This is a genomic window from Microbacterium amylolyticum (genome assembly GCF_011046975.1).
In the GTDB taxonomy this organism is placed as follows: domain Bacteria; phylum Actinomycetota; class Actinomycetes; order Actinomycetales; family Microbacteriaceae; genus Microbacterium; species Microbacterium amylolyticum.
The window spans coordinates 626798-684468 of record NZ_CP049253.1 but is presented as its reverse complement, the minus strand read 5'-3'; the positions used below and the strand labels follow the sequence as shown (position 1 = coordinate 684468).

Genomic DNA, 57671 nt, shown 5'->3' with positions numbered 1-57671 from the left:
AGCGGATTCTGCGCACACGAGAAACGGTTGCGGGAATCGACCGGCTGCGCACGATCATGATCGACGATGCCCAAGAACTCACGCGCGGAGGAATCGCTCTTGTTCGAGCGTTGCGCGGGCGCGGCGTCGCGGTGATGGCGTTCGGCGATCCCGATATTGCGTCCGGGGCATTCCGAGGCATCACACCCGACCTCTTCTCCGGGCTCGCCCGCGATCTCGGTCAAATGATCGTGCTCACGGGCCAACACCGTGCGGGCGACGAGCTCAGCTGGTTGTCGCGCAGCGTCACCCAGAGCATTGGTGCCAGTGCGATGGTCCAGCATCGTCTCGCACCGGGCCCGGCGCCGGAGCAACCCACATCTCTTTCGGTGGTGCGTGCGGCTTCTCCCCATGATGAGATTGATGCGATTGCCTGGCGACTGCGCGAGTGGCATCTCACCGGCGGTGTCCCATGGAACGACATGGCAATCATCGCGCACGACACACGGCAGCTGGTGATGCTCGAGAACGAGCTCGCCGCGCGGGAAGTACCAACGCGCGCCGCAGGCGTTGCTCGCCCGCTGGGCACGGAGCCCGCCGTGCGGCAGATCGTCGAGCTGGTGCGTTTGGGAACAACACCTCCCGAGCAGTGGGACGACGAAGCGCTCGATCGGGCATTGCGGTCGTCGTACGGCGGCTTTGACGGTGTGGCTCTGCGCCGCCTCCGTGCGCGGCTGCGCCATGCCGAAATGGCGACGGGAGGCGCGAGGCCCGCACGAGAGCTCGTGCGAGAAGGGTTCTTCCACCCCGTCCAGTTCGGGCTTCTCGACACCCCCGAGGGACGATCCGCCGAGCGGCTCGCCACGACCCTGAGCGGGCTGGGTGACATGACACGAGAGGGCGCAACAATCCACGATCTCCTGTGGCACGCCTGGGATCGAGCACGCACCATCGACGGCCGGCGGTTGTCCTCGCATTGGCACCGGCTGGCAACATCGTCCGGACCGCTGGCCGCCGAAGCCACCCGCGCGCTCGATGGACTTGTTGCGCTTTTTCAGGCGGCCAAGAGGTCGATCGAGCGCAATCCCGAGCAGGGCCCAGGACCATTCATCCGCGAGATTCTCGACAGCGATGTTCCCGAAGACACCCTGTCAGCGCCGGAACGCGCCGCGAGCGTCACGCTGCTGACGCCAGCGAACGCTCTCGCGACCGAGTTTGACGCCGTTGTGATCGCCGGACTGCAGGACGGCGTGTGGCCAAACCTTCGACCGCGCGGTGGGCTCCTGGGCACGTGGCGCTTGGCCGAAGCCGTTCACGCGCTCCGCGAGGGGCGGGTCGAGACCGAAACACCCCCGCTGATCGATAGACGACGCGAGGCCCTGCACGACGAGCTCCGACTTTTCGTCCGTGCCATCTCACGTGCACGCGCGCGCCTGTTGGTCACGGCTGTCGACGATGAATCGAGCACGCCCAGCCCTCTGTTCGGGTTTTTACCCGCCGCCGCCGCATCTCCTCACGAGGACCACCCCCTCACGTTGCGCGGCCTCGTCGCGCATCATCGCCGCACGCTGACGACAACAGACGATCTCGCGCAACGGGAGCACGCGGCCGGCCAGCTGCGCCTTCTGGCAGACGCTGGTGTTCCCGGCGCAGACCCGGAGTCCTGGTACGGACAGCGTCCGCCAACGACGACGGCGCCGCTTCGCGACATTGAGGCGGGGCCGGTGCGGATATCGCCATCGCGCATTGAGACATTCGAGGAGTGCGGGCTGCAGTGGGCCATCTCGTCGCTCGGAGGCGACACCGTGACGTCGCCGAGCGCTGGTCTCGGCACCATCCTCCATGCGGCGCTGGAACGCGTTCCTGACGGAGGAGCCGATGAGCTTCGCCGTGTTGTCGAAGAGCGGTGGGGCGAGCTCGATTTCGAGACACCCTGGATTGCTCGAAAAGAGCGACGGCGCCTTGACCAGTACATTTCGCGCCTCGACTACTACCTCAGCAGCGTTCGTTCCGAAGGCGGCAGGGTCATCGCCTCCGAAGCGCCCTTCCGGTTCGCCGTGGCGTTCGACGACGGCTCCGTTCATACCGGTGACAGCATCGAGGCGCCGCGTCGAGCCATCGTTAGGGGCGTCATCGACAGGGTCGAAGGCTACCGGCGCGGCGGCGGCGATCACATGGAAGCGCGGGGGACCCGGCCAGCGCCCGAGCCCATCGCACCGCTCGACGATGACGCCACGGAGGCCGTTGTTGTCGCTGATCTCAAGAGCGGCAAATTCGAACAACGAACCACCGACCCGAGCGTCGCCAGTGATGCCCAATTGGCCACCTACCAGATCGCGGTGCAGGAGGGGCTGGTCCCCGGAGCGGATCCGGGCGGCATGGCCGGGGCGCGGCTCCTTGTCGTTTCGCAGACGACTTCCAAGAGCCCCTATCGAGTCGCTCACCAGCACCCGCTTCAGGGACCCAGCCGCGACGAGTTCCTCGCACGCGTTGTTGAGGCCGGGCGGGGGATGGCGGCGTCCAGCTTCACGGCGGCAGTCGAATCGCACTGCGAGGGCGCGAGGTTCGCGCCCGTGTGCCGAATCCACACCATCAAGGCGGTTTCCTCATGAGCCCGCGTCACGAACAGCGGAAGGCAGGCAGCGAATGAGCTGGGGAACCGGTCACGGCATATCGGCCGAGACGATTGCTGCGGCAATCGGACAGCACACGCCAACTCCGGCGCAGCGGTCGGTTATCGAAGCACCGCCCTCGCCCGCGCTTGTCGTCGCCGGCGCAGGCAGCGGGAAGACCGAGACAATGTCGGCGCGGGTGGTGTGGCTTGTCGCAAACGGTCACGTCCGTCGCGATGAGATTCTCGGATTGACCTTCACCCGCAAAGCGGCTGGCGAGCTTGCCGAGCGTATCGGTAAGCGCCTCGAGCAGATTGATGAGTTCGGCCGTCGTGGTCTTCTTCCGCACCTGAACCACATTGTGGCTTCCGGCGCTCTCGCTCGCATCGCCGCGGCCAGCGACGGCGCACAACGTCAGGCGGTTCGGCGCGACGTTCTGGACGAACTCGCAGACCACTACGCAACGGGATGGGTGCCGGGAACGGTCGCCTCCGCCGAAGAGCTTCTCAACCGACCGCGCGTGTCCACCTATAACGCCTTCGCCGATACTCTCGTGCGGGAAAACGCCGCGCGCATTGGGCGTGATCCTGATGCGACGATGCTCTCGTCTTCGGCGTCATGGGTTCTCGCGCGCCAGGTGCTGCTGCGCGCCGATATCGACGGCCTGGAAGATGTCGACCAGTCGTTGGGCGGTTTGGTTGAGCACGTGCAGTCGCTCGCCGGGGACATCCTCGACCATCGGGCGGACCCCGACGAGGTGCGCCGGTATGCGCTTCGACAGGCAGGCGAATTCGCCGATTTCGTTGACCCCGACGTGGCGTCGACGCGTGACTGGGAGGCCGCGTACGAGGCCCTGTCGACGTTGCCGCTGTTGCTCGACCTCGTCGATGCCTACGCCGAAGAGAAGCAGCGTCGCGGAGTGCTCGATTTCGCCGATCAGGTGTCCGGGGCGCTCGACGTCATCGAGCGTGCGCCCGATGTTGCGCATCAGGTGCGCGCTGAATTCCGCGTTGTTCTGCTCGATGAATATCAGGACACCTCGGTTTTGCAGACGCGCCTTCTGTCCGCGTTGTTCCGCGGAACGGCCGTGATGGCAGTCGGCGATCCGAACCAGTCGATCTACGGATGGCGAGGGGCAAGCGCCGATAACCTGCATGCGTTCGCTGCCGATTTCGCGGGCGGCGTTCCCGCGGCCCGCTTCGACCTCATGACCAGCTGGCGCAATCACCGGGTTGTCCTTCGCGCAGCGAACGCGCTTCTTGCTCCGTTCCGCACGTCCCGAGGCTTCGATGTGAAGCCGCTTGAGCCATCACCGATCGCGGGCGAGGGGCACGTCGAGGTGCGGTTCCCCGACACTCTCGACGAGGAGGCGGAGACCGTCGCGGCCTGGATGGAATCATGCCGGGGGAGGCACGAGGGAGCTGAACCACACACGGGAGCGCTTCTGTTTCGTTCCAAGAAACATATGCGGGTGTTCTCCGACGCTCTCACGCGCCGAGGTATTCCGAACCGCATCCTCGGCCTCGGCGGCCTGCTTTCCGCGGCCGAGGTTCTCGATGTTGTCAGTGCCATGCGCGTTCTCCATGACCCGTCCCAGGGCTCGGCTCTCATCCGGTTGCTCGTCGGGCCGCGGTTCTCGATCGGTGTCGCCGATATGGCGGCGCTCTACGACCTCGCGATCGACCTGTCTCAGCGCGACGGCGCTCTTGTGCCGCTGCCGGACGAGGTCCGAGATCGCGTGCGCCAATCGGCCGGTGCCGACGAAAAGGCGTCGATTATCGACGCCCTCGAGTTTCTTCGAACGGCGCGAGACGACTACCGATTGCTCGAGCGTTTCACGGAACAGGGACGGGAGCGTCTGCGGGAAGCGGGGGCGACGTTCGATCGTTTGCGGCGTGCTGCCGGACAGCCTGTGCCCGATCTCATTCGCCTCATCGAGACCGAGCTGCGGCTTGATATCGAGCTTTCCGCGAACGAAACGCGCGGTCCCCAGCGCACGGCCACGGCGCAGCTGCGTGCTTTCACCGATGAGGTGCGTGGGTTCCTTCAGGTAGATGAGCGTGGCACGATCGGCAGCGTTCTGGCGTGGCTTGACTACGCTGAGCGCTCTGACGATATGATGCCGCGCTCCGAGCCGCCCGAGCCCGGTGTCGTTCAACTGCTCACGATGCACGGGTCAAAGGGGCTCGAATGGGATTCCGTCGCGGTCGTTCGGCTTCTCGACGGTGAACTGCCCGGCCCCTCCCGCGGCAGACTCGGTGGCTTCGGGCTCGGGAAACTGCCATACCCCTTCCGCGGAGACGTTCGAGCGCTTCCCGTCTTTGAATGGGTGGCGCCCGCCAGCATCGCTGACGCAAAGCAGCTCCGTGCTGAGACCAAACAGCTGAGGGCAGCGTTCGCCGACTTCGCCGCCGCCAACAGGGAGCACCAGCTTGCGGAGGAGCGCCGTCTGGCCTACGTCGCCGTTACGCGGGCACGCGGGGAACTCTTGCTGACAGGGTCCCACTGGGCCGGTCAGAAGAAGCCGAAGAAGCCCAGCGACTTTTTGATCGAGATCATGGAGGAGCTGGGCCTCGGCCTCATCGAAGAGCCAGCCGACGACGCAACGAACCCCTACGAGGGCGCAGGGGTAACGGTGGAGTGGCCGCTCGATCCTCTGGGGGATCGCGGTCCGCGCGTGCGCGCGGCGGCGGAAGCTGTTCGTGCGGCCGCCCCAGCCGAGCCGAGCGGGCAACTCGCTCTTCTGCTCGCAGAGCGCGCCGAGCGTGAGCGAGAAATTCCGGCGACGATCCCCACACGGATCCCGGCGTCAAAGTTCAAGGACTACGTCACCGACTTCGCCGGAACATCCGCTGAACTCCTTCGGCCGATGCCCGAGAAGCCCTTTCGGCAGACGCGACTCGGCACGCTGTTCCACCAGTGGGTGGAGCAGCGCTCCGGTCTCGTTGGCCAGGCGGCAACACCGGACGATCCCCTGTGGGAGATCGACGAGGATCTTGATGAACGCCGCGGTGAGGCATCAGCGCAGGACGAATCCGACCTCCAACGCCTCCGCGAGATTTTCGAAGCGAGCGAGTGGGGTGGGCTGAGCCCACGAGCCGTGGAGACCGAGGTGAACTTCGCGATGCCCGCTCTTGATGGCGGGACCCCGCACCTCATCATTTGCAAACTTGACGCGGTATTCGAGCGCGACGATCGGGGCGGGCGCATCGAGATTGTCGATTGGAAAACGGGAAGAGCCCCGAAAACCGACACCGAGAGAGAGGACCGGATGCTGCAGCTCGCCCTCTACCGTCTTGCGTACCACCGTCAGCACGGCGTTCCTCTCGAGGACATCGACGTCGCGCTGTTCTACGTTCCCGACAACCTCGTTCTCCGCGACGACCGTGTTGTCACGGAAGACGAGCTGGTCGAACGGTGGCACGCGGCGCGCGCCCGATAGGCCGCGGCGCGGAATCGCTCTGTGCTACTCCGCGGGCGGCGAGAGCGGCTGAGTGGATTCCTCGGCCGTGTCGCGCCGTGGTGGCGCGGCGTCCCAGTCCTCGTCGGCGTGCAGCCGCAGTTCCTCTGGCGAAAAGGCATCCGTATGCATCGATGTGTCGGCGCGCCGGGGAGTGTCGTCACTTCCGTGCGCGCGCGGAACTCGATCCAGCAACGCGATCACCTCGCTCACATCAGCCCTCTCGCGATCGGGGAGATCTGAGAGGAGTTGATCATCGGCAAGGCCTGCTGACAGCGATTCGAGGAGGTCTGCCGCATCGTCGACGATATCGGCGCGGTGCGCTTCGACACCGTGAACGAGCCACTTCGCAAACTCGAGCTCAGCGTGAAGGCGTGCCCGAACACGCATCGCGCCATCGGGCGCCCGAACGGACGCAGCAGCGTAGGCCGTGAAGACATCGTCGGCCGCGTCCGGAGCCGAGGCTGTCCAGTGCATGTCGATCGCCGGATCGCCGATCGCCAGACCATGCCAATCAAGGAGCCCTGTCAGACGAGGTTCACCGGTGTCATCGTCATCAAACAGGAACGACGTGGTCTGAACGCCACCGAGAACAACTGTCGACTCGTACGACCAGAGTCGCTCGTCTTCTGCCGCTTCTCGCCACCGCACCATGAGCCGCACGGGAACACGGCCGGAACGGCCGATGACATCCAAGAGCTTTTCCAGGTCTGCTCTGGCGTCGGAAGGGGAGCGTTCTGGCAACCCGGCTGAGCGCACGATTGACGGGGGAAGAGCGTGAATACGCGCAATGCCCCGTCCGAGCTCGTGGGCGATGCCGCGCCCGCGCGGGACGTGTGCCGCCTCGACCTGATAACCCGGAAGGTAATCAGTGACGATGACGCGGCTGTCGAGAACCGGCGCAGAACCCAGGAACTCAGGTGCGTCAAACGGGAGCAAATCCCGAACACCGTGTGTGAGCGCACGCAGGGCGATGAGCTCGCTTTCGGCATCTGCCAGCGCATCGTCATCGGTCGGAATCCGCACAACCAGATCGCGCCCGTCAGAGAGCGTCGCGATAGCGGCGTCGTACCGGCCCGCTCCCTCCGCCGTGAGCCGGCGGGCCCCGACGATTTCTGCTCCCGAGAAGGCTGCCGTGGCGGCCGCGGCTAGAGTGAAGGGAGATCGTGCCATGCCGCCCAGACTAAGTGGGGCGAGGCACGGTTTTTCCACGCCACGCCCCGGAGAGAGGGAGTCAATGCCTGTCTCGCAACAGATCCGCGGGTTCGACCGTGCCGCCGAGCGGCGCCAGGATGAGGAACTCATTGCGCGCTTGCGCGCGACGGAAAGCACTCGCGTCCTCGTGATCCGTGTCGATGCGGCCCCCTTCTCTTCTGATGACCGGCCCGAGCCGGTTTTCGTTCCACCATCCGCTGTTGTGGGGGACGCATCGTGGGCCTACGCCGGGCGTCATTCGCAGGGTGAGGTTCTTATTGCCGCGCTCGACCCTTATGCAGACGAACCACAGTGGCTTGCGAGCCTGGGTGTACGTACCTTCCGTGAGATCGGTCCTGCGCTCGGTCAGGAGGACCTTGAGCTCTTCACCGTTGGCCTTGCCCTGTCGCGCTGGCTCGTTGGCCATGGTTTTTGTCCGGCCTGCGGCGGCGAAGCACGCCTGACGAAGGCGGGATGGGCGCGCACCTGTCAGCGTTGCGCTCGAGAGCACTTTCCGCGCACAGACCCGGCGGTCATTGTCGGCATTGAAAGTCATGACGGCGAACGCTTGCTGCTGGGCGCCAACGCGGCGTGGGGCGGACGCATGTTCTCGTGCTTCGCCGGATTTATCGAGGCTGGCGAGTCGGCAGAAGAAGCGATTTCCCGCGAACTCCTCGAGGAATGTGGCGTCTCGGTGCACAGCGTCCGCTACCTCGGGTCACAGGCCTGGCCGTTTCCACGGTCGCTCATGCTGGGGTTCCTCGCCACGGCCGATGATGAGACCAGCGTTGTTCCCGATGGTGAGGAGATCATCGCCACGCGCTGGTTCACGCGGGAAGAGATCGGGCGCGGTCTCAGGGGAGAGGCAGAGTTCTCTCTGCCGCGGGGACGATCGATTTCGCATCGCATCATCCGTCTGTGGCACGCCGCGGGTGAGGAGCTGTGAGCGTTCTTGATGCGCTCGACAGCCGCCAACGGGAGGCTGCCGAAACGCTCCGCGGTCCTGTGGCCGTTCTCGCGGGCGCGGGAACGGGAAAGACGCGTGTCATCACCCACCGCATTGCTCATGGCGTGGAAACGGGTGCGTACACGCCGAGCCGTGTTCTCGCTCTCACCTTTACGGCGAAGGCCGCCGGTGAGCTGCGCGGCCGGCTGCGCCAGCTTGGCGTTCCCGGCGTTCCCGCTCGGACGTTTCACGCTGCCGCTCTCGCCCAGCTGAATTTCTTTTGGCCCACCGTCGCTGGCGACACGGCGCCGGCCATCGTCGACAACAAGGTGCGTCTGCTCGCGCACGCCGCGGATACGGTCCGGCTCTCGCCCGACAAGAACACCCTGCGCGATATCGCCTCGCAGATCGAATGGCGCAAGGTGACGATGCGTTCGATTCCCGAGTACGCCGCGCTGGGGCGGACGGTGGGGAGGGTCAGCACAGATCAGCTGGTCGATCTCATGACGGCCTACGAGACGCTGAAGGACGAAAGGCGTCAACTCGATTTCGAAGACGTCCTTCTAGCCTGCGCGGGCATGATCGAGTCCGAACCGCGCGTCGCCGTTGCGATTCGGGAGCAGTACCGTCACTTCACGGTCGATGAGTACCAGGACGTCTCGGCGCTGCAGAACCGGCTGCTCGAACTGTGGCTCGGCAAGCGCAGCGATATTTGCGTCGTTGGCGATGCGAGCCAGACGATCTATTCCTTCGCCGGAGCTGAGGCTCGATATTTGCTTGAGTTCGGCTCGCGTTATTCCGATGCGACGGTCGTTCGACTGGAGCGAAACTACCGATCCGTTCCGGCCGTTCTGGACGTCGCGAATGCGCTCATGCGTGACAGGCCTGGCGCGCTCCGCCTCGAATCGGCTATGTCGTCCTCGCCTGCCCTGCGACCAACGGTTTCGGAGCATGCGGACGAGAGCAGCGAGGCCAGTTGTGTCGCTGCCCAGATTCGCAGCCTTGTGAACGGTGACGGTGGGGATCCTGTGCCGGCGAGTGACATCGCCGTTCTGTATCGTTCTCACGCTCAGTCCGCTCTCCTGCAGGGGGCGCTTTCCGCGGAGGGGATACCGACGACGGTCCTCGGAGGTAAGCGTTTTTTCGATATGCCCGAGGTGCGTCAGGCGATCATGTCGATTCGCGCCGCGGCTGTGTCACCCACCGATCTGTCGTTCGCGGACGCGGTTCGCGACATTCTGCGGGGTCTGGGGCACACTGACGATGCGCCCGAGGCCGGGGGAGCGTTGCGTGAGGCATGGGAGGCGCGGAGCGCCCTGCTCCGCCTCGCGGAAGAGGCGCCGGGAGGGGCCACGATGCGTGGCTTCGCGGACAGCCTCCTCGCCAGGGCGCAGGACCAGCACGAACCGGAGCTGCGCACCGTGACCCTCGCAACGCTCCATTCCGCGAAGGGCCTGGAATGGCCTCATGTCTTCATGATCGGCGTCTCTGAGGGGCTGCTGCCGATTTCTTACGCAACGACGCTTGAGGGCATCGACGAAGAGAGACGCCTCGCCTACGTGGGAATCACCCGTGCTGCGCAATCGCTGCGTGTGTCGTGGTCTCGAGGCGGGGGACGATCCGCACGATCCCCATCGCGTTTCCTTCGGGAGATCGGCACAGACACGTTGCCTCCGGCCGGTGCGATCGCCACCGGCGCCTCCCGTCGGCGCTGATCGTGACCGATCGCGAGACACCGTGCTCCGGCGAGCCCGCGATGCGAGAAATGAGGGCGGAAGCATGAGTGGCGATCGCCCGTCCCGGAGGATGTTCTGTGGCGTGGGTGATCAGCTGCGCTGCGATGGCGGGCCACGCGGCGTCGCGCCGTTTTTCGTGTTCCCAGATGCATGACAGGCATGCCGTCGATCCGGGCACGATGTGTGGGCCCACGCTGACGCGCCGCGTCATAAACGCGATCGGAATGTGCGGCACATCGTTGGCGACAAGGCGTGCGGCCACGTGGGGCGGCACCACCCCGGGACTGAGCACAACGGCAAGGCGATCCCGTGACGCCAGGGCGTCTTCGGTCGTCGCGCGAGAGACGACGAAGCCCGCCGATTCGAGTCCGTCGATCGCGCCCAGCACCACGTCGTGGGGAACACCGTTTGTTGCGAGAAGCGAAACGGCGCGCGGTGTGCGTCTTTCCCGCAGAGCGGGAGCGATGTGTGCGAGAAAGTCGCTCGTCTCGCGTGCTGTTGCGCCGAAGGCTTCCGCCGCGCTGGCGATGTTCCCGCGAGGGATTCCGACTTTCAGGATGCTCAGCAGTTCGAGCTGCCACGTTCGTGGGTCATCGAGGACGATGTGACACGGCGATGTGCCCAGCTGCGCGACCGTCTCGTCGCGCCAGAAGAGCGGATACTCGGGATCGAGTTCGATCGTCGCCATGGCACGATTGTGCCCGCGATCGGGCGGGAAAAATGAGTTGTCCACAGGGCGATCGAAGAAAACACCCTGTGGACACCCGTTTGAGCGCTCGTGGATCAGACGGGGCGTGGCCCTTCGTCCTGGCCTGCGTCGTCCGGACCGTCGGCCTCGGCGAGCAGCTGATCAAGCGCCTCGTCCATTTCGTCACGTGGAGCTTCCTCGCCGCGAGCGGCTGCTTCGAGACGCGCGATCAGACCGGCCGGATCGTCGATGTCCTCGGCTGTTGGTGCGAGGTCGGGGTAATCCCAGAGCGCGTCTCGCGCTTCGGTTCCGACAGCGTCACTGATGGCGCGCCACATTGCGGCGGCCTCGCGCAGTCGCCGCGGGCGGAGCTTCAAGCCGACGAGGGCGGCGAGGGCGTCCTCAGCAGGTCCTCCCGTCGCGCGGCGTCGCCGAGTCGCCTCTGCGATCCTGTCGAGCGAAGGAACGCGCGCCGTTGCCTCGGCCGTGACGACGTCGACCCAGCCTTCGATCAGCGCCAGCATGTTCTCCAGCCGCGCGAGTGCCTGCTCCTGGGCCTCTGATTGCTGAGGCAACAGGGCACCACTGCTCAGGGCGTTCTGCAACTCGGCGGGCTCCGACGGATCGAAGCGCGATGCCAGGTCTTCGAGCGCCGCAGTATCAACCGAGATGCCACGCGCATAGTCCGTTACCTGACTCATGACGTGCAGGCGGAGCCACTTGGCATGGCGGAACAGGCGGGCATGGGCCAGCTCGCGTGCCGCGAAGAACAGCGCCAGCTGATCCTCGGGGATTTCCAGGCCGTGGCCGAGGTCGGCGAAGTTCTGCGGGAGAATCGCCGCGGTGCCGGCTGGCATGACGGGAATACCGACATCGCCGCCCGAAACGGTCTCGAGGGAGAGCTTGCCGATCACCTGTCCGAGCTGGGCGGCGAAGAGGGAACCCCCCACCTGACGCAGCATCTTTCCGGCACTCTGCACGAAGTCCTGCATGTCTTCCGGCGCCTGCTCGCGCATGGCCTCGGTGAGAGCATCGGCGATGCTCGTGGCAACCGGCTCCGCCAGCTCCTGCCACACGGGAAGCGTTTCCTCCACCCATTGGCCACGCGTGAGCACGCGCGCGGGCTGGGGAAGCGGGGGAAGTGTTGTGACCTCGCTGAGCCAGAGATCGGCCAGGTGAAATGCCTGATCCAGTTCGGTGTGTTGGCCGGCGGTCACACCGCGGTCGTCGCGGTTGGCGATGTGGAGGGCGCCCGTACGGGTGGCATCCCACGAAATTGTTCCGTCGCCCGGTGCGTTAAACGCACCCTGCAACGCCCCCATCATCTGCTGGAGCTGCGCGGGATCAACGTGGATCCCCATGTTCTTCAGCTGCTCGAAGTCGATTCCGCCCATCCCGGGGCCGCCCTCGCCGCCGAGCATCCGGCGGAGCATCTCCTGGAAGTCGTCTTCCGGGTTGTTGTCGTCGGTCACGTCTGCCGCCTTTCAGGACGCTTGTGCACGCGACCTGCCCGTTCCCCGGGCGCCATTCAGGTGGTCCACGCGCTCAGGTCCTACGCTAATCGGATGCGCCACTCGGCGGCTGCGCGATGCCGAGAGACGTCGTACGCCCGCCGCGAACGCGCCGGCGCGAGAAGGAGAATTGTGACGCTTTTCGAGCAGACAGCTGAGCGGGGACCCGCCCGGAGGCCGTTGCCGCGCCGCCTTGTCGTCGGTGCCGTGTCCCTGATGGTCGCTCTTGCGATGCTCGTCGTCATGACGTACCTGCCAACGGGCTACGTCCTGCAGCGGCCGGGGCCCGTCTACAACACCATTGGCGAGGTGCCAACGGGGGAGAGGACCGCGGACGGCGATGTCGAAACGCTGCCGCTGATCGAGGTGGACGGCGCCGAGACATACGAAACAACGGGTGTCCTCGACCTGACAACAGTGCAGGTGGTGGGGAACAGGGAAAATTCGATTTCCTGGATCGAACTGGCGATCGCCTGGTTCGACCGATCCCGCGCGATCGTCCCGATCGAGGCGGTCTTCCCCTCCGGGGTCACGACCGAACAGCGCGAAGAGCAAAACGCGGCGATGATGATCGACTCTCAGGGCCAGGCCGCCGCCGCCGCGTTGATCGAACTGGGCTACGACGTTGGCACCGATATTCGGGTGATCTCGTTGGCCGATGAATCACCGGCTGCCGGGCTGATCAACGAGGGCGACCGGATTCTCACGGCCGGCGGACAGAGCCTCGCCGACGTCACGGAGCTGCGAGAGATCATCAACTCTGGTGATGGTGACCCCGTCGAGCTGACGATCGAACGGGACGGTGAACAGCGCACCGAGACGGTAACGCCGACCCAATCGACGATCGATGGCGTGCCATCGTGGGTGATCGGCGTGAGCATCTCTACGACCTACGATCTCCCGATCGACGTCACGATTCAGCTCGATAACGTCGGTGGTCCGTCCGCGGGCATGATGTTCGCGCTCGGCATCATCGATGTCCTCACAGAAGAAGATCTGACGGGTGGGCACACGATCGCCGGTACGGGAACGATCGACGCAGCAGGAACAATTGGTCCTATCGGCGGGATCCGGCAGAAACTCTACGGAGCGCGTGACGCCGGAGCGGAGGTTTTCCTGGCACCCGCGGCGAACTGCTCCGAAGTTATGGGCCATATTCCGCCCGGCCTCGAGGTCGCCAGCGTTGAGACCCTCGATGATGCTCTCACGGCCGTGCGGGCGGTTGCTGCTGGCGAGACAGAAGATCTGCGAACCTGCTGATTTCTCGTCACGTTCCGATGACGAGCGGAGCCCATCCATAGACTCCGCACATAGGATTATCGGGTGACCACGAACTCAACGCAGAAACCGGCCACATCGCCATCCCCCATTAGACGCGTCGTCGTTGTGACGGTCGTCGTTATCGCCGCATTGCTTGTGGCGTTCTTCGGGCTGGCGAGCCTCTATACCGACTTCCTCTGGTTCGATCAGCTGGGCTTTGCCTCCGTGCTGACAACACAGTGGGTCGCAAGGGGCGTGATGTTCGCGATCGGATTCGTGGGAATGGCCGTGCCTGTGTGGCTCGCCATCTTCCTCGCATACCGTCTGCGGCCCGTCTACGCGCGACTGAGCTCGCAGCTTGATCGCTACCAAGAAGTCGTCGAGCCTCTTCGCCGCCTCGGCATGTGGGCCGTTCCCGTGCTGTTCGGTTTCTTTGCGGGCTTTGCGGCGTCCGCGCAGTGGCAGACGACGTGGCTCTGGATGAACGCGGTGAACTCCGGTCAGACGGACCCGCAGTTCGGCCTCGACACCTCGTTCTACATGTTCGAGCTGCCGTTCTGGCAGGGCATCGTCGGCTTCGCTTCCGCCGTTGTCATCCTGTCGCTCCTCGTTACGGGCCTTGTCAGCTATCTCTACGGCTCGTTGCGCGTCGGCCAGGGAGAGCTCAGCATCTCCAAGCCCGCCCGCATCCAGATCGCGATTCTCGCCGGCGTGTACCTGCTGCTGCGGGGCGTGAGCATCTGGCTTGACCGTTTCGCGTCGCTCGTGGCGCCCACCGGACGCATCACCGGTCCCGACTACGTCGTGGACAACGCCCTGATTCCCGGTCAGACGATTCTCGCGGTTGTTGCCGCCCTCGTCGCGATCCTCTTCCTCGTTACCGCCTTCGTCGGTCGCTGGCGTTACCCCCTTGTCGCAACTGGTCTGCTGATCGCTACCTCGCTCGTTGTCACGATGGCGCTGCCGTGGGGTATCCAGACGTTCCAGGTCACGCCGAACGAGCGCGCCCTGCAGCTGTCGTACTTCCAGCACAACGTTGATGCGACGCGTGCGGCCTACGCGCTCGACCAGATCGAAACGATCGAGTACACGGCTGAGACCGAGGCGGAAGCTGGGCAGCTGCGCGATGACGCAGCCACAACGGCCTCGCTTCGCCTGATGGACCCGGCGATTATCAGCCCGACGGTGCGTCAGCTGCAGCAGTACCGCCCGTACTACGGCTTTAGCGAGACGCTTAACGTCGACCGTTACGAGATCGACGGTGAAATTCAGGACACGGTCGTCGCCGTGCGTGAGCTGAACCTCAACGAGCTCGGCGCCAGCGCGCAGTCCTGGGTCAACACGACCATGACCTACACCCACGGCTACGGCCTAGTTGCCGCTAAGGGTAACGAGCGCACGAACGAGGGTGAGCCCGTCTTCATCGAGGGTGACATTCCCTCGCAGGGCTTCCTCACCGACCGTGAGTACGAGCCGCGCATTTACTTCGGCGAGAACTCGCCCCCGTACTCGATCGTCGGTGGCCCCGAGGGCGGCGACGATGTTGAGCTGGCGTACGCCACGGGATCGGGCGAGCAGAACCAGGTGCTCACAACGTTCGATGGCGACGGCGGGCCGAGCATCGGCTCGTACTTCCACCGCCTTCTGTATGCGCTGAAGTTCCAGTCGGAGCAGATCATCTTCTCCGACCAGATCAATAGCGAGTCGCAGGTTCTTTACGATCGCAACCCGCGTGAGCGTGTCCAGAAGGTCGCTCCGTACCTCACCCTCGACAACAACCCGTACCCGAGCGTCGTCGACGGTCGCGTTGTATGGATCGTCGATGGATACACGACGAGCGCAACCTATCCGTACTCCTCTCAGGTCAGCCTGTCCGAGGCGATCAGCGATTCGGCCAACCCGCAGCCCAACCTGCTGATTGACGACGTCAACTACATCCGCAACTCGGTGAAGGCAACGGTCGACGCCTATGACGGCAGCGTCACGCTGTACGCCTGGGATGAAGAAGACCCCGTTCTGCAGACGTGGCAGAACGTGTTCCCCACGACGATCGAACCGATCTCCGAGATGTCCGGCGATCTGATGAGCCACGTCCGTTACCCCACGGACCTGTTCAAGGTGCAGCGCGCCATGCTCGGCGTCTACCACGTCGACTCGGCCAATGCGTTCTATCAGCGTGACAACGCGTGGGAGACGCCGGCAGACCCGTCCAATCAGACGATGCTGCAGCCGCCGTACTACCTGACGATGCAGATGCCCGGCCAGGACGAGCCGACGTTCTCAATGTTCTCGACCTTCATTCCTGAGGGTGGCGAGCGCCAGGTGCTGATGGGTTACCTGGGGGTTGATTCGGATGCCGGTAACGAGTCCGGTGAGGTGCGCGAGGGCTACGGAACGCTGCGAATGTTGCAGATTTCTTCGGCAAGCACGGTCCCGGCGCCCGGGCAGGTTCAGAACGCCTTCAACTCTGACTCGGCGATTGCGCAGGACCTCAACGTTCTCCGCATCGGAGACTCGGAGGTGAGCATGGGCAACCTGCTGACGCTTCCTGTCGGCGGCGGTCTGCTCTACATGCAGCCCGTTTACGTTCAGTCGTCCAGCGGAACGTCCTACCCGCTCCTGCGAAAGGTGCTGGTGTCCTTCGGTGACCAGCTGGCCTTCGAAGACACACTGGCGGATGCGCTCGACGCGCTGTTCGACGGTGATTCCGGCGCGGAGACGGGTGATGACGACATCGACCCCGTCGCCATCGAGGACATCATCGCTGACGGCGGCCAGCCCGGAACCGATCCGGATGCTGGTTCGGTCGACACGGGTGACTCCGACGACACAACAGCGCCGGCGCCGGCTCCCGACGCAGGTTCGGTTGCTGACCTCCTTGCCCAGGCGCAGACGGAGATGGACAACAAGGCGAACGCTCTTAGCGAGGGCGACATGGTGGCCTACGCTCAGGCTGACGCACGCCTGATGGACATCGTCGAGGCGCTGCTGGCGCTCGAAGATTGATGCACCAGATCTGACACGGACGAACGGCCCGAGAACCGCATGGCTCTCGGGCCGTTCGTCGTTTTCGCCCGGCCGGTGCATGACAGAATCGACGTATGCCGTATGCCGTTCTCCTCCGCTCCACAGAGACAGCCGCGTTCGAGGTCCCCGAAGCCCAAACGCTCGAGGAAATCGAACAGAACCTGCGCGCTCAGGTGCGAGAGGGTCACGAGCTCACCGATATGCAGGTGCACAGCCCCCGTGGAGGCGGTCACATCGTGGGAACGGGCGCGAGCCGAAAGCTCGAGTTCCGAGAGATTCGAGGTGACGATCGCGAGGCGCTCCTCGCATCGGTCCCCGAAGGCTGGCAGGCACAGTCCATCTGGTGGGAAGACTGATCTCTGGTTGGACATAGTGGTGCGCTGCCCGCCGTCCTGATCAGGACAGCGGGCAGCGCACCACTATGTCGTTACTGGCCGCTCTGAATGAGCTCAGCGCACTTTTCGCCCATCATCATCACGGTGATGTTGGGGTTGACCGTGGTGATTTCTGGCATGGCGGAGGCATCAACGACGCGCAGGCGGTTCACGCCCTTCACCCGCAGCTGCGGGTCCAGAGGCGAGCCGTCATCCTGACCCATTTTGCAGGTGCCGACCGGGTGGTACACGGTGTTGTGCGTACGAACGATGTAATCCTCGAGCTCTTCGTCCGTCTGGACATCGGAACCGGGGAACAGCTCGCGGCCCGCCCATGCGGACATGGCGTCCTGCGCGACGATCTCGCGCGCCTTGCGGATACCGGCGATCATGACGCGCATGTCATGGCCTTCCGCATCCGTGAAGTAGCGCGGGTCGACGAGGGGCTTGTCACGATAGTCGCGACTGCGCAGACGCACCGTCCCTCGGGACTTCGCGTGTGTCACGTTCGGCGTGAGGCAGAACGTGTTTTCTGAGGTGGGGTAGCCCTGGCGAAGCGTATGCATGTCGAACGGGACGGTTCCGAAGTGCATCATCAGGTCGGGCCGGTCGAGGCCCGCCTGCGTCGGCGTGAAGATGCCGATCTCCCACCACTGTGTTGACTCCTCCGCCATCGGCTGCTTCGCCTCCCATGCGATAACGCCCTCGGGATGATCGGCAAGGTTCTCGCCGACGCCGGGGGAGTCCACACGCACATCGATGCCGTGTTCGAGGAGGTGTTTCTTCGGCCCAATTCCTGAAAGCATGAGCAGCTGAGGGGTGTTGATCGCTCCGGCCGAGACGATGACCTCTTGCCTGGCAGAGATGCGGGTCGTGCGGCCGAAGGCACCCGTGACAACGCGCACTCCTACGCAGTCATCGCCGTCGAAATCGAGTTCGCGCACCCACGTGTCGGTCAGAATCGTCAGATTAGGGCGATCGAGGATGGGGTGCAGATACGACACCGACGACGACGAGCGCGTGCCGTCCGGAAGGCGGTTCACCTGGAAGAAGTTTGCGCCGTTGATCACGGTCTCACCCGTGTTGAATGTGACGCGGGGGATACCTGCCTGCTCGGCCGCATTCAGGAGCGCGACGCCAGCGGGATCGTTGGGCGGGACGTTCATGAGGTGAACAGGGCCGTTCTTGCCGTGGAGCGGGCCGTCATCCTCGTTGGTTTCGAGCTTGGTGAACAGAGGGAACGTGTGTTCGGAGCCCCAGCCCGTCGCACCGAACGTGTTTTCCCACTCATCGAGATCCTCGCGGGGCGCCCAGAAGGCGATGCACGAGTTGTGTGAAGAGCACCCCCCGAGCACTTTCGCGCGGGCATGTCGCATGAAGGAGTTGCCGTGCTCCTGCTTTTCGATGGGATAGTCCCAGTCGTAGCCGGATTCGAGCAGCTCCATCCAGCGATTTAGCGTCAGAATGACGTCCTTGTCGGCGTCAGTCGGACCAGCTTCGATGAGGCCAACCGTGACCTGCGGATCTTCGGAGAGCCGGGCCGCAACGGCGGCGCCCGCCGACCCGCCGCCGACGATGACGTAGTCGAATGTGTGCGTTGTTTCCACGGGGGAGTCTCCTTGCGTCACGCGTTGTGCTCGGGGAACCAGCCGGTTACCGCGGGGGTTAGGTTGTGATAAATGTGCTTGGCTTCCTGGTACTCAGCAAGGCCCGTCGGGCCGAGCTCACGCCCGAACCCTGACTGCCCGAATCCGCCCCATTCCGCCTGGGGAAGGTAGGGATGGAAATCGTTGATCCAGATGGTGCCGTGACGCAGACGACCGGCGATGCGCTGGCATCGTCCTGCGTCTTGTGTCCACACGGCGCCGGCCAGGCCGTAGATCGTGTCGTTGGCGATGTCGACAGCTTCGTCCTCAGAGTGGAAGGTCTCGACGGTGACAACGGGGCCGAACGCCTCGTCCGTCACAACCGACATTCCCCGCGTGACCTGGTCGAGAACCGTCGGCATGTAATAGAAGCCGCTTTCGAGTTCACCCGTTCCCCACTCACCTCCGCAACGAATGCGGGCGCCTTCGGCAACGCCGCGGCGGACGTATTCGGTGACCTTGTCGCGGTGGGCAGCCGAAATGAGCGGGCCGGTTTCTGCGTGCTCGTCGAACGGGCCCCCGAGTCGAATTGCCCTGGCGCGTGTGACCAGCGCATCAACGAAGCGCTCGGCGATCGAATCTTCGACGATCAGTCGCGCGCCTGCTGAGCAGACCTGCCCGGAGTGGACGAACGCGGCATTGAGGGCGTTGTCGACGGCAGCATCGAAGTCGGCATCAGCGAAGATGACGTTGGGATTCTTGCCGCCGAGTTCGAGCGCGACCTTCTTCACCGTTTTTGCGGCATTCTGTCCGATGATGCGCCCCGTGAGCAGGCCACCCGTGAACGAGACCATGTCGACGTCATCGTGGGTTGACAGCGGTCCGCCGGCGCTTGTTCCGGCGCCGAGGATGAGGTTTGCGACGCCGTCCGGCAACCCCACCTCCTGCAGAACCTGCATCATGAGAATCGCGGTGTGGGGGGTCAGTTCGGCTGGTTTCAGAACAAAGGTGTTGCCCGCCGCGAGGCAGGGTGCGATCTTCCACGCTGCCTGCAGCAGGGGGTAATTCCAGGGGGTGATCAGCGTGCACACGCCGACGGGTTCGTACACAATGCGGCTGACAACGTTGGAGGATCCGGCATCGACGATGCGACCGGCATCATTCGCTGCGAGCTTGCCGAAGTAATCGAAACACGCGGCGATATCGTCCATGTCGATATCGGATTCGACGATTCGTTTGCCCGTGTCGAGCGACTCGGCGCGAGCGAACTCGGCCTTTCGTTCCCGGAGCCGAGTCGCGGTGCGCAGAAGCAGATCACCGCGTTCAGCAGCGGGGGTGCCGGCCCAATGGCCGTTGTCGAAGGCGGCGCGGGCCGCCTTGATCGCTGCGATGGTGTCCACTTCCGTTGCTTCGTCGACCGTGGCGACGAAGGCACCGTCTGCGGGGCAGATGATGTCTCGGGTGTGGCCCTCCTGGGCGGAGACCCACTCTCCGTTGATGAACAGGGTATTCGGCATGGTCGATGCCTCTCCTTCTCGGTGCGTCGTGGGGTCAGTCATCGGCCGGCGACGGGAAGTCTTCCTGCCAGTCGAGGTCCTGGTGGTTCTCATCGAGATTCGACGAATCCGATTCCGCCAGGCGCAGGAACTCCATGTGCGATTCATAGTGGCTAATGACGTCGGCGATCAGTTGATCCGACGTGTAGCCATACACGTCGTATCCACGCGAGCCGTTCTGTGTGAATACTTCGAGGCGGTAGTAGACGCCCTTTTCGGTCGTCGTCCGGAATGCGAACGATGGCGTCTGGTACTCAACGGGCCAGATTTGGTATGTGAACTCTTCCGCATCGTCGAGCACGACGTGAAGTTCAACCTGGTCGATTCCGGTATCGGCAACAGGCGTGGATGCGATCGTGACATCGGCTCCGGCCTTGCTGAGCTCCGCGGCGATGGCCTCCAGCGCGGGGCAAGCCGTCTTTTGTACGTACCGATCGACAGCGCTGCGCCCGGGGAACTGCGTGGCGCGCGCGAGGCGTTGACGCCAGGTAAGCGCTGATTCGCCCCCTCCGATGCTTCCTGGCATCGCGATGCGATAGCCGTCGGCGTAGGTCTCTTCGCGTCTCAGCATGCGGTAAAGGGAAACCATCACCAGGTACATGACGACGGAGAAGGGCAGACCGATGATGAGCGTGGCGCCCTGCAGCGTCGTGACACCGCCCACAATCAGCATCGCGAGAGTGAGCAGCCCGGTCAGCAACGACCAAAACACGCGCAGGGCGGTGTTTCCATCCTGCTTCGCATCGGGGATCCGCGAGGTGAAGTTCGACAGCACGAGTGCTCCGGAGTCGGCGCTGGTGACGTAGAACAGCAGGCCGACGAGCGTCGCGAGGCCGATGATCAAGGTCGCACCCGGGTACTGCTCGAGCAGGGAGTAGAAGGCACGCTCAGGAGCGTTGATGGCGACATCGGCGAAGGAGCTGTTGCCGTCAGCCACGATGCGCAACGCCGAGTTGCCGAAGACCGAGACGAAGATGACGATGAACGCGAACGGAACGATGAGGACGCCGGTGACGAACTGACGGATTGTCCGGCCGCGGGAGATGCGGGCCAGGAATAGGCCAACGAACGGTGCCCAGGCGATCCACCACGCCCAGAAGAACAGCGTCCACCCGTTCATCCACTCCGTCATGAAGCCTTCACCGAACGGCGAGGGCATACTGCTGGGTTCAAGCTGCTCGAAGGCGAAGGTGTTGAGCATCATCGACGCGAAACCGGCGATGAAGTCCCCGATGTTTTGGATGAGCGCGTTGATGAGGAACTGCGTTTTATCGGCGATGATGACGTAGACGAGCAGAACAATCGCCAGCACGATGTTCAGCTCGGACATGCGCCGAATGCCCTTCTCAACGCCCGAGACCGTCGAGAGAGTTGCCATGATGATCGACAGAACGATCAGACCGATTTGGGCACCGACGCCTTCGGGGATGCCGAACATCAGGTACAGGCCGTAGTTGAGCTGGACAACGCCGATACCGAGGCTGGTGGCGATTCCGAACACAGTGCCGAGAACGGCGGCGATGTCGACCGAGTGTCCCAGCCATCCATCGATTCGTGATCCGAATAGCGGTCGGAGCATGGAGCGAATGCTGAGAGGCATGCCGCGCCGGTATGCGAAGTAGGCGAAGGCGGCACCCATCAGGGCGTACATTGCCCAGCCGGTGATGCCGTAGTGGAAAAGTGTCCAGACAACGGCCTGGCGCGCGGCGCCGATGGACTCGGCCTCGGGAGCTGACCCGTCGAATGCGGACGGCGGTTGCACGAACTGGGCGATCGGTTCGGCAACCGAAAAGAACATCAGGTCGATGCCGATGCCGGCCGCGAACAACATCGCGGTCCACGTGAAAAGGTTGAAGTGCGGCCGCGAGTGATCGGGGCCGAGGCGAGTTGACCCGACCTTCGAGATCGCGATGAACAGAACGAACCCGACGATGATGGTTGCTGTCAGGACGTAGTACCAGCCGAAGTTCGACGACACCCAGGACACGACGGCGTTGATCGCCGTGTCGGCGTTGTCGGGAAAGAGGATCGCCCAGAGGGCAACAGCCAGGATAACGACGCTCGAGCCGATCAGGACGGGCCAATTGGGGGCGGGGGAGCCTCTGCTCTCGCCGCCGCCGCCGCCGGTCATCGTTGTCCTCGTGGGCTGAGACACAGGTCCTCCAGAAGTTGTCGACTGTTCGCCTGCTATGCCCGTGACTCTGGCAAACGGACAGCGGTTACACAAGGCCTTTCGGCCCCGGGTGATATACGCCATGAGACTCGGTTCCGGGGCGAGAAGCGGGCCGACACTGGCCGAAACTGCACCAGTGAGTACAGTTTACAGGCGTGTGAGCGCCCGTCTACTCGGACATCCGTTCCATGCGTCCTCATCACTCAGCGCGGATCTGCCACGATGTCTCCATGACATCCGAGGCCCAACCTGTTGAGCACGCCCGCGCACCGATTGCCCAGGCGCTGAGCGATCTCCTGGAGCAGGTGCGTGGGGAGGACCATGGTGGTGCCGTCGCCGATTACATTCCCGAGTTGGCCAAAGCGGATCCGAACCTCTTCGGCATTGCGGCGTCTACCGTGTTCGGGCGAACGTACGCCACGGGCGACACGACCCACGAGTTCACGATCCAGTCCATCTCGAAGGCGTTCGTTTACGCGTTGGTCGTTGACGAGCATGGGATTGACGACGTGCGATCGCATGTCGGAGTGGAGCCCAGTGGTGCCCCGTTTAATGCCATCAGCTTTGATAGCGCTGGTCGGCCGATGAACCCGATGATCAATCTCGGTGCCATCACGGCGACCTCCTTGCTCGGACAGGGCGGAGCTGACGAACGCTTTGACAGCATCCGGCTGGGCCTGTCGCGTTTCGCCGGACGAGGACTGCAGCTTGACGAGGCTGTGTATCGATCCGAGGCATCGACGGGGGATCGCAATCACGCGCTGGGTAGCCTGTCGCGGGCCGAAGGGATGCTCCGCGGCGCGGTTGATGATGTCGTCGACGCCTACTTCCGCCAGTGCTCCGTTCTGGTCAACGTCACCGACCTCGCGGTGATGGCCTCAACGCTTGCGGCAGGAGGCGTGAATCCCGTGACGGGTGATCGTGTTGTCGGCGATGAGGCCGCGCGTCATACCCTGTCGGTCATGTCCAGTAGCGGCATGTATGACAGGTCAGGTGACTGGATGGTGGACGTGGGCATGCCGGCGAAGTCGGGTGTCGGCGGCGGCATCGTCGCGATTACGCCGGGAAAGTTCGGCATCGGAGTGTTCAGCCCTCCTCTGGACGCGGTCGGAAACAGCGCCAGGGGCGTTGCCGCGCTGAAGCACCTCGCACATGAATTTGGGTTCCACCCCTTTGCACGTTCGTCGGTTCCTGTGAGCCCCATTGAGGCAATCGATGCGGACGACACCACCCATCGCGTCACCGTGCACCTCCGCGGAGAACTCGATTTTGTCGCGATGGAGCGAGTTGCCGTTGAACTGCAACGCGTGCTGCCCTGGTACGACACGGGCGAGCTCACCGTGACCCTCGACGGCGTGACGCAACTCAATCCGATCGCTGCCCGTGCTCTTCACCGCTTTACGACCGAGGCCGCTCGCAACGGGTTCGCCTGTGAATTCCGGGACCCGAATCAGCTCCTGGGGTTGTCTTGAGACGTGATCGGTGAGGATGCGGAAGCGAACGCTCCCTCGACAACAACACGCAAATACAACGCCCGCTCGACAGCACTGAGAAGGACACGCCCGCGCTGGGTCCACGCTCGCTGCGCTTCCTTCGGTTTTTGCGAGTGTGCTCCCGCGCGGGAGTCGATGCAGTGCGGAGGAGTTCTCTCCCGAGCGGTGGGGCAGATATCGAGGAAAAGCAGTAGGCCCCGTCTCCGAGGAGACCGGGCCTACTGACGACGTGGTTGCGGGGGCAGGATTTGAACCTACGACCTCTGGGTTATGAGCCCAGCGAGCTACCGAACTGCTCCACCCCGCGGCGTAGTCTCTAGTTTACCTGCCGTTCGCGCACGAGCAAACCGGCTCGTCTCCCCGCGTGGCGCGAGGCGCGAGAGGACGAGTGCAACGCAGAAGGCCCCGTCTCTTTCGAGACGGGGCCTTCTGACTTACTGGTTGCGGGGGCAGGATTTGAACCTACGACCTCTGGGTTATGAGCCCAGCGAGCTACCGAACTGCTCCACCCCGCGGCGTATCCCTAACTCTACTCGCTGTTCAATACAGAGCAAATCCGGACCCGTTTGGGGCCTACTTCGGGCGTGTCTGAGCGGATCCTGGGCGCGTGGTTGGATGGGGTCATGGCTCACGGGAACACGGTCGGAATAGCGGTGGCGCAGTTCGCGCCGACCGATGACGCAGACGGCAACGTGCGGCGCATCGCCGAGTTTTCCCGCACGGCTGCAGAGCGCGGAGCGAGTGTTGTTCTCGCGCCCGAGTACGCCAGCTTCTTCGTGAACCCCATGGACGAGCGGCTCGCGGAAAACGCGCAGCCGCTCGACGGTCCGTTTACTCGCGCTCTCGCCGAGCTGTCCCGTGAGAACTCCGTCACCATTGTCGCGGGACTTGTGGAGTCTGCTGCGGGCAGCCGCGTTCGCAACACTGCCGTTGCTGTTGATCACACCGGCGTCGTTGCGGCGTACCGAAAACAACACCTGTACGACGCGTTCGGGCAGACGGAGAGCCGCTGGATCGAGCCGGGAGAGCTCGGCGCTCCGCAGACCTTCGACGTGGCGGGGCTGCGTTTCGGTCTGATGACCTGCTACGACCTCCGGTTTCCCGAGCTGTCGCGCGTGATCGTTGACGCGGGCGCCGATGTCATCCTTGTTCCGGCGGAGTGGGTGCGTGGCCCGCTGAAGGAGCACCATTGGCGTACTCTCGTCACGGCCCGTGCGATCGAGAACACCGTGTACGTTGCCGCAGCCGATCACTCGCCCCCGATCGGTGTCGGCAATTCGCTCATCGTTGACCCCAGCGGCACTGCCGTCGCCGGAGTGGGGACCGAGGACGCTCTCGCGATTGCTTGGGCGTCGCGCGCTCGCCTTGACGAAACGCGTACGATCAACCCCGCTCTTGCCCTGCGGCGTTATCGCGTCGAGCCTCGCACCTGATGAGGCTGAGCGCCCCGCGCGAGTAAACGTGCGAAGCAGCCGGCGTTACGTGCCGAGCGTGCTCAGCCGGCGGGCCGCTTCGTCGAGTACCTCGGCTTTTTTGCACGCGGCGAAACGCACGAGTGACGAGTACCGCGGGCGGTGGGCCGCTGTGACGAATGCCGTGAGGGGAATCGCAACGACTCCGGCCCGCGCGGGGAGTTCGCGGCAGAACTGCACGGCATCCCTGCCGCCGAGGGGTGCGGCGTCTGCCACGGTGAAGTAGCCGCCACCAGGATCAGATACGGCAAAGCCCGCCGCCCGCAGACCCGCGCCGAGTACGTCCTTCTTGCGGCGCATTTCCTCTGCAATGCCCGAGAAGAACTCCTTCGAGAGTCCGAGGCCCGTGGCAATTGCGGGCTGAAACGGCGAGCCATTGACGAAGGTGAGGTACTGCTTCACCGTCAGGATCGCTGTTAGCAGATCGGGCCGCGCCGTGACCCAGCCGATCTTCCATCCGGTGGTGCGGAACGTCTTCCCGCCCGAGGAAATCGACACGGTGCGCTCCGCCGCTCCCGGTAGCGTTGCGAGGGGCGTGTGTGCGCTGCCAAAGACGAGGTGTTCGTAGACCTCGTCGGTGACGATGATCGCATTGTGACGGTCCGCCAGCTCGACGATCTTCTGGCGGACCTCGGCGGAGAACACCGTTCCCGTCGGGTTGTGCGGATCGTTGACGAGGATGATGCGCGTGCGGTCGCTCACGGCGCTCTCCAGCTCGTCGAGATCGGGCTGGAAGTCGGGCCAGCGCAGCGGAACCGGCCGCAACGTTCCTCCCGCCAGGGCGATGCTCGCCGCGTACGCGTCATAAAAGGGCTCGAAGACGACGACCTCGTCGTCCGGCCCATCGATCAGGGCGAGCAGGGTTGCCGCGAGAGCTTCGGTCGCCCCTGCTGTGACCAGGATTTCGCTACCGGGATCCCATTCGAGGCCGTAGAAGCGCTTCTGGTGCGCCGCAATCGCGTGCAGCAGCTCGGGCACACCCCTACCGGGCGGGTATTGGTTGAGCCCCGCCGAGATGGCCCGCCGCGCCGCGTCGAGCACTTCCTGTGGTCCGTCCTCGTCGGGAAAGCCTTGCCCGAGGTTAAGTGCGCCGGATTCGGCCGCAAGCGCGGACATCTCGGCAAAGATGGTGGGGGAGACCTCGCCATCGGGGCCGAGTAGGCCTGCTCCGCTGGCGGCTCGGCGCCAGCCTCCCGTCACGTATTGCATGCGCCAACGTTATCGGGCGGGGAACTCACGGAGCCACCAGATCGCAAACATAGGTTTGTCATAGAGTCCGGGCGCACGATGAGGACGAACTTGGCAGAAGGAGCAGTCATGAGCAACGACAACGCCACCCCCGTCCCGCCGCTTCCCGAGCGATCGGCGGCCGAGGCCGCGGCCAGCGCTTTCTCGCCGGCGGCTTCATCCCCGCCAGCGACATCGGCGTTCCCTGAGATGGGCCCGCCGAACGGTGCGCCGCATCCCCCTGCGCACGAGCCCGTCTACCAGTGGGCGCCCGCGCCTCCCGCGAAGCCGGTCGCGAAGAAGGGCCTCACAAGCGGCAAGGTCACGGCGCTCGTTCTCGCAGCCGTTCTCTTCGGCGGCGGCGCCGGATTCGGCGGCGCCTGGATCGGCGGAGCGTTTGGCCCCGGAGCTTCTTCTGCCGTCGTGTCGAGCGACCGCGGCACGCAGGGCCTCACGATCAACAACCCGTCGGACGTCAACGAAACAGCCGCGATCGCCGCCGCGGCCCTTCCGAGTGTCGTCACTCTCGAGGTGGGCGCAACAGACGGCTCATCGGCCGGCAGCGGCTCCGGTGTGATCCTCAGCGAAGACGGTTACGTGCTCACCAACACGCACGTCGCGACACTCGGCGGCTCTGTTGCCGACCCTGCCATTCGGGTCACGGCAGCGGACGGAAAGCTCTACAACGCCACAATCGTCGGAACGGACCCGACGTACGATCTCGCGGTAATCAAGCTCGAGGGCGCGAGCGGGCTGACACCGATCGAGTTCGCCGATTCCGCTGAGCTGAACGTCGGCGACACCTCGGTGGCAATCGGAGCGCCCATGGGGCTGGCGAACACCGTGACAACCGGAGTGATCAGCAACCTCAACCGATCGATCGAGATCGCCTCTTCTGCCGCTCCCGATGACACGGAGTCCTCCGACAGCCCCGACGGGGAGAACCTGCCGTGGTTCTTCGACATCCCCGGACAGGAAACACCGCAACAGCCGCAGACCAGCGAAACGATCAAGATCGCGGTTCTGCAGACGGACGCGGCAATTAACCCGGGGAACTCTGGCGGTGCACTGGTCGACAGCGACGGAAAGCTGATCGGGATCAACGTCGCGATCGCCACCGCCCGCTCCACAAGCGAAGAGGGTGGTTCGATCGGTCTGGGCTTTGCCATTCCGTCGAACATCGCTCAGCGGGTGGCGAACGAGATCATCGACAATGGCTTCGCGACGCACGGTCTTCTCGGCGCCAGCGTGCGCCCGGCCTCGAGCGTTCAGGGAACGACGACGACCGGCGCGTACGTGGCCGAGGCTGTCGATGGCGGAGCTGCCGCAGCCGGAGGCCTCCAAGAGGGCGACGTCATCACCCACTTCAACGGAGTGCGTGTGAGCGACGCTATCGACATCACGGCGCAGGTACGGGCAGCGGCTGCCGGCAGCGAGGCGACGGTGCGGTATATGCGTGATGGCGAAGAGTTCGAGACCACCGTCACGCTCGGCGCGCTCGAGTAGTTCGACGCGTACTCGAGCAACTCAGAAGGACGCCATCCCCGGGTATTACGCTCAAGGGATGGCGTCCTTCTCCTTTGGCGCGGGCAACGCCGCGAAGCTTGCGCGCATTCCCCTCTACGGCGCGGGACGTCTGGTGACACTGCTCCTTCCGCGTGGGGAACGTTGGGTGTTCGGGTGCGGGGCCGGCATCGCCGACGGCGCGCTGGAGATCTGGCGCCTAGCACGCGAGCAGGGAGTTGACGCAGTGTGGCTGACGTCCTCCGACGAAGAAGCGCGTGAGGCGGAAGAACGCGGCATGCCACACACCCGGAAAATGTCGTGGCGCGGGTTCTGGGCAACCGCGCGGGCACGCGTTGCAGTTGTCACACACGGCTTCGGCGATGTGAATCCCTACGGGGTGACGGGCGCCTTCGTCGCCCAGCTGTGGCACGGTATTCCTCTCAAGCGCATCGGGCTCGATGCTCCCGAGATGGTTCGAAGCGCCTTCCTCCCGGGCTCGGCGGTGGTGCGCCGCGTGATCGCCTGGATGTATCGCAGAGCGGCGCAACGTATCGGCGCTATTCCCGTCGCCAGCCATTTCGTGCGCGGCCGCTTCGAATCGGCGTTCGGTATTGCCGATAGCGCGATTGTTGTCACAGGGGAGCCGCGTGTGGACGCACTCTCGCGCGGCAGTGATCGTGAACGTGAAACGCGCGCGCGAGAGATTCTTCTTCGACACCTCCCTCACGTGGGCGATCGGCGCCTGGTGCTGTATGCGCCGACGTGGCGCGACGGCGATCCCGATCCCGGCGTTCCTACTCCGAGCGAGTGGCGCGAGATCAGTGAGCTCGCCGAACAGCACGACGTCACCTTTGTCATCCGTTCTCATCGGCTCGGCGAAGGAAACTATCGCCCCGGAATTGACACCGATCGAGTCGCGCTCCTCGGAGCCGATGTCCTCGCCGACATCACCCCCGCGCTTCCCGCATTTCACGCTCTCATCACGGACTACTCATCTCTCGTTTACGACGCCACTCTCGTTCCGCTGCCGGCACTCTTCCTCGCGCCGGATCTCGAGCAATATGCCATACGCCGGGGGTTCTACGGACGCTACGAGGACGTTGCTGCCGATGCGGCCACGACATGGCACGAGCTGATTCCGCGAATCGACACACTCCTCGGGCAGGATGGGGAGCGCGACCGTCTTGTTGTCCGCGCACGTGAGCTCAGCGAAAGCGTTCATGCGTTCCGCGACGGACAGAACGGCCGCCGCATGCTCGCCGCAATCTTCGCGCGAGTGGGGAAGGCCTGACGTGGGAGAACACGCAACGATGACAACTGCCACGAGCTGCGCAATTGACGCGCAGGAGCAGATCCTCATTCTCTCCGGCACGGGCGAACGTCCCGGCGCTGCGGCGCTGGTCGGTGCGCGTGCCCGGTCAGAGGCGCGTCTCACGGGTCGCGGGAAAACGTGGAAGGCCCGTTTTCCGCTTCATGTTTCGCGGTGGGGCGGCCCGGAACTCCCTTTGCCGTCGGGCGAATACCACATTGATATTCCGGGTGTTGACGTTGACGTTGACATCCCGCTGCAGCTTCTGTCGCGGCTACGGGTCGAGGTAAAGGGCGATCGACTGCTGGTGGGGCCGCCGCTGGATCCCGCGTTGGAGTCGGTGGAAGCGATCGCCGCGCATGAGCGCCGGTATTCCGCCCACACCGCACCCCTCGAGAACGCCGTGTTCTTCGAGAGCTTCTATGGCCGCGTCGCCGGATGCAACCCTCTGGCTATTGACCGCGAGATCGCCCGGATCGAACCCGGTGTGACCCGCTACTGGAGCGTGGTCGATCATTCCGTTGTCGTGCCTGATGGCGCCGTCGCGCTCATCGAGGGCTCGGAGGAGTGGTGGCGTGCTCGCAGTGCGTCCCGCCTGCTGGTCGTCAACGACTGGCTGCGGCGCCGCTACACCCGGCGTGCGGGACAGCGAGTATTGCAGACCTGGCACGGAACGCCGCTCAAGAGGCTTGCCCTGCATCGCGGCGGTTTTGCTCCGCGACGGTGGGGAGCCATCGTGAAGGAGTCTCGTCGCTGGGACGTTCTCCTCGCCCAAAACCCCTACGCGGCGCGCATTCTGTCGAAGGCATACGCGTTTTTGGGAAAGCCCGTCTGGACAGAGGGGTATCCGCGCAACGACGTTCTGACAACGGGAGATGACGGTGCGACGCGTCGCGCGCTCGGGATCGCGCCGGAGGAGCGGGTGGTGATCTACGCGCCGACGTGGCGAGATGACCGTGCGGAGATCGTCGACTTCATCGATCCGGTTGAGTTGGCGAAGGAGACGCAGTCGGTTGTCCTCGTGCGCGGCCACACCCGGACCCTCGTGCCGGGAAGAAACGTCGACGGCCCGCGCGTCATCGACGTGACGGGCTTTGCGGACACCTCCGCACTTCTTGTTGCAGCGGACGCCCTTGTCACCGACTACTCATCCGTGATGTTCGATTTCAGCGTCACGGGGAAGCCCATGTACTTCCTCGTTCCGGATATCGAGCGGTACCGTGGCGAGCTGCGCGGGTTTTACTTTGATCTGGTCGCCCGAGCGCCCGGCCCGCTCGTTCGTTCACAGGACGAGCTGGTGGCCGCCCTCGCGCGGGATCCCGACGAGTTTGCCGTGCGCTACGACAAGTGGCAGGCGCGATTTAACCGGCGCGAGGATGGCCGCGCCTCCCAGCGTGTTGTGGCACGCATCTTCGACCAGGGGTTTCTCGATCGCGGGAAGAGTTCTTAGGGGAGGGGCGTATTGCGCCCGTCGAGGCGCGATGTGTCGATCGTGTCGCGGGCGCCGCGCGCGACACCGGCGATAAAACCGGCTCCCCAGGCGATGTGCATCGTCGGAATAACGGCAATCGACCAGAGGCGTTCGCGCAGCGACGCGGGTCGACGGGCCACAGCATAAGCGGCCACAACAATGGCGTAGAGCGCAACAGGAATCAGAATTGCCCCGGCCAGAAGCGTTCCCGCGCGTGAGAACGGCCCGGCGATCCGCAACAGACCGGTGCCCGCGGCGGCGGCGATAAACCCGACGAGCGCGGGAGGGGCGAAGAAGCGTGCCGAGTTGCGTGCGCCGTAGCGTCGAACGAGTTCCCCGCGCCAGCGCCCCGTCGCGAGGAACTGACGCAGCAGACGCGACCAGCTCTCCCGCGGCCAGTAGGTCACGGAAAGAGCGGGGTCGAAGATCACGCGATACCCGGCCGCACGAATGCGAAGGTTCAGCTCCCAGTCTTCGCCGCGGCGAAGGGTTTCGTCGAACAGGCCGACCTCGTCCAGCACGGAGCGGCGCATGACTCCGAGATAGGCCGATTCGGCATCAGTCTCTTCTGTGCCGCCATGGTAGGCACCGCCGCCGAGCCCAATGGGAGAGTTGTAGGCAGCTGCGACGGCGCGTTGAAAGGGTGCGCGGCCGTCGGCGCGCATGACGCCGCCGACGTTGGCCGCCCGCGTGCGATCGAGCGTCGCGAGCGCCCGCTTTGTGTATCCGGGCGTGAGCTCGGAATGGGCATCGACGCGGACGATCGTGGGAAATCGCGAGGCTCGGATGGCGGCATTCAGCCCGACCGGGATATCTGCGTCCGGGTTATCGACGAGCGCGATGCGGTCGTCACCGGCGGCAATTGCCCGGGCAAGCTCGGTGGTTCCATCTGACGATGGTCCGAGGGCAAGCACGAGTTCAACGGGGCCATCCACCTCTTGCGCCAGGGTCGACGCAACAGCGCGTTCGAGATAGTCCCGCTCGTTGAGAACGGGCATGACGAAGGACACACCCGCTCCTGGTTCCACGGGCGGGGCCTCCCGGAAAGGGGAGCGAGCGCTCGGAGAGCCGGGATCGTTACGCATTTGTCGATCATCCCACGGGGTCATGCCAGTTCTCCGAGCTAGCGTTGATGCCGTGGCATTGCTGAACGACGCGAAGAAGGCCCTAGCTCTCGTGAAGAAGGCCGCCCATGCGCGGAATTCTTTCCGCGCCGTGCGCGCGGCGATCTCCGAACGAGGGCCGCTCGAGCGAAACAGCTTCCAAATCGCGGTCTATTTCGCCGACGGTGACGTGAACATGTACCAGATGCGACAGTGGTACCAGCCGCTGCGCAAACTGGCCGAGACCTGGCCCGTTGTCGTGATGGCTCGCAACGCCACAGGAGCACGCGCGCTGTTGGATGACGGAGCGCTGCCGGTGGCTTTTGTTCCCGACATCAAGCGGGTGGAGAAGTTCATCAGGCGTCAGGACATCCGCATCGTCCTGTACGTGAACCAGAACACGCGTAACTTCCAGATGTTCCGCTACGGTCGCCGCTGGCACGTCTTCATCAATCATGGCGAGTCGGACAAGATGTACATGACGACCAACCAGTACAAGGCCTACGACTATGCCCTGATCGCTGGACAGGCCGCGCGTGAGCGCCTGTCGCGAACTCTGTGGGATTTCGATCTCGATCGGCGGACGATCGAGATCGGACGGCCGCAGGCCGACCACTACTCGGGCAACACACCGTTCACCGCAGACGGTCGCACCGTGGTTCTCTACGCCCCCACGTGGGAAGGCGACCGCCCGTCCGCCGCGTACGGGTCGATTCTCACACACGGCGAAACGCTCGTTACCAGGCTTCTCGCTGATCCTCGATACCGCGTGATCTATCGTCCCCATCCGCGGAGTGGCGTTGTCGAGATGGCGTACGGCGAGGCCAATGCACGCATCATCAGAGCGATCCAGGTGGCAAACGAACTGGACCCGAGCGCTCATCACGTATTCGATGACGGCCCGGAGCTGGGCTGGCAGTTGTCGGCGTCGGATGTGGCGATCGTCGATATCTCGGCAATGGTGTACGACCGTCTCGCTGCGGGCAAGCCATTGATGGTGACACGCCCTGCCTCGCCGTCTGCGAAGGTGGACGAGAGTGGCTATCTCGGGGCGTGTGAGTGGCTCGACCCGGCCGGCGCCTCTGATATCACGGAGCACGTGACGCGGGTGATGGCGGATCCCGACACCGCCGAGCGACTTGCGCACTGGGTGCGTCACTACTTTGGGGATACATCTCCCGGTGCTCCAACGGCACGGTTCCACGCCGCGATCGAACAGCTCATGGCTCATTGGGACGCCTGCGCGTCCCGTGAGCATGATTCGTAGCTCGCAGAAACGAGCTGAATCGCTGCGGAGACGATCGTCGTCCCGCCCGGTGGTATATAAACCATGGCAAAAAAATCAGGCGCGTGATTGCCATCGCAGGTAAAGATTGTCGAATGGCAGACGCACACTCGCGGGCGACCGCGAAGACGGGCGCGCGCATCGCGGAGTTGCGGCACCAAACGAATCTCAGCGCCAAGCGCATCGCTGACTGCGCCGATATGGACCTCACGCACTATCAACGCATCGAGCGCGGAGAGGGTCATCCGACGCTGTACACCCTCGTACAGATTGCGACGGCGCTCGAAGTGGGGGTCTCGGAGCTTGTTGACGGCGTCGCGGCGAACGATCTTCCCTCGGGGCGTGAGCCCTACGGGTACTCGCAGAGCGTTTCTCGACGTAACCGCCGCGATCTCTACGGCTGATCTGTCGGCCTACAGCACGAAGCGCCACAGCAACTCCTGATTGTCACCCGCGCGGAACCAGATCAGCGCAACCGAGGCGTCCGACGGCTCGATGCCGCACAGGCACAGTTCACTGTGGTCTCCGGGAAGAACGAGGCCCCAGCTCTCGGCATGGAGCCGTTCGTTGCCGTCGAAAACGAGTGCCTTGACGTACTCCAGGGGTTCATCGCTCGCATTGGTGACGATCGGATGGGCGCCCGCACGTTCGACGGCCCAGGGGACGGGGGAGGAGTGTCGCGAAGCGCTCGGCGTCATGCGCTGAGCATAAAACGAGGCCCCTGACGCTCGAACGTCAGGGGCCTCGCGAGAAGACGCGGGTTACGCGAGAACGTCGTTCGCGCGTTCGAGGTCTTCTGCGAAGTCCACCTCAACGGCGTAGAGATCGCTGATGTCCATTGCCTGGACGCGCACGCCGTTGTCGGCGATCGCGAGCTCAAGACCGCGCTCGAAGTAGTCCTGAGCATCGACGCGCTGAAGCTGCTGGATCAGGGCGCGCTTGTCGTGACGCGAGATGTAGTTGATGCCGACGGCCTCGCCCAGGCCGTTCTGAACGCTCTTCGACAGTTCGTCAATGAAACCGTCGGCGCTCAGTGTGTACTTGACCTCTTCGTCGCTGACCTTCGATGTGTTTACGGCTACGAAGGACTCTTCGCGCTCAATGAAATCGACGGCTCGTCCGAGAACGCGAGGATCGAAGACGACGTCGCCGTTCATCCACAGGACGCCGCCGCGACCTGTTGCGAGCAGAGCGCGCAGCAGGCTTTTCGACGTGTTGGTCTGGTCGTAGATTTCGTTGTGAACATACGACGCGTCGGGGAATGCGTCGATAATCGTCTCGGCGCGGTACCCGACAACAGTTGTTACACGCGCGTCAGTTCCGAAAGCCGCGCGGATGTTTTCGTGCTGCTGCTGCATGATCGTGCGGCCATCGCTGAGCATCGTCAGGGATTTCGGAAGGGCGCGACCGAGCCGCGTGCCCATTCCTGCGGCGAGAATCACGGTCTGGATGGTCATTGCAGCTCCTTGATCGAGGTGACGGGCGCCCGCCCGCGATGCTCCGATGTCGACCGATATCCCTGAGGATCCCGGTCGTTCACGGAGTATTCATCCCTGGTCAAGACAAATGGTACCCAGGTGTGCTGAATATTGCCGGATTCTCTCGGGGGATCAGCAGATAGGAAGCATCTGCTCGAACTGCGCACGTCGCGGCCATAAGCGAGAGAGGTGATTGTTATGTTGGGCAGGTGACGATCACCTCGGGGGACCGCGATGCGGCCGAAAGCGAGCATGCCGACGAGCGCGAGGGGAGCGCAGACACGGTCGAGCCGGAAGACAACACACCGGCTCTGGAGCTTCGCGGGGTGGTGAAAACCTACGGCGGTGAACCCGCAGTTGCCGGTATCGACCTGACGGTTCCCGCCGGATCGTTCTACGGTCTGGTCGGCCCTAACGGTGCCGGTAAGACGACGACACTGTCGATGATTTCCGGTTTGCTCCGCGCCGACCGTGGAGAAATCGACGTGTTCGGCGTCGAAGCGCGGAAGCATCCGCGTGCGGCGAAGGCCCTCATGGGTGTTCTTCCCGACCGCATGCGCACCTTTGATCGCCTCACTGGTCGGCAGCTGCTCTATTACTTCGGCGCGCTGCGCGGGTTGAAATCACGGGAAACGAAGGAACGGATCGAGCAACTCGCCGAAGCATTCGAGCTGACCGGCGCCCTCGCGCGGCCCGTCACGGACTATTCGACAGGCATGACGAAGAAGCTCATGCTCGCGTGCGCCATGATCCACGCGCCACGGCTTCTCGTCCTTGACGAGCCATTCGAATCCGTCGACCCCGTTTCAGCCCAAAAGCTCCTCGATGTTCTCCGTCAGTACGTTGATGGCGGAGGAACCGTCATTCTCTCCGGGCACAGCATGGAGCTCATCGAGCGAATGTGCTCGCGCATTGCCGTGCTCGTGACCGGCCAGGTGCTCGCCGAGGGAACGCTCGACGAGGTTCGCGGCGAGATGACCCTGGAACAGCGCTTCGTCGATCTCAGCGGAATGGGCGAAGAGGGGGGCGGGCTCGAGTGGCTGCACACCTCCTCCGCCTGAGGATCGCGCAGCTCGCGGCACCATTCCGGCAGGGGCGGCGCGCGGCGCTCTGGACGGGGGGCGCCCTGCTCGTGGCGATCGCCGTGGTCATCGTGTCCATCGGGGGCATCCGGCTCCTCGCCGGTGCCGACGCTTCCACCGCACACGTCGTGTCGGTCATCATCGCTTCGGTTCTTGTCGCGGCGTTCTTCTTTGCCCCGTTCGTCGCCGGGAAGCCCGATCCTCTCGACCCGCGCGCGCTGGCAACCGTGCCGGTCGTTTCCGTCGTCGTCGTCGCCCCCGTCTTGGTCATCTGCGGGCTTCTCTCCGCGCCCGCGTTGGCGCTGATCGCCGTCGATCTCGCGGTGGCCAGCGTATGGATGGCCCACGGCGCCGAAACCGGAACGGTCGCACTTGCCGTTACGCTTCACGTTGTCACCTGCGTCACGGCAGCTCGGATTGGATACGCGGCGGCTTCGCGCTCGCTTGACGCGCACCGGCTGCGAGAAGCCGTGATCTTGACGGCCATTGCCGCCTCGGCAGTGGTCATCCCCGCCGGTATCTACGCCCTCACCCAATCCTGGGCGGCAGGGGCGCCGATTCTCGCGGGGGAGGTCGTCGACGTTTTGATCCTCACGCCCCTCGGCGCGGCAGCGGGAATTGTCGTGGGTGGTGAAACGGCAACGGCCCCGACGATCGTCGCGTTTGTTACCGTGCTCACGGTGCTGGTGATCTGGTTCATCCGGGTGCAACGGGCCGTTTCCACTCTGCCACGCGAACGCGCGCAACGGCGAGGTCATCTGGGATGGTTCGGTGTTCTCCCTGGCACGGCGTTCGGGGCCATCGGTGCTCGCGGCCTCTTCTACTGGGCAACCGATGTTCGCTACCTCGCCAACGTCGCCATCGTTCCCCTGGCAGGGCTGCTGCCTGTTATCCCGCTCATGTTGGCCGGCACTCCCACGTCGATCGTTGCGATCATCCCGCTGCCGATCGTCGCGGCATTTCTCGGGTGGATTGCTCACAATGATCTGGCCTACGACTCGGAGGCGGTCTGGATCCACGTGGTCACCGGCGTCCGCGGATTTTCCGATCGCCTCGGCAGGCTCGTTCCCGTGCTCGTGATCACCTTGCCGATGCTGGCGCTGACCGTGGCGCTGACCGCGGCGGTGTCGGATCGGTGGGATGCTCTTCCAGCGTTCATCGGTGTCGCGCTCGCGCTCTTTTTCGGAGGGCTCGGCCTGTCCAGCGTTTCTTCGGCGCTGGCTCCCTACCCGGTTGCCCGCCCGGGGGATAGTCCCTTCCGGCAACCGCAGCGTCTCGGTCCACGCGGCGCAGCCGCACCGGCCATCGTGCTGTTGTTGACGATTGCCGTGGGAACTCCGACGATGATTCGCGCCGCCGAGTCCTACTTCTCGAGAGCAGCGCGACCTGATGATGCGCTGCTGTCGGGAGTGATAACGGGCGGCGTGGTTCTCGTGGCTGGTGTGCTCCTGGGCGGTGTCATCTTTGATCGTCGCGCCCACCGCATCATGGAGCTCGCCACCCGAACCGGCTGAAGCCCGCAGTAGACTGTTCCCATGAGTACGCCACTCGATACCCCGGACCGGGGCGGCACATCAGTCCTCGACCGCGAGCTCGAGGAGCTCATTCAGCAGGAGACGAAGGATCCGGGCGATCACGAGCGCTTCTCGCACTATGTGCAGAAGGAGAAGATCGTTGAGTCCGCCATCACGGGCAAACCCGTTCGTGCACTGTGCGGCAAGAAGTGGACGCCCGGCCGCGATCCCGAGAAGTTTCCTGTCTGCCCTTCCTGCAAGGAGATCTACGAGTCCTTGACCAAGTGACCCGCTGATCACGACACATCAGGACGGCCCTGCGATGACGCGGGGTCGTCCTGATGTGTCAAGAGGTGAGGTAGATCGTGGGAATGGCCGGATCGGACTTACTCAGGGCGAGCGCGCGTGTGGGCATCTCGGCGCGGACGTCAGCATGATGCGCGCGTGCCGCGGCAACTCCCGCGGCACCCTCGTACGCACCATCGAAGGTGCCATTCGCGACATATGACACGTTGAGAGCGCGCGAGCCCTCGGGAACCGGCTGCAGGACGGCATCAGGCGATGAAGCGGTGCGAATGACCTCTTCTGTCGCGCGACCGTTCTCGACGCGCCGGAATGCCTGTTTCCACCCGCCCTGGGATTTCTTGCCTTCCGCGGTCTTCGTCACGGGGATCCATTCGCCCGACGCGCTTTCCCGCGCGACGATTTTGTACACCAGGCTGGCCGTCGGATAACCGGATCCGGTCACGAGCGAGGTACCGACCCCATACGCATCGACGGGCGATGCCGCGAGCGCGGCAATCGCGTACTCGTCGAGGTCGCTGGTAACGGTGATCGTCGTGTCGGGATTCCCGAGATCGTCGAGCTGCTGCCGAACGTCTGCCGCCACAAGGGGGAGGTCCCCGGAATCGATGCGCACTCCGCCGAGGTGCGGGCCCGCGACGCGCACGGCCGTGCGTACGCCCTCGGCGATGTCATATGTGTCGATCAGAAGCGTTGTCTCGGCACCGAGCGACGCGACCTGCGAACGGAAGGCGTCTTCTTCGGTGTCATGGAGCAAGGTCCATGCATGCGCGGCGGTGCCCATCGTGGGAACACCCCACTCCCGACCGGCCTCGAGGTTGCTGGTGGCTGTGAAGCCGGCGATGTAGGCGGCGCGGGCCGCGGCAACGGCGGCGTGCTCGTGGGCGCGCCGTGATCCCATTTCCGAAAGGGGGCGGCCACCGGCCGCGATACTCATTCGCGCGGCGGCAGTGGCGATCGCGGAGTCGTGATTCATCACGCTCAACGCAAGGGTTTCGAGAATGACCGCGTCAGCGAATGTTCCCTCGATGGTGAGTAAGGGGGAGCCCGGGAAATACAGCTCGCCCTCGCGATACCCGGAAATCGACCCCGTGAAGCGGTAATTCTCAAGGTAGGTCAGCGTGGAGGCACTGACCACGCGATTGTCGCTGAGGAAGCGCAGTTCATCGGCGCCGAAGCGAAACTCCCGAAGGAGCGTCATTAGGCGTCCCTGCCCAGCGGCGACGCCGAACCGGCGGCCCCCCGAAAGGCGGCGCCCAAACAGCTCAAAGACGCAACGGCGTTGTGCCGTTCCGTCGCGCAGAGCGGCGTCGAGCATGGTGAGCTCGTAGCGGTCAGTCAGCAGAGCCGTGGAGGCACTCATAGTTCTCAGCCTACGGGAACCTCAGGCGCACCCGGCATAGGGTGGGATCGTGAACAACTCGCCGATCGGGATCTTCGACTCGGGCGTCGGCGGACTCACGGTGGCACGAGCCATTCGCGATCAACTACCGCGTGAGTCCCTCCTCTATATCGGAGATACGCTGCACTCGCCCTACGGGCCGAAGTCCATCGCTGATGTGCGCCGTTATGGCCTTGAGGTGCTCGACACGCTCGTTGACCAGGGCGTGAAGATGCTCGTTATCGCCTGCAACACAGCGTCTGCGGCTCTTCTGCGCGATGCGCGTGAGCGGTATGACGTTCCTGTTGTCGAGGTGATTCGCCCCGCCGTTCGCACCGCGATCGCCACCAGCAGATCAGGACGAATTGGGGTGATCGGCACGTCGGGAACCATCGGCTCCGGTGCCTACCAGGACATGCTCGGCATCAACCCGGGCGTCGAGGTGTTCACCGCGGCGTGCCCGCGCTTTGTCGATTTCGTCGAACAGGGCATCACCGACTCGCCCGAGTTGCTGGCGGTCGCTGCTGACTACCTTGCCCCGCTCAAAGATGCGCAGGTGGACACGCTCGTGCTCGGCTGCACGCACTATCCGTTCCTCAAGGGGGCCATCAGCTACATCATGGGGCCCGGAGTGACTCTCGTTTCGAGCGATAGCGAAACAGCCAAGGACGTCTATCGCGAACTGGTGAGCGGGGCGCTGCTGGCGGGAACCGACGCCGTCCCGCGGCACACATACGAGGCGACAGCGGCCGACTCGACCCATTTCATCGCCCTCGCTAACCGCCTGCTCGGTGCCGAGGTGCGCGATGTGCGGCTCATTCGAACGGGCCAGATTGACTTGCGCGCGATCGCCGATCTGCGCGCTTCCGATTCGTGAACCCGACCCGAAAGGAACACCATGACTGAGCGCGCCGATGGCCGTCAGCTTGACGAGCTTCGCCCCGTCACCATCGAACGAGGCTGGAGTTCGCAGGCGGAAGGATCCGCCCTCATTAGCTTCGGCAACACGAAGGTTCTCGTGACCGCTTCGTTCACCAACGGCGTTCCTCGCTGGCTCACGGGTCAGGGCAAGGGATGGGTGACGGCCGAGTATGCGATGCTCCCGCGCGCCACGAACGACCGGAGCCAGCGCGAGAGCGTTAAAGGCAAGATCGGTGGACGAACGCACGAGATCTCTCGTCTCATCGGACGAGCTCTGCGCGCTGTTGTGAACACCAAGGCCCTTGGTGAGAACACGATCGTCATCGACTGTGATGTTTTGCAGGCCGATGGCGGCACACGCACGGCGTCGATCACCGGCGCCTACGTTGCGCTCGCGGATGCGATCGAGTGGGGTCGCGCGAAGGGATTCATCGGGAAGAAGGCCGTGCCGCTGACCGACAGCGTCGCCGCGATTTCCGTTGGCATCATCGATGGCGTTCCGATGCTGGATCTTCCGTACGTCGAAGACGTTCGCGCCGAAACCGACATGAACATCGTCATGACCGGCTCAGGGAAGTTCATCGAGGTGCAGGGAACCGCCGAGGGCGCCCCCTTCGATAAGGAAGAGCTCGATCAGCTGCTCGTACTGGGCGCACAGGGATGCGCCGAGCTGACGACGCAGCAGACGGCCGCGCTCGCCGCGGAGAAGTGATGCCGACGCAGATCGTTCTCGCCACACACAACGCGCACAAGGTCGCGGAGTTTCAGGGCATCGTCTCGCGCGTGCGGCCGGGTGTCGAGGTGGTCAGCTACAACGGCCCGGAACCCGTGGAAGACGGAACGACCTTCGCGGCGAACGCGCTGATCAAAGCCCGGGCCGCTGCCGCGCACACGGGGCTTCCGGCGCTAGCTGACGACTCGGGAATCTGCGTTGACGTGCTGGGAGGATCTCCGGGGGTGTTCTCCGCGTATTGGGCGGGCCACGCGAAGAATGATGGCGCGAACCTGACGCTTCTTCTGGACCAGCTCAGCGATGTGGCACGTGACGAGGACCGACGTGCGCACTACAACTCCACGATCGCGCTCGTGACCCCGGCGGGTGCGGAGCACACGGTCGAGGGAATATGGCCGGGCACGCTGCTGCACGCACCGCGAGGAAACGGGGGCTTTGGCTACGACCCGATCTTCTGTCCGGACGGAGACACTCGCTCCGTTGCCGAGATGTCGGCGGAGGAGAAGAACACTCTCTCTCACCGAGCACGCGCGTTCGTGGAACTCGCACCGCTTCTCGCTGAGCTCTGAGGGCTTCGCGCCAATAGCGGGTGCGCGGGTGGTCCGACGTGATGTGCGGACGGTGGGACTTGAACCCACACGCCGTGAGGCACAGGAACCTAAATCCTGCGTGTCTACCAATTCCACCACGCCCGCGCACCCTCCATCCTATTAGCGTGGACCCTATGCTCTCCTCCATCGTCGTTGTGTGCACCGGAAACATCTGCCGCTCTCCGATGGGAGAGGTGGTCTTGCGTGACCGCCTTGCCGCGGCGGGGCTCGATGTCTCGGTGCGTTCATCGGGTGTCAGCGCTGAGGAAGTGGGAAACCCGATTGACCATAGAGCCGTCGCCGTTTTGTCCGAGCACGGCTACGCGGTTCCGGCACGAACAGCCCGCTGGTTCGACGTCGAGGATGCCGCAGCGGATCTCATCCTCGTGATGACGCGCCAGCACCGCTCCGCGTTGCTGCGACGCGGTGTGGAAGAAGATCGGGTGCGCCTGTGGATGGAGTTTGTGCCCGGGGCCACGTCGGAAGACGTCTCTGACCCCTGGTACGGCGACCGATCGGACTTCGAAGAGACCCTCGAACTGGTGGAGGCGGCTGCTCCCGTGATCGTGAACTTCGTCCGCGCGGGGTGAGCTGACCCGCATAAATCCCTGATCAGCGTTGTCTCACGCGAGGCCTGTGGATAACTTCTGCACGAAATTCGAGATTCTGCAACGCTGGCCGCGTGAGTTCAGAACAGCGAATCGTCGAGCGCGTCCGTGAGCGCATTCGTGACGATCAGGCGCAACTGGGGTGGGAAGAGGTCACCCCCGCCAGCGTTCGACGCGTTGCTGTGGCCGAGGTGCGTCGCCACAACGACTACGCCTTTGCGCGTGGCGGGCGCGCCATCGACGATGTTGATGCGTGTGTCGCATACGTCGTCGCCCAGGTCGCTGGTTACGGACCGCTGCAGGCGCTCCTCGATGACGAAACGATCGAGGAGATCTGGATTAACTCACCCGATCGGGTGTTCGTCGCGCGAGGCGGGGTTTCAGAGCGCATCGCGCTGGAGCTGACCGACGACCAGGTTCGCGACACCGTTGAGCGCATGTTGCACGCAACGGGCCGTCGCGTGGACCTCAGCCAGCCGTTCGTAGACGCGTCCCTGCCGGACGGATCGCGTTTGCACGTCGTGCTTTCGGGGATTGCCCGAGGCCACTGGGCAGTGAACATCAGGAAGTTCTTGCCCGGTATCCGCACGCTCGACACGCTCGTCGAGCTCGGATCAATTCCGCGCGAGCCCGCCGCGCTGCTGCGCGATGCGATGCGCGATGGCCAGTCCGTCCTCGTGTCCGGCGCGACACACGCAGGAAAAACAACCATGCTGGCCGCGCTGGTGTCTTCGTGCCCGCCACACCACCGGATCGTGACGGCCGAGGAGACCTTCGAGCTGGCGATTGATGCTCCCGACGTGGTGGCGATGCAGGGCAGGCAGCCGAGTCTCGAAGGAACGGGGGAGATCACGCTTCGCCGCCTGGTGAAGGAATCGCTGCGCATGCGGCCCGACCGTCTCGTCATCGGCGAGGTACGAGACGCCGAGGCGCTCGATCTGTTGCTCGCGCTGAATACGGGTCTCCCGGGTGCCGCCACCATTCACGCGAACTCAGCGGCCGATGCCCTGGTGAAGCTCTCGGCCCTTCCCCTGCTTGCTGGCCGGAACATCGACCGGGAGTTCGTTCTTCCTGCGGTAGCGAGCGCACTCGATCTTGTCGTCCACTGCGCGAGGGAACCCGGCGGACGGCGCTATGTGGAGGAAATCATCGCTCCGACCGGGCGCATTATCGACGGCGCGTGTGAAGCCCAGACCCTCTTTCATGCCGATCAGACACACCGCGAGGAGCGGCGCGGACGTCGGCGCGGAGAGCGGGTGGCATGACTCTTCTCCTGGGATGCGTTCTCGCGGCGGGGCTGCTTCTTGCTGCGTCCCCCTGGATGTGGCCGGCGGGGGCGTCCACAGAGCCCAGAACGCGCCGCGTCGGGGCCGTCGCGAGCAGCGCGCGAACACTTCTGGACAGGGCCGGCTTCGCGCACGTTGAACCGCGGATTCTCGTCGTCGCCTGTGTGGCGAGCGCGGTCGTCGCGGCGGCACTGGCGTTCGTCATGACGACGGCAGGTGTGCTCGCGGTCCTTGCCGCGATTGCCGCTGCCTGTGCGCCCGTTGCCTGGCTGCGCGCGCGGGCTTCCCGTCTGCTGCGCGCCCGGCGCGGCATGTGGCCCGATGTGTGCGACCTGCTTGTGGGATCGGTGCGGGCAGGGCTGTCGCTCCCCGACGCGATCGGCAGCTTGTCCGATTCTGCGCCCGCCCCGCTTCGTGCGACGTTCGGGCAGTTCGAACGCGATATGCGCGCATCCGGTCACTTCGCCACGAGTATCAATCGGTTGAAACAGCAGCTGGCTGATCCGATGGCCGACCGCATCGTCGAGACACTGCGGATGGCCCGAGAAGTGGGGGGAACGGAGTTGGTCCCGGTCCTCCGGGCACTGTCCGCGTCGATCCGGGCCGAGGCTGCACTGCGCTCCGAGGTCGAGGCTCGCCAATCGTGGACGAGGGGAGCGGCGATTCTCGGCGTTGTCGCGCCGTGGGTTGTTCTGGCGATGCTGTCTCTGCGCCCCGAGGGTCAGGCTGCCTACGCAACGCCTCTCGGCATCACGATCATCCTTAGCGGCGCCGGGGTATCCGTTGTGGCCTATCGGACGATGCTGCGCGTCGGACGCCTTCCCGAACCGCGCCGGTGGTTCGCATGATCAACGCGAGTCACGTTGCGATAGCAGTGCTCCTCGGAGGAACACTCGGTGCGGGTCTCTGGTGCCTCGTCGCGGCGGCCCCCACGTGGCGCGCCCCCGCACTGATCCACCGCGTTGCACCGTATATCCGCGACGTCACGGACCCGGCGGGAACCAGCCTTCCCACGGCCATGAGCGACCCGACGCTCGCGCTCGCCGGAGGGATCACTGGATCCTGGCGCGCGGCACAGCGATGGTTTGCGCGCGCCGTAGGAACCTCCGCGTCCGTCGAACGCCGCCTCGCACAGGCCTCACGGGGCGGAGACGTCGCGGCGTTTCGCGGGGAACAGCTCGCGTGGGCCGCGATGGGAGCGGCAGCAGCGGCCGGTGTGGCGGGCGTGCTGGCTCTGACGGGACGATTCTCCTTTCCCGCGGCCCTTCTGCCGTTGGCCGGTGCCGTCGTGGGCGCCGCGGCGCGTGACTTCGTGCTGTCATCGCAGGCGAAGGCGCGCGTCGCCCGCATCGAGGAGGAACTGCCCACCGTTCTCGAGTTTCTCTCGCTGTGCCTGTCCGCCGGAGAAGGCGTTTTTGGCAGCGTGCGTCGGGTGGCGGCAGTCGGGTCGGGTGAGCTCACGGGCGAACTGCGAGTGGTTGTGACGGAAGTGGATACGGGCGCAACCCTGACCGACTCCCTGACTGCCATGACGCGGCGTCTCCACGTGCCCGTACTGACGAGGGCCATTGATCACACTGTCGCGGCGATCGACCGCGGATCGCCCCTTGCGCAGACCCTGCAGGACCAGGCCACGGATGCACGAGACGAGGGTAAGCGTGCCCTCATCGAGTCCGCCGGCAAAAAAGAGATCCTCATGATGATCCCGCTGGTGTTCGGGCTGCTTCCCCTCAGCGTTTTGTTCGCGATCTTCCCCGGGATCGTCATGCTCCAAGCCGGTTTCTGACCCATACGAAAGGACACACCATGTTCGCCAAGCTCTTCACCACTTCCCCCAATACGTCGCACCACCTTCGTACGGCGTTCGGCGACGTCGATGATCATCATGAACGCGGAGATGTTCCCGGTTGGGTGCTCGTTACGCTGATGACGGCGGGCCTTGTCGTCGTCATCTGGGCGTTGGCAGGCCCCGTTCTCACGAGCGTGTTCCAGCAGGCGATCGATCGCGTCACGGCCCTGTGAACGGCGACGCCGAGAGGGGGTCGGCTCCCGTCGACTTCATCCTCGTCGGCGTCCTCCTGACCGCGCTCACCCTGGCTGTTCTGCAACTCGGGTTCGCCGCCTATACACACAACGTGGTCAAGGACGCCGCAGTCGAGGGAGCTCACTATGCGGCACTCGCTGACAACACGGTCGCCGACGGAGAAGAACGAACGCGCCGAATCATCGCGCGAAGCTTCGGCGAGGATGCCGTCACCCTTGTCGTCGGCAGCCAAGCACGTCGGCACGGCGTACCCATTGTCACGATGGTGGTCTCCGCGCGCCTTCCCGTGATCGGAAACATCGGCATCCCGAACGGAACGGTGGTGACAGCGCATGCACCAGCGCAGATCCCCGGATGACGACCGGGGGAGCGCGCCGCTCGAGTTCCTCCTCGCCGGTCTTTTGCTTCTCGTGCCGCTGGCGTACCTCGTCGTGGCCGTGACCACCGTGCAAAACGCGGCGCTCGCCGCCGATGCCACCGCTCGATTCGTGGCCAGGTCGCTGACAACCGGAATCGACCCCGACACCACCCTGCGTGTCGTTGCAGACTCCTACGGCATTGACCTCGCCGCCCTCGACATGACGATGGCCTGTGCTCCCGTTTCCGCGCCCTGCCCGCAGGCTGGCAGCACGGTGGTTGTGCACGTGACCGTCGTCGTCGCCCTCCCGCTGGTTCCCGATTTCCTGGCAGGGGCGACGTCGATCCCCGTCGAGGCTCACGCAACGCAGAAAATTTCGCGCTATTGGGAGGCTCCATGATGACGGAAGCCGGCGACGAGCGCGGAAGCGTGCTTCCCCTCGGCATCGGATATGCGCTCCTGGCTCTTGCGGTTGTCCTCGTGTGCATCAACGCGACATCACTTCACCTGTCACAGAAGCGCCTGGAGTCTCTCGCAGACGCGGCGGCGCTTGCTGCTGCGGATGGTTTTCGCGTCGCCCCGACGGCGTCGGGCATCGGCATTGAGCTCGACGAACACAGCGCGCGCCGTCAAGCCGAGGAGGTCATCACCATTTCTCCTGTCGACGCCCACCTCGTCAGCGTCACCGCACATGGAGGGAACTCGGCGCGTGTGACGGTGCGCGCAACATGGGACTCGTTCCTCCTCAGCGTTTTCGTGCCGGCAGGTGTCGACCTTGAGGCCACGGCCACCAGCCGAGCGTCGCTGTCGGGGTGACGGCCTCGACCAGGTGATGACGGAGCAAAGCGGCGTGGCGCGAGTTAGCGCGTGGGGGAGTAACGGGGCACCCATCGCATAAACGCCCCAGCCCCGGCGAGGGCAACGACTCCGACAGCACCGGTTGCGATCGACAGAGAGAACATGGTTGTCAGACCCGCGACGACCAGCGGTGTTGACGCTGCGCCGGCATCGGTGAACGTCCGCCACGCGCCGAGGAACGCGGCTGTGTTGTCCGCCGGCGCAACATCGGATCCGAGCGTGAGAAGCGCGCCGGAGGAAAGGCCGTTTCCGACACCGACAGCGATGGCGAAAACACCGAACCACATCGAGGCGTCATCGCTGTCGTGTGTGAACGCCAACGCGAGAAAACTCAGCGCCATGACGAGCTGCGAAGGCACCGTTGCCCAGAGGCGTCCAAACCGGTCCATCACCTGTCCGCTGGCGTAGAACAGCGAAAATTCGATGGCGCCGGCGATTCCGACGAGGAGGGAAATCGTCGCCGCATCGAGCCCGATCGATACTCCCCAGAGGGGAATGATGGCCTGGCGGCCTGCCCGCACGGAGGCCAGGGACGAGGCCGCGAACCCGAGTCTGATGAGGACGCCGCGGTGGTTCCAGATGGTCCGGAAGAGTCCGGTTCGTGGGCGGGCTCGCGGAGTCCGGATCGGGCCGGTGATGGCTTCTCCTGTGTCGCCCGTGCCCGTGTCGCTGGTGGCAGCGCACAGGTTCGGTGCCTGGCGTTGTTCGGCGGCGAGAGCCCTCTCCTCCGGATCTGGGCCGAACGTCACGAGGAGGCCGACGGCAATCAGGGCGGCGCCGAAGAACCAGATGGTGGACTTTGCGTCTCCAAACACCCAGATCAGCCCTGCCGCGATCACCGGGCCCGTGAAGGTCCCGAGGCGGAACGACCCGCCAACAAGCGCAAGGGCCCGCGCCCGATACGCCAACGGCACGCGGACGGTCATGAAGGCATGGCGGGCGAGAGCGAAGGCGGAGGCGCACATGCCGACGATGAACACGCATGCCGTCAATGTGGCGAGATTCGGTGCGAGGAGCATCCCGGCAACCGAGATGACCGATATCACGGAGGCGATGATCATGGCTCGCCGTTCACCAGCGCGCGCGACAAGCCATCCAGCGGGCAGATTTCCGCACAGTTGACCGATAAGAATCGCGCCGGCAACGAGCGCGGCGAGGCCGAGGTTCGCACCCTGGGCAGTGGCAATCGACGGGAGAACGGGAATGAGCGCGCCTTGGCCCATGGAGTACAGAGCCGTCGGTGCGTACACCATGGGCCAGTACTGACGGATCGCCTCGGCTGCGGCGCCACCGGGCGGTGTGCGCATGCTCATCACCTTCCACCGTATCGGGTTCGCGCGCGGCGGTCGGGGAACCCGCCGCTGGTGACGGTAAGCTGACAAGTCATGCTTGAGCTCGATCTGTCCGCCGACATCCAGGCGTTGCGCACCACGTTCGACAACATCCGAGAGGTGGTCGACGTCGATGCGCTGCGTGCTGATGTCGAGCGCCTCGAACAGGAGGCCGCCGACCCTGGCCTCTGGGGTGACCAAGAGAACGCGCAGAAGGTCACCAGCGCTCTCAGCCACGCGAAGGCGCAGATCAAAAAGGTCGAGGGCGTTGGCTCTCGCCTTGACGATCTTGAGGTCATGGTGGATCTCGCCAACGAGATGGAAGACGAGGACGCCGCCGAGGAAGCGCGGGCAGAGCTCGCCGCCCTGGGGACTGCGGTGTCCGATCTCGAGGTGCAGACGCTGCTCGATGGCGAGTACGACGAGCGCGCCGCCGTGATGACGATCCGCTCGGGTGCTGGCGGTGACGACGCCACCGATTTCGCAGAAATGCTCATGCGCATGTACCTGCGCTGGGCTGAGCGGCACGGTTACCCCGTCAAGGTCATGGACATGTCCTATGCCGAGGGCGCAGGGATCAAATCCGCCACGTTCGAGATCACCGCGCCCTATGCCTACGGCGTGTTGTCGGTTGAGGCCGGAACGCACCGTCTCGCACGTATCAGCCCGTTCGGCTCGGCCGATAAGCGACAGACGTCGTTCGCTGCTGTTGAGGTTATTCCCGTGATGGAAGAGGCGAAGGAGGTCGATATCCCGGAGAACGACATCCGCGTCGACGTCTTCCGCTCGTCGGGTCCCGGTGGGCAGTCGGTCAACACGACCGACTCGGCGGTCCGCCTCACCCACCTTCCCACGGGGCTTGTGGTGTCGATGCAGAACGAGAAGTCGCAGATCCAGAACCGTGCGGCCGCCATGCGCGTTCTGCAGACGCGCCTGTTGCTGCTGCAGAAGGAGCAGGAAGCGGCCAAGAAGAAGGAGCTCGCGGGAACGATTACCGCCAGTTGGGGCGACCAGATGCGCTCCTATTTCCTTTACGGACAGCAGCTCGTCAAAGACCTGCGAACGGGTCACGAGGTCGGTAACCCGGCCACCGTGTTCGACGGTGATCTCGACGGTTTCATCAACGCGGGCATTCGCTGGCGCAAGCGACCCAGCGACGACTAGTCTTCGGATATGTCGACGAGCGACGAAGACGCACTGAGCTGGGGCGGCGATGACGACCCAACACTCGCGGTAACGTCCGAATCCGACGCGGATGTTGCGGTCACCGCAGCAGAATCCTCCGCGGATACGAGCGAACAAGCCGTCGAGGAGGTCGTGTCTGACGAACCGGAAGAGGACGTCTCTCGCGGACCGGGAAACGTCGAGCTCGTCACCTACGGTGTTTTGGGCGGGATCTACGCAATGTGGGTCGTCGGCTGGGTTCTGGGCGTCAACCGCGTTCGAGACTGGATTCTCGCCCAACCGATGTCGAGCCCAGACGCGATGTTCCAGGCCAGCGCGATTCTTGCGCCGGCGGCTCCGGTGATGTGGTTCGTCGCCACGCTGCTGCTCACGCGCGGTGGCCCGGCATGGCAGAAGATCCTGTGGCTGGGGGTCGGCGTGATCGCGCTCATTCCGTGGCCCTTCATCCCGGGGGTGACAGGCTGATGGCGAAGAGCGCGTCACAAACGACAGACGAGAAGAAGCGACGTCAGGCGCCGTCCTGGTTCGTGGCGGCCATCGCCGGCCTGTTCGGGTTGTTCTACGCATATGCGGTTTGGGCAGGTGTGGCGAACATCCTGGCGATGAGCGAGTGGGCAGATGTGCTCGGCGGAGCCCTGGCCCCGACAGCCCTCGTTGCTCTGATTCTCGCGATCGCCCTGCCGATCGTCCTGTTCACCCTTGTGATCGTGATCGGACGCCGCAGGCCCGTGTGGAAACTCATCGTGCTGTTCTTCGTCGGCCTGGGGCTGATCGGCGTGTATTGGATCAACCTGCAGTCGATGTTTACGAACATCACCTTCGTCTTCGTGTGACATGCCGGTCGGCGCGTCCTCGTCGGCGGCGCTAGGCTGGGCGGTGCGGTCGACCGCGTGACGTGGACGGCCGTCCCACCTCAGCGCCATCCCGAAGGGTCCACATTGTCGAAGCCAGTCGTCCTGCTTGCAGAACAGCTCTCACCCGCCACGATCGAGGCTCTCGGCCCTGATTTCGATGTGCGAACGGTTGACGGCACTGACCGTCCCGCGCTTTTCGATGCTCTCGCCGAGGCACATGCTGTCCTCATTCGCTCCGCCACGAAGATGGACGAAGAAGCGATCGCCCACGCGCCGAAGCTCAAGGTCATCGCGCGTGCCGGCGTTGGTCTCGACAACGTCGACACGAAGGCAGCGACGACCGCCGGCGTCATGGTCGTCAACGCGCCGACGTCCAACATCATCTCGGCCGCTGAGCTCACCTGCGGTCACATCATTAGCCTCGCGCGGTACATTCCCGCCGCTAACGCCTCCTTGGCGCAGGGGGAGTGGAAGCGCAGCTCCTTCACGGGATCAGAGCTGTACGAAAAGACGCTGGGTGTGATCGGCCTGGGCCGTATCGGCGCGCTCGTCACCTCACGTATGCAGGCCTTCGGAATGCGCGTCGTCGCATATGACCCCTATGTCTCGGCCGCACGTGCCCAGCAGATGGGAGTCGAGCTGGTCAGTCTCGACGAGCTTGTCGAGCAGGCTGACTTCCTCACGATCCACATGCCGAAGACACCCGAGACGACCGGTCTCATCAGCGCGCCGCAGCTGAAGGCAATGAAGCCCACGGCATACGTGCTGAACGTTGCGCGCGGCGGCCTCATCGACGAGAAGGCACTCGAAGACGCACTGCGTGCGGGGGAGATCGCGGGCGCTGGTCTTGACGTCTTCACGAGCGAACCGCCGGCTGACACGTCCCTGGTTGGCCTGCCGAACGTTGTCGCAACGCCGCATCTCGGAGCATCGACGGCCGAAGCGCAGGAGAAGGCGGGTGTGTCCGTTGCCAAGTCCGTCAAGCTGGCGCTGGAAGGCGATCTGGTTCCCGACGCCGTCAACGTCGCCGGTGGTGCGATCGACCCGTTCGTGCGCCCCGGAATCGGCCTTGTCGAGCAGCTCGGTCAGGTCTTCAGCGCTCTGACGCAGGCCGGTCTCACCAACCTGGAGATCGAAGTGCGCGGTGAGCTCGCCGAATACGACGTCAGCGTGTACAAGCTCGCGGCGCTCAAGGGCATCCTCACGAACGTTGTCAGCGAGACGGTTTCTTATGTCAACGCGCCGGTGTTCGCCGAGCAGCGCGGCATCGAAACGCGCATGACGGTCGAACGGGACAGCCCGTTGTTCCGCAACCTGACGACGCTGCGCGGAACGCTGTCCGACGGAACGGTCCTGAGCGTTGCGGGAACCCTCGCCGGAACACGCATGGTGCCGAAGATCGTCGGAATCAACGGGTATGAGCTCGACGTTCCGATCGCGCGTCACCACGTCGTTCTGCGCTACAGCGACAAGCCGGGAATCGTTGCCATCTACGGCGATCACTTCGGTCGTGCCGGGATCAACATCGAGGGTCTGCAGGTGGCAGGAGACGAGTCCAGCGACGAGGCACTGTCGATCGTGACGGTCGACAAGCGGGTCCCCGACGAGATCATCGAGAAGCTCGGCGAGGCCATTGACGCGCGCACAATCCGACGGATCGAAATCGTCGAGGCGTAAGGCTTTTTTCTGACGTTCGAGGCGCCCCACCGTGACGGATCGGTGGGGCGCCTCGAACGTTGTTTGCCCTGGTGGTGCCCAGCCGCATGCACCAGGATCATTCTGTGATGTCACAGCGCACGCCCACGGAACAAATCGCCACTGACGGTCCTCGCGCAGATTGGCGGGGGTGGTCCGCTCTCGTGGTGCTGATGTTGCCCGTGTTGCTCGTATCGATTGACAACACGATCTTGAACTTTGCTCTTCCGGCGATCGCCCGGGATCTTGAGCCGACAAGCGCCCAACAGCTGTGGATCATTGACGCCTATTCGCTGGTCCTTGCGGGACTTCTCGTTACCGCGGGAACGCTCGGCGATCGCTTCGGGCGTCGCCGCGTTCTTCTCATTGGTGCCGTCGGGTTCACGCTTGTTTCTGTCGGCGCGGCTTTCGCTCCGACATCCGAATGGCTGATTGCAGCTCGTGCGCTGATGGGCGTTTTCGGAGCGGCTTTGATGCCCTCGACGATGTCGCTTCTGCGTTCGACCTTCCGCAACCGCGATCAGCGTCGTATCGCGATTGCCGCATGGGCCGGTATGTTCGCAGCGGGCGGCGCGCTGGGACCCGTTGTCGGCGGGTTGCTCATCGAGCACTACCCCTGGCAGAGCGTCTTTCTGCTCGCCGTTCCGATGCTCGTGCTCATGCTGATTCTCGCCCCGTTCTTCGTGAAGGAGAGCCGCGATCCGAGTCCCGGGCCGATCGACGGGTGGAGCATTGTGCTGTCCATGGCTGCCCTGGGCCCGCTCGCTTTCGGCATCAAGGAGTTCGCTGTTCACGGCTGGATCGGCCTGATCCCCATCGCCATCGGTCTGGCGTTCGGATGGTGGTTTGTCCGCCGTCAGCTGCGCACTCCCCATCCGATGCTCGACATGTCGCTGTTCCGTCGGGCGAAGTTCTCCGGCTCGCTCGTGATCAATCTCTGCTGTGTCATGGGATACATCGGATTCCTGTACTTCGTGTCGCAGCACCTTCAGATGATCGTTGGGCTGTCGCCCATGATGGCGGGCATTGCGCTGATCCCGGGTGCCGTGATGTCGATGTCGGCCGGTTTCATCGTCACGCCCTTTGCGCGACGGTTCTCCCCAGCACGCGTTGTGCCGATCGTGTTGTCGATTGCGGTTGCCGGCTTCGTTCTCGTGGCGGTTGCCGGAGCTCACGACGTGTGGATGCTCGTGCTGGCGTTCGTTCTGATGGGGGCCGGAGCCGGCGCGGCGCAAACGGTTTCCGGTGAGCTGATTATCTCTTCGGCCCCTCCCGCGAAGGCGGGGGCGGCCAGCGCGATCAGCGAGACCGCCTATGAGTTCGGTGCCGTCCTCGGAACGTCCATTCTCGGCGGCATCATCACCGGCTGGTACCGTTCGGCTCTTGTTCTGCCTCCGGGCCTTCCTGACACTGCCGGCATTCACGCGCGCGAAACGTTGGCGGGCGCGATGAACGAGGCAGAAAACATCAGCGGTCCGCTTGGTGACGCTCTCCGAAAGGCTGCCGCTGACGCGTTTGACGGCGGTGTCGTCCTGACATCGTTGATCGGCGCGGGGCTTCTCGTCATCGCGAGCGTCGTCGCGGCGACTACCCTGGGACGGAGCCGAGCTTCTTCCCCACGGTGATGCTCAGCCCCACAGCAGCCAGGAGCAAGGAGAACCATGTCGCGTGTCGTGAAGCTGGCCGTCATCCCCGGTGACGGAATTGGCCCCGAGGTTATCGCTGAGGCGGAAAAGGTCCTCGATGCTGCAACCGCAGCCAGCGGTGTTCAGTTCGCCAAAACGCGGCTGTCCCTCGGCGCCGACCGCTTCCTTGCCACGGGTGACGTGCTCACAGACGAGGACCTCCAGACGATCGCGGCTCAGGACGCCATTCTGCTCGGCGCCGTCGGCGGCGTTCCCAACGATCCGCGCCTGAAGAACGCGAACATTGAGCGTGGCCTTCTGCTCGGTTTGCGCTTCGCGTTGGATCACTGCGTGAACCTACGCCCGTCGAAGCTGTTTCCGTCCGTTCCCGGTCCTCTTGCGTCTCCTGGCGAGGTGGATTTCGTTGTCGTCCGCGAAGGCACCGAGGGAGCATATGTCGGAAACGGCGGAGTTCTGCGCCCCGGCACTCCCCACGAGATCGCTAACGAGCTCAGCGTCAACACAGCGTACGGCGCCGAACGCGTCGTGCGGTATGCATTTGACCTGGCGCAGAAGCGGCGCCACAAGCTGACGCTCGTCCACAAAACGAATGTTCTGGTCAACGCGGGCGGTCTCTGGAGCCGCATCGTCGGCGAGGTCGCGGGGGAGTACCCGGATGTTGCGACCGACTATATGCACATCGATGCGGCCATGATTCACATGGTCGACAGCCCATCGCGATTCGACGTGATCGTCACCGACAACCTCTTCGGCGATATCCTCACCGATCTTGCTGGCGCCATCACCGGAGGGATTGGCCTTGCTGCGTCCGGGAACCTGAACCCGGCGGGCGAATTCCCGTCGATGTTCGAACCCGTCCACGGCTCGGCCCCCGATATCGCAGGCCGTCAGAAAGCCGACCCGACGGCGGCGATCGGATCGGTCGCCCTGATGCTCGATCACCTCGGCCTCACCGCAGAGTCCGAGCGCGTGACGCAGGCCATCGAGGCCGATATTGCCGAGCGCACCGGTGCCCCGAGAACAACCGCTGAAATTGGGACCGCGATCGCGTCCCGGATTTCCGCGTAGCCATCACTCCTGCGTTCACAGCGCGGACGTTTTCAGACAGGATGACTCACATGAACCTCATCGACCCCGCCCACTCTTCCGAGCAGCTGGCGTTCCAGGTGACCCGCAATCTCGCGGCGCGGTCCGCGTCTGAGCGGGACCGGCTGCTGGAGAACCCCGGCTTCGGAACGGTCTTCACCGACCACATGGTCGACATCTGCTGGTCGGAAAAGGGCGGATGGCACCGTCCGCGCGTTCAGCCCTATGGGCCGATTTCTCTCGACCCGGCTGCGGCGGTTCTGCACTACGCCCAGGAGATCTTCGAGGGCCTTAAGGCATACCGTCATGCTGACGGTGGTGTGTATACCTTCCGGCCGGAGGAGAACGCCAAGCGGTTCAACCGCAGCGCGCGCCGTATGGCAATGCCGGAGTTGCCCGTGCAGTACTTCCTGCAGTCGCTGCATGAGCTGATCGCCGTTGATGGTGCGTGGACGCCGTCTGGCGAGGACCAGAGCCTCTACCTGCGCCCCTTCATGTTCGCAAAAGAGGCGTTCCTGGGCGTGCGGCCGGCAAAGAAGTTCGCCTATTACCTGATCGGGAGCCCGTCGGGGGCGTACTTCCCCGGAGGAGTGAAGCCCGTGACGATCTGGCTGAGCGAAAAGTATGCCCGTGCGGCTGAGGGCGGAACGGGCGCGGCCAAGACGGGTGGCAACTACGCTGCGAGTTTGCTCCCGCAGTCTGAGGCAGCTGAGCAGGGCTGTGATCAGGTCGTGTTCCTTGATGCGAAGGGAAACATCGAGGAACTGGGCGGGATGAACATCGTCTTCGTGATGAAAGATGGCACGCTTGTCACGCCGCAGAGTGAAAGCATCCTCGAGGGCATCACACGCACATCGATCCTGCAGCTCGCCGCTGATCGCGGGCACACGATCGAAGAGCGTCCCGTGACGCTTGCCGAGTGGCGTGACGGAGTCGCCTCTGGTGACATCGTTGACGTTTTTGCCTGCGGAACGGCGGCAGTTCTCACACCGATCGGGATGCTGAAGGGTGAGGGCTTCGCCGACGAACAGCCGCGAAGTGAGCTCTCGCTGTCGCTCCGTGAGGAGCTGACGGATATTCAGTACGGCCGTCGCGAAGACAAGCACGGCTGGCTGCGCCGCCTCGACGCCTAGCCGGCCGCGCACATTTCATGATTTCTGGCACATGTCGCCCCCGGACCGGGGCAGACATGTGCCAGAAATCATGAATAGGGTGGAAGGGTGAAGATCACCAGGTTCAGCCACAACGACGCGATCAAGTTCGGAATCGTCGACGAGACCGACGTTGTCGTCTTGCAGGGCGACCCCATGTTCGCGGGATTCGACACGACGGGGGAGCGTCTTCCCCTCACCGACGTCGCTCTTCTCGCGCCGGTGATCCCGCGATCGAAGGTGGTGTGCGTCGGACGGAACTACCGTGCGCACGCCGATGAGTTTGGCAACGATGTTCCTTCCGAGCCGTTGCTGTTCCTGAAGCCGAACACGGCCGTTGTCGGCCCCGGCGATGCGATCGTCCGCCCCGCACAGTCCGATGACACCCAGTGGGAAGGTGAGCTGGCGATCGTGATCGGGCGTATCGCCAAGAATGTTTCCGTTGCCGACGCCATGGGTTGCGTCTTTGGCTACACCGTGGCTAACGACGTCACGGCACGTGACCTGCAGCGGTCGGATGGGCAGTGGGCGCGAGCAAAGGGCTTCGACACCTTCTGCCCCGTCGGTCCGGCGATCGAAACCGATCTTGATCTGGAGTCCGGCGAGGTCATTACGCGACTCAACGGCGTGGAAAAGCAGCGGGGAGCATTCCGCGACATGATCTTCGATGTTCCCACGATCATCGCCTATGCTTCCGCGGCTTTTACGCTCCTGCCGGGGGACATCATTCTCACGGGCACTCCCGCCGGAGTAGGCGCGTTTGATGCTGGTGACGTCGTCGAGGTAGAGATTCCCGGCATCGGGACGCTGCGTAACCCCGTCCGCGACGCCGCCTGACGGCGATTTCGGGAGCGCGCCCCGTAGGATGGGCGCGATGTCATCTGCACCTGATCCCCGTACAACGCAGGCGACCGGCAGCGACGTTCGCGTCCGCTTCAGCCCGTCGCCTACCGGCACCCCGCACGTCGGACTTATCCGCACGGCGCTGTTCAACTGGGCCTTCGCGCGCCACCACGGCGGAACACTTGTGTTCCGCATCGAGGACACCGACGCGAGCCGCGATAGCGAGGAGAGCTATCGCCAGCTCATCGACGCGCTCAGCTGGTTGAAGCTCGACTGGGACGAGGGCGTCGAGGTGGGCGGCCCGCACGCGCCGTATCGTCAGTCGGAGCGATTCGAGATTCACCGCGGCGTTCTCGACACGCTCCTCGAAAAAGGGCTCATCTACGAGAGCTTCTCGACGGCGGAAGAGATCGACGCCCGCAACGAGGCAAACGGTCGGCCCAAGCAACAGGGTTACGACAACTTCGACCGCGATCTCACCGACGAGCAGAAGGCCGCTTTCCGCGCTGAGGGCCGCGAGCCCGCGCTGCGGCTGAAGGTTCCCGACGAGGACATTACGTATGACGATGTGATCCGCGGAGAAGTCACCTTCCCGGCAGGTTCTTTCCCGGACTTCGTCATCGTTCGCCCGAATGGCGTTCCGCTCTACACATTCGTGAACCCTGTCGACGATGCGCTGATGGGTATCACCCACGTTCTGCGCGGCGAAGACCTGATGCCGTCCACGGCGCGTCAGATCGTGCTGTACCGCGCGCTGATCGAAGCCGGTGTGACCACGTTTATTCCGCGCTTCGGCCACATGCCGCTCGTGCTCGGCGACGGTAACAAGAAGCTGTCGAAGCGTGATCCACGCGCGGACCTGTTCCTCCAGCGCGACAAGGGCTTTGTGCACGAGGGACTGCTGAACTACCTCGCCCTGCTGGGCTGGTCGATCGGCCCCGATCGCGATGTGTTCACGCTGGACGAGCTGATCGCGGCGTTCGAGATCGAGAACGTGAACCCGAACCCGGCGCGTTTTGATCAGAAGAAGGCCGAGTCGATCAACGGCGATCACATCCGGATGCTCGAGCCGGCTGACTTCGCTGCCCGTCTCATTCCGTATCTGCGGCAGGCGGGCATAGTCGCTTCCGAGGTCACGGCGGAGGAGCATGTGTTGCTCGCGAAGGCGGCCCCGCTCGTGCAGGAGCGACTTCAGCTTCTTGGCGATGCTCCCGGCCTGATGGGCTTCCTCTTCACGGACGACATCTCGTACGAGGAAGACGCCCTGAAGGGCCTCAAGGGGGACCCGAAGGCTGTTCTCGAGGCGTCTGTTGATGCGCTCGAGGCTTTGCCCGCCGATCGCTTCAACACAGAGGCGATTCAGGACGCGCTCTCGGCCGCTCTGATCGATGGGCTGGGTCTGAAGCCGCGCGTTGCATACGGTGCGCCGCGTGTCGCGATCTCTGGTCGCCGCGTGTCACCGCCGCTCTTCGAGTCGATGGAAATCCTCGGCAAGGAGCGCACGATCTCGCGGCTCAGGGCGCTTGCGCAGCAGTTGCCAGACGCGCAGTAGGGCGCGACACGCCCCGCGTGCGGGGCCGTTTTGGCGGGACAGTCTGACGTCTAGTAAGCTGGTCACTTGTGACGGCGACAGGCCGGAACGTCCTTGGGGTATGGTGTAATTGGCAACACAGCGGTTTCTGGTACCGTCGTTCTTGGTTCGAGTCCAGGTACCCCAGCCATAGTGCTCTTGTTCAAACCAAGAGACAAGTGAACT

At 64.4% G+C, this 57671-nt stretch carries 48 protein-coding genes and 4 tRNA genes (1 of these 52 cut by a window edge); 38 read left to right on the top strand and 14 right to left on the bottom strand.

The genetic code is table 11. The features are described from left to right. A protein-coding gene (locus G6N81_RS03435) for an ATP-dependent helicase (RefSeq protein ID WP_165133102.1) crosses the window boundary here: on the top strand, positions 1–2591 show its 3' portion. It extends 646 nt beyond the left edge of the window; only the last 2591 of its 3237 coding nucleotides appear in the window; its start codon lies beyond the left edge, outside the window; it ends in the stop codon at positions 2589–2591. 34 nt (positions 2592–2625) lie between these two features. Continuing rightward, positions 2626–6033: an ATP-dependent DNA helicase gene (locus G6N81_RS03430; RefSeq protein ID WP_165133099.1), complete on the top strand. Its 3408-nt coding sequence runs from the start codon at positions 2626–2628 to the stop codon at positions 6031–6033. Between the two features lie 24 nt (positions 6034–6057). On the opposite strand, the gene G6N81_RS03425 is transcribed toward G6N81_RS03430, so the two are convergent. Next, positions 6058–7224: a phosphotransferase gene (locus G6N81_RS03425; protein ID WP_165133096.1), complete on the bottom strand. Its 1167-nt coding sequence runs from the start codon at positions 7222–7224 to the stop codon at positions 6058–6060. 64 nt (positions 7225–7288) lie between these two features. On the opposite strand from G6N81_RS03425, the gene nudC reads away from it, so the two are divergent. Beyond that, positions 7289–8191 carry an NAD(+) diphosphatase gene (nudC, locus tag G6N81_RS03420; protein WP_165133093.1) on the top strand — a complete coding sequence of 301 codons (903 nt, stop codon included), beginning with the start codon at positions 7289–7291 and terminating at the stop codon, positions 8189–8191. After that, a complete protein-coding gene (locus G6N81_RS03415; RefSeq protein WP_165133090.1) occupies positions 8188–9906 on the top strand; it encodes an ATP-dependent helicase in 1719 nt (572 codons plus the stop codon). Before nudC ends, G6N81_RS03415 begins: the two co-directional genes overlap by 4 nt. A gap of 804 nt (positions 9907–10710) precedes the next feature. Here the strand turns inward: G6N81_RS03415 and G6N81_RS03410 are convergent. Beyond that, positions 10711–12048 carry a zinc-dependent metalloprotease gene (locus G6N81_RS03410; RefSeq protein WP_165137682.1) on the bottom strand — a complete coding sequence of 446 codons (1338 nt, stop codon included), beginning with the start codon at positions 12046–12048 and terminating at the stop codon, positions 10711–10713. 210 nt (positions 12049–12258) lie between these two features. Between G6N81_RS03410 and G6N81_RS03405 the strand changes: the two genes are divergently transcribed. The 3 genes from G6N81_RS03405 to G6N81_RS03395 all read left to right on the top strand — a co-directional run bounded on the left by G6N81_RS03405 (position 12259) and on the right by G6N81_RS03395 (position 16769). Beyond that, a complete protein-coding gene (locus tag G6N81_RS03405; RefSeq protein WP_241245049.1) occupies positions 12259–13386 on the top strand; it encodes a YlbL family protein in 1128 nt (375 codons plus the stop codon). A gap of 63 nt (positions 13387–13449) precedes the next feature. After that, positions 13450–16392 (top strand): UPF0182 family membrane protein, encoded by a 2943-nt coding sequence (locus G6N81_RS03400; protein WP_165133084.1) that lies wholly within the window; start codon positions 13450–13452, stop codon positions 16390–16392. 95 nt (positions 16393–16487) lie between these two features. After that, on the top strand, positions 16488–16769 hold the full coding sequence (locus tag G6N81_RS03395; protein WP_165133081.1) for a hypothetical protein: 282 nt from the start codon (positions 16488–16490) through the stop codon (positions 16767–16769). A 71-nt stretch (positions 16770–16840) separates the two neighbouring features. On the opposite strand, the gene G6N81_RS03390 is transcribed toward G6N81_RS03395, so the two are convergent. The 3 genes from G6N81_RS03390 to betT are packed head-to-tail and all read right to left on the bottom strand — an operon-like array spanning position 16841 to position 22084. Then, a complete protein-coding gene (locus G6N81_RS03390) occupies positions 16841–18394 on the bottom strand; it encodes a GMC family oxidoreductase (protein WP_165133078.1) in 1554 nt (517 codons plus the stop codon). A gap of 17 nt (positions 18395–18411) precedes the next feature. Then, entirely contained in the window at positions 18412–19890 is a 1479-nt protein-coding gene (locus G6N81_RS03385) for an aldehyde dehydrogenase family protein (RefSeq protein ID WP_165133075.1), read from the bottom strand. 34 nt (positions 19891–19924) lie between these two features. Then, positions 19925–22084: a choline BCCT transporter BetT gene (gene betT / locus G6N81_RS03380; protein ID WP_241245048.1), complete on the bottom strand. Its 2160-nt coding sequence runs from the start codon at positions 22082–22084 to the stop codon at positions 19925–19927. 248 nt (positions 22085–22332) lie between these two features. Here betT and glsA point away from each other — a divergent pair, with 248 nt between their 5' ends. After that, a complete protein-coding gene (gene glsA, locus G6N81_RS03375; protein ID WP_165133072.1) occupies positions 22333–23574 on the top strand; it encodes a glutaminase A in 1242 nt (413 codons plus the stop codon). A gap of 251 nt (positions 23575–23825) precedes the next feature. Here the strand turns inward: glsA and G6N81_RS03370 are convergent. After that, positions 23826–23902: transfer RNA gene (locus G6N81_RS03370), tRNA-Met, on the bottom strand. Positions 23903–24033: 131 nt separating this feature from the next. After that, positions 24034–24110: transfer RNA gene (locus G6N81_RS03365), tRNA-Met, on the bottom strand. A gap of 108 nt (positions 24111–24218) precedes the next feature. On the opposite strand from G6N81_RS03365, the gene G6N81_RS03360 reads away from it, so the two are divergent. Continuing rightward, on the top strand, positions 24219–25028 hold the full coding sequence (locus G6N81_RS03360) for a carbon-nitrogen hydrolase family protein (RefSeq protein WP_165133069.1): 810 nt from the start codon (positions 24219–24221) through the stop codon (positions 25026–25028). 45 nt (positions 25029–25073) lie between these two features. On the opposite strand, the gene G6N81_RS03355 is transcribed toward G6N81_RS03360, so the two are convergent. After that, positions 25074–26276, bottom strand: coding sequence for an aminotransferase class I/II-fold pyridoxal phosphate-dependent enzyme (locus G6N81_RS03355; RefSeq protein ID WP_165133066.1), 1203 nt, complete (start codon positions 26274–26276; stop codon positions 25074–25076). Between the two features lie 108 nt (positions 26277–26384). On the opposite strand from G6N81_RS03355, the gene G6N81_RS03350 reads away from it, so the two are divergent. The 3 genes from G6N81_RS03350 to G6N81_RS03340 are packed head-to-tail and all read left to right on the top strand — an operon-like array spanning position 26385 to position 30559. After that, a complete protein-coding gene (locus G6N81_RS03350; protein WP_241245047.1) occupies positions 26385–27800 on the top strand; it encodes a S1C family serine protease in 1416 nt (471 codons plus the stop codon). Positions 27801–27858: 58 nt separating this feature from the next. Further along, the gene (locus G6N81_RS03345; protein WP_165133060.1) at positions 27859–29091 is read left to right on the top strand and encodes a CDP-glycerol glycerophosphotransferase family protein; all 1233 of its coding nucleotides are present in this window, start codon (positions 27859–27861) and stop codon (positions 29089–29091) included. A gap of 19 nt (positions 29092–29110) precedes the next feature. After that, positions 29111–30559: a CDP-glycerol glycerophosphotransferase family protein gene (locus G6N81_RS03340; RefSeq protein WP_165133057.1), complete on the top strand. Its 1449-nt coding sequence runs from the start codon at positions 29111–29113 to the stop codon at positions 30557–30559. Here the strand turns inward: G6N81_RS03340 and G6N81_RS03335 are convergent. Further along, complete coding sequence (locus tag G6N81_RS03335; protein ID WP_241245102.1) at positions 30556–31578, bottom strand: glycosyltransferase; 1023 nt, start codon at positions 31576–31578, stop codon at positions 30556–30558. The genes G6N81_RS03340 and G6N81_RS03335 overlap by 4 nt on opposite strands. 139 nt (positions 31579–31717) lie before the next feature. Here G6N81_RS03335 and G6N81_RS03330 point away from each other — a divergent pair, with 139 nt between their 5' ends. Next, the gene (locus tag G6N81_RS03330) at positions 31718–32950 is read left to right on the top strand and encodes a CDP-glycerol glycerophosphotransferase family protein (RefSeq protein ID WP_165133051.1); all 1233 of its coding nucleotides are present in this window, start codon (positions 31718–31720) and stop codon (positions 32948–32950) included. A 113-nt stretch (positions 32951–33063) separates the two neighbouring features. After that, the gene (locus G6N81_RS03325) at positions 33064–33372 is read left to right on the top strand and encodes a helix-turn-helix domain-containing protein (RefSeq protein WP_165133048.1); all 309 of its coding nucleotides are present in this window, start codon (positions 33064–33066) and stop codon (positions 33370–33372) included. Between the two features lie 9 nt (positions 33373–33381). Here the strand turns inward: G6N81_RS03325 and G6N81_RS03320 are convergent, their stop codons facing one another. Beyond that, on the bottom strand, positions 33382–33666 hold the full coding sequence (locus G6N81_RS03320; RefSeq protein ID WP_165133046.1) for a hypothetical protein: 285 nt from the start codon (positions 33664–33666) through the stop codon (positions 33382–33384). A gap of 63 nt (positions 33667–33729) precedes the next feature. Continuing rightward, positions 33730–34425 (bottom strand): phosphocholine cytidylyltransferase family protein, encoded by a 696-nt coding sequence (locus G6N81_RS03315; protein WP_165133044.1) that lies wholly within the window; start codon positions 34423–34425, stop codon positions 33730–33732. A 230-nt stretch (positions 34426–34655) separates the two neighbouring features. Here G6N81_RS03315 and G6N81_RS03310 point away from each other — a divergent pair, with 230 nt between their 5' ends. From G6N81_RS03310 to G6N81_RS03300, 3 genes are read left to right on the top strand one after another with little or no spacing between them, the layout of a single operon-like run. Continuing rightward, positions 34656–35507, top strand: a complete 852-nt coding sequence (locus G6N81_RS03310) for an ABC transporter ATP-binding protein (RefSeq protein WP_241245046.1) — start codon at positions 34656–34658, stop codon at positions 35505–35507. Next, complete coding sequence (locus G6N81_RS03305) at positions 35483–37042, top strand: hypothetical protein (RefSeq protein WP_165133042.1); 1560 nt, start codon at positions 35483–35485, stop codon at positions 37040–37042. The genes G6N81_RS03310 and G6N81_RS03305 overlap by 25 nt, the downstream gene beginning before the upstream one ends. Before the next feature lie 21 nt (positions 37043–37063). After that, positions 37064–37330: a DUF3039 domain-containing protein gene (locus G6N81_RS03300; RefSeq protein WP_165133040.1), complete on the top strand. Its 267-nt coding sequence runs from the start codon at positions 37064–37066 to the stop codon at positions 37328–37330. Between the two features lie 58 nt (positions 37331–37388). Here G6N81_RS03300 and G6N81_RS03295 read toward each other — a convergent pair whose 3' ends face one another. Next, positions 37389–38708 carry a nicotinate phosphoribosyltransferase gene (locus tag G6N81_RS03295; RefSeq protein WP_165133038.1) on the bottom strand — a complete coding sequence of 440 codons (1320 nt, stop codon included), beginning with the start codon at positions 38706–38708 and terminating at the stop codon, positions 37389–37391. Positions 38709–38757: 49 nt separating this feature from the next. Here G6N81_RS03295 and murI point away from each other — a divergent pair, with 49 nt between their 5' ends. The 3 genes from murI to rdgB are packed head-to-tail and all read left to right on the top strand — an operon-like array spanning position 38758 to position 40949. After that, the gene (murI, locus tag G6N81_RS03290) at positions 38758–39603 is read left to right on the top strand and encodes a glutamate racemase (RefSeq protein ID WP_165133036.1); all 846 of its coding nucleotides are present in this window, start codon (positions 38758–38760) and stop codon (positions 39601–39603) included. A 21-nt stretch (positions 39604–39624) separates the two neighbouring features. Next, positions 39625–40359: a ribonuclease PH gene (gene rph, locus G6N81_RS03285; RefSeq protein WP_165133034.1), complete on the top strand. Its 735-nt coding sequence runs from the start codon at positions 39625–39627 to the stop codon at positions 40357–40359. Next, the gene (gene rdgB / locus G6N81_RS03280; RefSeq protein WP_165133032.1) at positions 40359–40949 is read left to right on the top strand and encodes an RdgB/HAM1 family non-canonical purine NTP pyrophosphatase; all 591 of its coding nucleotides are present in this window, start codon (positions 40359–40361) and stop codon (positions 40947–40949) included. The genes rph and rdgB overlap by 1 nt, the downstream gene beginning before the upstream one ends. A gap of 44 nt (positions 40950–40993) precedes the next feature. On the opposite strand, the gene G6N81_RS03275 is transcribed toward rdgB, so the two are convergent. Further along, a tRNA-Leu gene (locus G6N81_RS03275) sits at positions 40994–41075 on the bottom strand. Positions 41076–41104: 29 nt separating this feature from the next. Between G6N81_RS03275 and G6N81_RS03270 the strand changes: the two genes are divergently transcribed. The 8 genes from G6N81_RS03270 (at position 41105) to G6N81_RS03235 (ending at position 46082) form a co-directional block, all read left to right on the top strand. Continuing rightward, positions 41105–41560, top strand: coding sequence for a low molecular weight protein-tyrosine-phosphatase (locus tag G6N81_RS03270; RefSeq protein WP_165133018.1), 456 nt, complete (start codon positions 41105–41107; stop codon positions 41558–41560). A gap of 92 nt (positions 41561–41652) precedes the next feature. Next, positions 41653–42843, top strand: a complete 1191-nt coding sequence (locus G6N81_RS03265) for a TadA family conjugal transfer-associated ATPase (RefSeq protein ID WP_241245045.1) — start codon at positions 41653–41655, stop codon at positions 42841–42843. Further along, positions 42840–43712 carry a type II secretion system F family protein gene (locus G6N81_RS03260; protein ID WP_165133015.1) on the top strand — a complete coding sequence of 291 codons (873 nt, stop codon included), beginning with the start codon at positions 42840–42842 and terminating at the stop codon, positions 43710–43712. Before G6N81_RS03265 ends, G6N81_RS03260 begins: the two co-directional genes overlap by 4 nt. Further along, positions 43709–44650, top strand: a complete 942-nt coding sequence (locus G6N81_RS03255; RefSeq protein WP_165133012.1) for a type II secretion system F family protein — start codon at positions 43709–43711, stop codon at positions 44648–44650. Before G6N81_RS03260 ends, G6N81_RS03255 begins: the two co-directional genes overlap by 4 nt. Positions 44651–44670: 20 nt before the next feature. Beyond that, positions 44671–44886 carry a hypothetical protein gene (locus G6N81_RS03250; protein WP_165132993.1) on the top strand — a complete coding sequence of 72 codons (216 nt, stop codon included), beginning with the start codon at positions 44671–44673 and terminating at the stop codon, positions 44884–44886. Further along, positions 44883–45266: a TadE/TadG family type IV pilus assembly protein gene (locus G6N81_RS03245; RefSeq protein WP_165132990.1), complete on the top strand. Its 384-nt coding sequence runs from the start codon at positions 44883–44885 to the stop codon at positions 45264–45266. Before G6N81_RS03250 ends, G6N81_RS03245 begins: the two co-directional genes overlap by 4 nt. Further along, positions 45241–45666 carry a TadE family protein gene (locus G6N81_RS03240; protein ID WP_165132987.1) on the top strand — a complete coding sequence of 142 codons (426 nt, stop codon included), beginning with the start codon at positions 45241–45243 and terminating at the stop codon, positions 45664–45666. The genes G6N81_RS03245 and G6N81_RS03240 overlap by 26 nt, the downstream gene beginning before the upstream one ends. Beyond that, on the top strand, positions 45663–46082 hold the full coding sequence (locus G6N81_RS03235; protein WP_241245044.1) for a pilus assembly protein TadG-related protein: 420 nt from the start codon (positions 45663–45665) through the stop codon (positions 46080–46082). The genes G6N81_RS03240 and G6N81_RS03235 overlap by 4 nt, the downstream gene beginning before the upstream one ends. 44 nt (positions 46083–46126) lie before the next feature. Here the strand turns inward: G6N81_RS03235 and G6N81_RS03230 are convergent, their stop codons facing one another. Beyond that, the gene (locus tag G6N81_RS03230; RefSeq protein WP_241245043.1) at positions 46127–47431 is read right to left on the bottom strand and encodes an MFS transporter; all 1305 of its coding nucleotides are present in this window, start codon (positions 47429–47431) and stop codon (positions 46127–46129) included. Between the two features lie 78 nt (positions 47432–47509). Between G6N81_RS03230 and prfB the strand changes: the two genes are divergently transcribed. The 10 genes from prfB to G6N81_RS03180 all read left to right on the top strand — a co-directional run bounded on the left by prfB (position 47510) and on the right by G6N81_RS03180 (position 57636). Further along, positions 47510–48619 carry a peptide chain release factor 2 gene (prfB, locus tag G6N81_RS03225; protein ID WP_165132984.1) on the top strand — a complete coding sequence of 370 codons (1110 nt, stop codon included), beginning with the start codon at positions 47510–47512 and terminating at the stop codon, positions 48617–48619. Between the two features lie 9 nt (positions 48620–48628). Continuing rightward, positions 48629–49105: a DNA polymerase III subunit gamma/tau gene (locus G6N81_RS03220; protein WP_165132981.1), complete on the top strand. Its 477-nt coding sequence runs from the start codon at positions 48629–48631 to the stop codon at positions 49103–49105. Further along, a complete protein-coding gene (locus G6N81_RS03215; protein ID WP_165132978.1) occupies positions 49105–49473 on the top strand; it encodes a hypothetical protein in 369 nt (122 codons plus the stop codon). The genes G6N81_RS03220 and G6N81_RS03215 overlap by 1 nt, the downstream gene beginning before the upstream one ends. Before the next feature lie 105 nt (positions 49474–49578). Then, positions 49579–51171 (top strand): phosphoglycerate dehydrogenase, encoded by a 1593-nt coding sequence (gene serA, locus G6N81_RS03210; protein WP_165132975.1) that lies wholly within the window; start codon positions 49579–49581, stop codon positions 51169–51171. A 107-nt stretch (positions 51172–51278) separates the two neighbouring features. Then, complete coding sequence (locus G6N81_RS03205; RefSeq protein WP_165132972.1) at positions 51279–52814, top strand: MFS transporter; 1536 nt, start codon at positions 51279–51281, stop codon at positions 52812–52814. A 36-nt stretch (positions 52815–52850) separates the two neighbouring features. Next, positions 52851–53903 (top strand): 3-isopropylmalate dehydrogenase, encoded by a 1053-nt coding sequence (locus tag G6N81_RS03200; RefSeq protein WP_165132969.1) that lies wholly within the window; start codon positions 52851–52853, stop codon positions 53901–53903. 50 nt (positions 53904–53953) lie between these two features. After that, a complete protein-coding gene (locus G6N81_RS03195) occupies positions 53954–55054 on the top strand; it encodes a branched-chain amino acid aminotransferase (RefSeq protein WP_165132966.1) in 1101 nt (366 codons plus the stop codon). A gap of 87 nt (positions 55055–55141) precedes the next feature. After that, entirely contained in the window at positions 55142–55909 is a 768-nt protein-coding gene (locus G6N81_RS03190) for a fumarylacetoacetate hydrolase family protein (protein WP_165132963.1), read from the top strand. 37 nt (positions 55910–55946) lie between these two features. Next, positions 55947–57467 (top strand): glutamate--tRNA ligase, encoded by a 1521-nt coding sequence (gene gltX, locus G6N81_RS03185; RefSeq protein ID WP_165132960.1) that lies wholly within the window; start codon positions 55947–55949, stop codon positions 57465–57467. Positions 57468–57561: 94 nt separating this feature from the next. Further along, positions 57562–57636, top strand: a tRNA-Gln gene (locus G6N81_RS03180). Positions 57637–57671 lie beyond the last annotated feature (35 nt).

What these genes read in the sequence shown, in the direction of transcription:
- G6N81_RS03340 (WP_165133057.1), top strand. Translation starts at nt 29,111, where the DNA reads ATGACAACTGCCACGAGCTGCGCAATTGACGCGCAGGAGCAGATCCTC.
- gltX (WP_165132960.1), top strand. Translation starts at nt 55,947, where the DNA reads ATGTCATCTGCACCTGATCCCCGTACAACGCAGGCGACCGGCAGCGAC.
- G6N81_RS03240 (WP_165132987.1), top strand. Translation starts at nt 45,241, where the DNA reads ATGCACCAGCGCAGATCCCCGGATGACGACCGGGGGAGCGCGCCGCTC.
- rdgB (WP_165133032.1), top strand. Translation starts at nt 40,359, where the DNA reads ATGCCGACGCAGATCGTTCTCGCCACACACAACGCGCACAAGGTCGCG.
- G6N81_RS03205 (WP_165132972.1), top strand. Translation starts at nt 51,279, where the DNA reads ATGTCACAGCGCACGCCCACGGAACAAATCGCCACTGACGGTCCTCGC.
- G6N81_RS03230 (WP_241245043.1), bottom strand. Translation starts at nt 47,431, where the DNA reads ATGCGCACACCGCCCGGTGGCGCCGCAGCCGAGGCGATCCGTCAGTAC.
- G6N81_RS03220 (WP_165132981.1), top strand. Translation starts at nt 48,629, where the DNA reads ATGTCGACGAGCGACGAAGACGCACTGAGCTGGGGCGGCGATGACGAC.
- G6N81_RS03200 (WP_165132969.1), top strand. Translation starts at nt 52,851, where the DNA reads ATGTCGCGTGTCGTGAAGCTGGCCGTCATCCCCGGTGACGGAATTGGC.
- G6N81_RS03255 (WP_165133012.1), top strand. Translation starts at nt 43,709, where the DNA reads ATGATCAACGCGAGTCACGTTGCGATAGCAGTGCTCCTCGGAGGAACA.
- G6N81_RS03195 (WP_165132966.1), top strand. Translation starts at nt 53,954, where the DNA reads ATGAACCTCATCGACCCCGCCCACTCTTCCGAGCAGCTGGCGTTCCAG.
- G6N81_RS03250 (WP_165132993.1), top strand. Translation starts at nt 44,671, where the DNA reads ATGTTCGCCAAGCTCTTCACCACTTCCCCCAATACGTCGCACCACCTT.
- G6N81_RS03350 (WP_241245047.1), top strand. Translation starts at nt 26,385, where the DNA reads ATGAGCAACGACAACGCCACCCCCGTCCCGCCGCTTCCCGAGCGATCG.
- G6N81_RS03235 (WP_241245044.1), top strand. Translation starts at nt 45,663, where the DNA reads ATGATGACGGAAGCCGGCGACGAGCGCGGAAGCGTGCTTCCCCTCGGC.
- glsA (WP_165133072.1), top strand. Translation starts at nt 22,333, where the DNA reads ATGACATCCGAGGCCCAACCTGTTGAGCACGCCCGCGCACCGATTGCC.
- G6N81_RS03335 (WP_241245102.1), bottom strand. Translation starts at nt 31,578, where the DNA reads ATGCCCGTTCTCAACGAGCGGGACTATCTCGAACGCGCTGTTGCGTCG.
- G6N81_RS03295 (WP_165133038.1), bottom strand. Translation starts at nt 38,708, where the DNA reads ATGAGTGCCTCCACGGCTCTGCTGACTGACCGCTACGAGCTCACCATG.
- prfB (WP_165132984.1), top strand. Translation starts at nt 47,510, where the DNA reads ATGCTTGAGCTCGATCTGTCCGCCGACATCCAGGCGTTGCGCACCACG.
- G6N81_RS03410 (WP_165137682.1), bottom strand. Translation starts at nt 12,048, where the DNA reads ATGCTCCGCCGGATGCTCGGCGGCGAGGGCGGCCCCGGGATGGGCGGA.
- G6N81_RS03215 (WP_165132978.1), top strand. Translation starts at nt 49,105, where the DNA reads ATGGCGAAGAGCGCGTCACAAACGACAGACGAGAAGAAGCGACGTCAG.
- G6N81_RS03325 (WP_165133048.1), top strand. Translation starts at nt 33,064, where the DNA reads ATGGCAGACGCACACTCGCGGGCGACCGCGAAGACGGGCGCGCGCATC.
- G6N81_RS03320 (WP_165133046.1), bottom strand. Translation starts at nt 33,666, where the DNA reads ATGACGCCGAGCGCTTCGCGACACTCCTCCCCCGTCCCCTGGGCCGTC.
- G6N81_RS03385 (WP_165133075.1), bottom strand. Translation starts at nt 19,890, where the DNA reads ATGCCGAATACCCTGTTCATCAACGGAGAGTGGGTCTCCGCCCAGGAG.
- nudC (WP_165133093.1), top strand. Translation starts at nt 7,289, where the DNA reads ATGCCTGTCTCGCAACAGATCCGCGGGTTCGACCGTGCCGCCGAGCGG.
- G6N81_RS03430 (WP_165133099.1), top strand. Translation starts at nt 2,626, where the DNA reads ATGAGCTGGGGAACCGGTCACGGCATATCGGCCGAGACGATTGCTGCG.
- G6N81_RS03300 (WP_165133040.1), top strand. Translation starts at nt 37,064, where the DNA reads ATGAGTACGCCACTCGATACCCCGGACCGGGGCGGCACATCAGTCCTC.
- G6N81_RS03360 (WP_165133069.1), top strand. Translation starts at nt 24,219, where the DNA reads ATGGCTCACGGGAACACGGTCGGAATAGCGGTGGCGCAGTTCGCGCCG.
- G6N81_RS03260 (WP_165133015.1), top strand. Translation starts at nt 42,840, where the DNA reads ATGACTCTTCTCCTGGGATGCGTTCTCGCGGCGGGGCTGCTTCTTGCT.
- G6N81_RS03345 (WP_165133060.1), top strand. Translation starts at nt 27,859, where the DNA reads ATGGCGTCCTTCTCCTTTGGCGCGGGCAACGCCGCGAAGCTTGCGCGC.
- G6N81_RS03315 (WP_165133044.1), bottom strand. Translation starts at nt 34,425, where the DNA reads ATGACCATCCAGACCGTGATTCTCGCCGCAGGAATGGGCACGCGGCTC.
- G6N81_RS03395 (WP_165133081.1), top strand. Translation starts at nt 16,488, where the DNA reads ATGCCGTATGCCGTTCTCCTCCGCTCCACAGAGACAGCCGCGTTCGAG.
- G6N81_RS03425 (WP_165133096.1), bottom strand. Translation starts at nt 7,224, where the DNA reads ATGGCACGATCTCCCTTCACTCTAGCCGCGGCCGCCACGGCAGCCTTC.
- rph (WP_165133034.1), top strand. Translation starts at nt 39,625, where the DNA reads ATGACTGAGCGCGCCGATGGCCGTCAGCTTGACGAGCTTCGCCCCGTC.
- G6N81_RS03270 (WP_165133018.1), top strand. Translation starts at nt 41,105, where the DNA reads ATGCTCTCCTCCATCGTCGTTGTGTGCACCGGAAACATCTGCCGCTCT.
- G6N81_RS03355 (WP_165133066.1), bottom strand. Translation starts at nt 26,276, where the DNA reads ATGCAATACGTGACGGGAGGCTGGCGCCGAGCCGCCAGCGGAGCAGGC.